Consider the following 57,671-nt stretch of genomic DNA (forward strand, 5'->3'; position numbering starts at 1 on the left):
GGCACTAATAGGATAAATATCGTTTGAATTGAATACCGCAACGCTTTTCGGTTTCATTTCTGCCGTAAATTTTTTACGGTTCTTTATAAACAGGTTGCGGTCTATCTGATGGTATTTCATGATAAACGTTTTTAATTTTGAATACCAAAAGTACTAAGATTAAAACGAAATAATGTTAAACGAATAGGGGAGTTTTTTATATTTACTAAAATTAATAGCCACATCATGAGAAAAATGTATTTCGTTTTAGCTGCTTTCCTGTTGGTTTCATCAGTTGGCAGTGCACAAATGAGAAAAAAGGACACGGCAGAACTTGAAACGGCTAAGTATGCAGGGAAATATACCTACGGTGAAGGGACTGACTTCGGGAACGGGGAGGTGCTTGTATATCCGGAGAGTGATTCTACCATTCTTTTCTATATTAATATTGAAGTGGGAGAGCCTTCGTACAATATGGGTGACCTGTATGGCAGGGTAAGCATTGTTGACGGGAAGGGTGTTTTTGAGCGTAAAACACAATATTCTGATGATGGATGTAAATGGAGTATGACCTTTATCGATGATAAACTGATTATTGAGATTTTAGACGAGCAATATGAATGTGGCTTCGGGTATGGGGTTTATGCCGATGGTGAATATGCCCGTAAAAATAATATCATACCGGAGTATTTTATCGATTTTGCCGATAAGAAACATTACTTTAAAAATCTTAAAGTTGAAGATGAATAACAGGTGTTTAGGCTTTTTGATTGTTATGGTTCTTTTTCTTTCCGGTTGTGAGAAGAAAAAAGAAACTATTGAGAGCGAGGTTCCGGTTACTGCTGTTTCAGATACAGTCACTGTTGCTGCTGATGGCAATATTGACCAACAGGATCGTTATGAGCCTCAGCAGAAATCTATTGACGATGAAGGGACTGTGTTTCTTGATGATGTTACATTTAAGGTTTTGTCTGAATTTACAGACAATGTGTCATTTGAGCAGAAAGTTGAAGGTTCAGGAAGAAATGTAAAATTGTTTTACAGAGAAAAAGTAATTCATCTTATTAATACTAAATTACAGGATACAATCACTTTTAGGAAGGAGGATTTTAAAGATAAACTCCCTGATTATGATAATATGATTTTACAATCGGTGCTGATTGATTTTGAAATTATTAATAAACCAATTCCGTTGGTTGTTACGTTTTGTATGCCTGATAGTGATTATTGCTACTTCTTTGATGTTCGTTTTACCAATGGTGCTTTGCAGTATGAAATGATTAATTTAGAGATAGATGGTTAGGAGTATGAGGGATAAATGATTTCTTTACGTTTTTTACTTTTGAAATGTTTTATGACTGATATAGAGAATGTTTTTTCAATTTTTCATGATGGGTGTATTTCTGGATATAGTGGGGATATGACCTTACTCAATTTGAAAATAGAATGTACCTATTTGGCAGAATTGATAAATTTAAACTATAGTTTTTTTTACATAAAACTGTTTGAGGTTAGTCATCTCAGTTTTCAAACATGGCATAATCTTATTGATTTAGCGACAGAACTTGTAATTAAGCCTGAAAAAATTTTTCAGGCAGAACTTGAAATTTTAAGTGCTAATATAAAAGACGATGTGGTCGAGGTAATATGCAATCAGTATGATAAGACTTTTGACTATTGTGGTGGCGTTTTAAGGATTTCGGCTAATAGAATTGAGATTTGTGACGAGAAAATGAACACTATTTCGCTTGATGAACTCTCTTCAATATGTGATAAGTATTGGGATACATTCCGTTAATAGCGTTACTCTACCCACTTATAATATCTTGCACCTGTTAAGTTAGGTTTTTCTTTTTCTATATGGTCTAAAACCCATTCGTTATGAGGTTGTAGCAGGCTTGTTTGCTGTTCTTTTTTATGTAATGCCAAATAGGTTTCAAAATTGATTTCATGGCTTTTGGCAAGCGTTTCAAAAAGCTGGGCTTTTTCTGTTGCTGCCTTCCATCTGTTTTGTATTGTTCCCTCAAACACTTTTGATTTAGAGCCACTACCGTAGGCAAGGAACCCAAATGTTTTTCCGGTAACGTCATTACCCTTTTCGTTATACTGACTTAGCGCTGATAACAGTCCCATAAATACAGAGCCGGTATAAAGGTTACCTATAAGCGATGATGCCGGTTCGGCAGGCTGCATTTTGTGGTTTACAAAACTCCTGTATTCATCGCTTTTGCTTATTTCTTTCAGTTTGATAGCATAGTCTTCGCTTCCTTCTGTTAGAATAGGTGTTTCTGCATCGAGTGCAAATATCTCACTAAACATCCTGCGCCCCTGGTAAGCATAGGGTAGGTGCATTATAATGCTTTCCCATCTGTCATAAAGAGAACCTATAATATTGTTAGCTTCCTTAAATCTAAAGTAAGCTTCACGGGTACGGTCAGTATAACATTGGTTGGAATACTGTCCGTCAAATACCGGCTGATCTTTGTGTATTTCAATTTCTGCCTCAAGGTTGCCAAACCATTCGTCGTTATTCGTGTTGCCGTTTATGTCTTGTTTTTCTATGGTGCGGTATGGTTTAAAAAAGTCGAATACCCCTTTTGTGCTAACAGTCCACTTGTGGTTAAAGGCAATGATCCTTGGGTTAGCGGTTACAAGCATGGCAAGTGCGCCTGCGCCCTGAGTATATTCTCCGGTCGATTCCAAATCATACTTGGCAATATCACTGGTAATAACCACTGCTTTTTGTTCCGGATTCAGCCGTACATAATCAATACAGTTTTGCAAAGCGTCTACGCCACCTATACAGGCAAAGGTTAAATCTACCGTATCGCAATGTGAAAAACTGCCTTCACCATGCAACTGCTCCATTAATGTTACTACAAACGAACCTATAGGTTTAGAACTGTCAATGCCGCTTTCTGTACCTATATAAATACGCGAAATCTCTTTCGGATTAAGATTATTCTCTTTTATAAGCCTGGTAAGTGCATTAGCTGCAAAAACAACAGTGTCCTGATGAGCGTCGGGCAATGTCATTTTTAATAGCCCCAGTCCTTTTTCAAGTTTATCGGGATCTATATTCCTTGCTTTGGCAAGCGTTGTAATAGGTAAGTGTAGTTTTGCTATATCAAATGCGATAGCATCTATTCCGGTAGTCATTGTATTCTGTTTTGAAAGGTAAAATTACACAGACCAGTCTAATAATATGTTTAAAAATATCTGAATACGGCATTTTTGCGGATTTGAGAATAAACAGGGCTAAAATTTTACAATGTATTAATTTTAAAACACAGTTTTATATCTTAATTTAGTCCCGTTTAAAATACCACTATCCTATGGAAAAATTACTGGCATTACTGCTGTTTTTTGCCTTAGCTGCTCAGGCTCAGTATAAACAGCCCTACCAACTTTACACTAAAGACGGGAAAAAGACAACGTACAAGAAGCTTTTAAAGAAATCAGGTGAAGCCCAAGTAGTGCTTTTTGGCGAATATCATGACAATTCGCTTGTGCACTGGCTTCAGTTGGAGTTTACAAAAGATATGGCTGCCCAAAAATATCTTGTGCTGGGAGCAGAGATGTTTGAAGCCGATAATCAGGACGAACTACAGCAGTATCTTGACGGTAAGATAGATCAAAAAGCACTTGATACCGTTGCTCGTTTATGGAGTAATTATAAAACTGATTATAAGCCTATTGTTGACTATGCAAAGGAAAATAATATTCCTTTTATAGCTACCAACGTGCCGCGTAGATATGCAAGCCAAGTGTACAAGCAGGGAATTGAATCGCTGGAGGCACTTAGTGATGATGAAAAAAGCTGGATAGCACCTTTACCAATACCGTATGACGGAACATTACCTGGGTATAAAAAGATGATTGAAATGATGGGCGGCCATGGTGGTGAGAACATGCCAAAGGCGCAGGCTGTTAAAGATGCAACCATGGCGCATTTTATTACCGAAAATATTAAGGATGATTATGTTTTTATCCATTTTAACGGAACGTATCACAGCGATAATTTTGAGGGTATTTCGTGGTATTTAAAACAAAATGATCCTGATGTAAAGGTGATAACAATATCATCGGTTTCTCAAAAAGAGGTGTCAAAACTGGAAGAGGAAAATATGGGTAAAGCCGATTTTATACTGGTTGTCGATGAGGATATGACCAAAACCCATTAATAGCTTACGGATAATAAGCTAAAAATGTATAATCGTATTGTGATTTTATTGTACTTTTTAAAGTTTTTTAAGATTAAAAAGATATTTCGCAAAATTTTACTGAAAAAAATGCATAAAATCGCCCTACTTTATACTGATTATAAATTAGCTCTCAAAGGTTGTAGTTAATTTCTTTTACCTTTATTTTTGTATGATTTTTTAAAAAACTATATTTCACAAATACTATGGCAAAATCTGCACTATTGAAGTCGTCGCTTGCAAAAAAATACTGGATGGCTTTGACAGGTTTATTTTTATGTTTGTTCTTAATCGGACACTTAATAGGTAACCTTCAATTGCTTGCAACAGGAGAAAACGCGGCTCTTAATTTCAACAAGTATGCGTTGTTTATGACAACTAACCCGGCAGTAAAATTACTGTCTTACCTAACTTACTTCTCAATCCTTTTTCACGCTGTAGACGGGATAGTGCTTACAGTACAAAACAAAAAAGCAAGGCCTGTAGGCTATGTTAAAAACAGTCCTTCAAGTAATACCGTTTGGGCTTCAAGAAACATGGCGGTTTTAGGTACTTTGATTTTAGTTTTCATCGTTACTCACATGGTTAACTTTTGGGCAGTAATGCATTTTGATAAAAACATGCCGCTTCAAAAAGTTAAGATAGAAGTTAACGGTATGGAGCAGGAGCTTTACCTTACTACAGATGGCGGTTACATGCCGGTAGCCCAGGTTGAGCAGGGCAATATAGAAATTAAGCACAGAACAGAGTTCTATGATGCTAATGCTCATGTAAAAATAAAAGAGGGTTATAAAGACCTTTACAAGGTAACTGTAGATTTCTTTAAACATGAAAAATGGGGCTTAATTGCCACTATATTATATGTATTTGCAATGTTTGTTTTAGCATTCCACCTGTACCACGGGTTTAGCAGTGCTTTCCAGTCATTAGGGCTAAACAATCCAAAATACAATTCACTTATCAAAAATTTCGGAAAAGCATTTTCTGTAGTTGTACCGCTTTTATTTGCTTCTATTCCGGTTTTTATTCACTTTATTCTAAAATAAATCAACATCAATACTATGAAGTTAGATTCTAAAATACCAGAAGGGCATATATCAGAGAAATGGACGAATTATAAAGACCATTTAAAACTGGTTGCTCCAAACAACAGACCTAAAATTGATGTAATTGTTGTAGGTACAGGTTTAGCAGGAGCTTCGGCTGCAGCTTCACTTGGTGAGATGGGGTACAATGTAAAAGCTTTTTGTTTTCAGGATTCTCCACGTCGTGCACACTCTATCGCTGCACAGGGTGGTATCAATGCTGCAAAAAATTATCAAAATGATGGTGACAGCGTTTACAGGCTGTTTTACGATACAATTAAAGGAGGAGATTACAGGGCGCGTGAAGCTAACGTTCACCGTTTGGCAGAGGTTTCCGGTAATATTATAGACCAGTGTGTGGCTCAGGGTGTTCCGTTTGCACGTGATTACGGCGGACTTCTTGATAACCGTTCATTTGGTGGTGTACAGGTACAGCGTACTTTTTATGCTGCGGGACAAACAGGTCAGCAGCTTTTATTAGGTGCTTACTCAGCACTTTCAAGACAAATAGGTCTTGGTCGTGTGCAAATGTACAATCGTCACGAAATGCTTGACATCGTTAAGGTAGATGGTAAAGCTCGTGGTATCATTGCACGTAACCTGCTTACAGGTGAGCTTGAAAGACATTCTGCTCACGCAGTGATTATCGCATCAGGTGGTTACGGTAACGTTTATTTCCTTTCTACAAATGCAATGGGAAGTAATGTAACAGCTGCCTGGAAAATACATAAAAAAGGTGCTTACTTCGCTAACCCTTGTTATGTGCAAATTCACCCAACATGTATTCCGGTTCACGGTACTAACCAGTCTAAGCTTACGCTTATGTCTGAGTCATTACGTAACTCAGGACGTATTTGGGTTCCTAAGAAAAAAGAAGATGCTGAAGCTATCCGTGCAGGTAAATTAAAACCAACACAAATTGCAGAGGCTGACAGAGATTACTATCTGGAAAGAAGATATCCTGCTTTTGGTAACCTTGTACCGCGTGACGTTGCATCAAGAGCTGCAAAAGAGCGTTGTGATGCCGGTTATGGTATTGAGGATAACGATACAAACGAAGGTGTATATCTTGATTTCTCTTCAGAGATCGTGAGTAAAGGTAAACAGGCCGCTTATGCTCAGGGTAACCATAACCCAAGTGATGAAGAGGTAATTAAACTTGGTAAGCAATGGATTGAGGAGAAATATGGTAACCTTTTCCAGATGTACCAAAAAATTACTGACGAAAACCCTTATGAAACACCAATGAAAATTTATCCTGCGGTACACTATACCATGGGTGGTGTTTGGGTTGACTATAACCTGCAAAGTACAATTCCGGGTTGTTTTGTTGCCGGTGAGGCTAACTTCTCTGACCACGGAGCTAACCGCTTAGGTGCTTCTGCACTTATGCAGGGTCTTGCAGATGGTTACTTTGTACTTCCTTACACTGTTTCTGATTACCTTGCTAACGATATTCGTACAGGTAAAATCTCAACAGACTTACCTGAGTTTGCTGAAGCAGAAAACAGCGTAAAATCGCAAATAGATAAATTCCTTAGCAATAACGGTTCTAAATCGGTAGATCATTTCCATAAAAAACTGGGTCACATTATGTGGAACAAAGTGGGTATGGCCCGTAACGAGCAGGGACTTAAAGAGGCTATCCGTGAGATAGACGAGCTTAGAAAAGAGTTCCATAATGATGTTTATGTACCGGGTACTGCTAATGAGCTTAATACCGAGCTTGAAAAGGCACTTCGTGTTGCCGATTTCATGGAGCTTGGTCAGCTAATGGCAATGGATGCTTTACAACGTAAAGAATCTGCCGGAGGTCACTTTAGAGAAGAGTACCAGGATTCTGAAGGGGAGACGTTACGTGATGACGAAAACTTCTCTTTCGTAGGAGCTTGGGAATACCAAGGAGATGATATCAATAAAGAAACGTTGCATAAAGAGGAGCTTAACTATGAGTTCATCAAAATTGCAGCTAGGAATTACAAATAAAAAATTAGAGAGATGGCTTCAAAATATATAAATATAACCCTTAAAATCTGGCGTCAGAAAGATGCTAAATCTAAAGGACAAATAGAGACTTACAAGCTTGATAATGTTTCTACAAGTAGCTCATTCCTTGAAATGCTTGACCAGTTAAACGAGCAGCTTGTAGGAGAGAGAAAAGAACCTGTAGCGTTTGACCACGACTGTCGTGAAGGTATTTGTGGTATGTGTTCGCTTTACATTAACGGTAGGGCTCACGGACCTGATACTAAAATCACTACGTGTCAGCTACACATGAGGTCTTTTAAAGATGGCGATACAATTTATGTTGAGCCATGGAGATCTAAAGCTTTCCCTGTAATCAAAGACCTTATTGTTGACAGAACTGCGTTTGACAGAATCCAGCAGGCTGGTGGTTTCGTTTCTGTAAACACTTCAGGTCGTACTATGGATGCTAACGCTATTCCTGTAGCTAAGCATGATGCAGACAGATCGTTTGAGGCTGCAGCATGTATTGGTTGTGGTGCTTGTGTGGCTAGTTGTAAAAACGGTTCTGCTATGCTGTTTGTAGGTGCTAAAGTATCTCAGTATGCTTTATTACCACAAGGTAAGGTAGAGGCTACTCAGCGTGTACTTAACATGGTAAGACAAATGGATGAGGAAGGATTTGGTAACTGTACTAATACAGGTGCTTGTGAGGTTGAATGTCCTAAAGGGATTTCTCTTGAGAACATTGCCCGTATGAACAGGGAGTACCTTGTTGCAAGTATCAAATAAGAATCATTTTCTATCGATATAAAAAAGCACCCATTCGGGTGCTTTTTTATTTATATGTTGTTTTGTTTATTCCTGTGTGTCGTTGGCTTCGTTAGCTACGGCTTCGAGGTAAGAAACAAAGTTATCCTCGTGGTTTACATTAAGCTTTTTTCGAACCCTGTAACGGGCGTTCTCTACACCGCGTAGGGAAATGTTCAATAGTGGCGATATTTCTTTATTAGTAAGGTTCATTTTAACGAAAGCACATAGCCTTAGTTCTCTCTTGGTAAGGGTAGTGTTGAGTTCTTTCAGTTTTTCAAAGAAATTATGGTGTACCTTTTCAAAGTTCACATCAAATACTTCCATGTACTCCTCGCCAATTTTATGCTGGTTGAGTTTTTGAAACATCTCCAGTATTTTTTTACGGGAATCGTCATTCTTAACGCTTTCTTTCAGTTGCTTTAGGTCATCGGTAATTTCAGAGAAAATATCTTTCTTACTCGCCAGTAGCATGGTGTAATTAGCAAGTTCTTTACTCTTGTTCAGTACATCTTCCTCCAAATGCATTTTGTCACGTTTAATTTCTTCCTTGTCGCGCTGTAACTTTAGCTGTTCTAGTTCCAGTTCAAGTAGTTTTTTAGTGCGCTGAGCCTCTTTTTGACTTTTTTGGTGTTCCCGTTCCATACGCTTGCTGATGTAGCGTATAATCAAAAATAAAAGTAATAGGCCGCCTATTATGTATAGTACATAAGCTAATGTGGTTTGATACCATTTAGGGAGTATGGTGAACTTATATACAGTTTCGGTACCTGTAAGGCCTGCAGTGTTTCGGCTTTTTACCTTAAAGCTATAATTGCCGGGCCTAAGGTGGGTGTATTCCTTGTAAGCGATGTTTTGCCATGTAGACCAGTTTTTATCTACATTCTCCAGTATGTAACTGTACTGTACTTCGGTGCCGTGAGTCATTTTTGGTGCGGCAAACTCAAAGCGTAATATATCGGTTTGGTTGGGTAGTGTGGCTTCTTCACTGGTAGAAAGCGGTAATAATTTAAGCTCCTGATCTTTTGAATAAGATATTTGGGTGATAATAGTATTAATACCGTCACTGTTTTTATTGCTTTCTATTTTGTAGAGATACAATCCTGTAGTGGTACCAAATAATACCTTGTTAGGACTGAGGCTTACAATACATTCCATACCACGGTTAAAGCTTCCTTTAAGATTAAGGAAAAGGTCTTTATGTAGGCTTGGATGTTTTTCGTTGGTAAAAAAGTAACCAGCTTCATCATCCTGTACAAACCAGGTTTTGTCACCATATTCGGTAAGCTTGCGTGTGTTTTTACTACTGTCCAGTATAGAGTTGAGTTGTGCGTGGGGCTCAAATCGGTTATTGTTAGCGTTAAAGCGGTATATTCCGGTATTAGTGGTGAATACTATTTCATTTTTCCAACGGGTAACATTCACATTAAAAGATGATCCCAGTCCGTTTTTATTCGTAAAGTGGTCAACCGAGCTTACCCTTTCATAAGTAGGGTTAATCCTTATCCTGAAAACTCCTTTGTAGCCGTGGCAAATCCAGTAAGTGTCGTTTTCGTCTGAAGCTATAATGTCGCGGGACGATTCGTCAAAACCTGTTATTTTATTGTGTAGTATCCATTCGCCATTGTTCTTTTCCAAGAGATATATCCCATTGTACTGTGAGGCGAGGTAAAAGCCTTTCTTGTTTTTTACAGGTGTCACTTTCCAAAATCCGTTTGCATTACCGATTCTCACCGCCTGTCCGTTTTCAATTTTAAAGAGGCCGTTATCGTGTCCTGCAATAATGTCTCCATCTAAAAGCTGTAGCGACCAGGCCTGACCATGCAGATTAGGAACTTTTTTAAAATCAAGCGCCTGTGAGCCTGAGTTTTGTGTTGAATAGTATACACCCTGATTAGTTGCCAGGTAATAGGTGTTATTGTTAATAAGCGCGTCGTATACCGAAGCCTTATTGAACAGGTAAGTGTAGGGTGATTTAAAATCGATAAAAGCAAGGCCAATGTTTTGCATGGCCCATACGTTATTTGAAGCTGTTTTGTAAAGTTGGTGAATTACGGCGTCCTGTAAGTTTTGAAATACGGCGGGTGTTTTAAGTACTTCGCCCTTGTTGTTTATTACCAGTATTTTTGAGCTTAAAGTACCCAGAAAAATAGCATCTGCCGAGTATCGTATGGCTGATATAATCTGGTCTTTTGGAATATTGGTAAAAATATTATTCAGTAGCTCCATGGTGCCGGTTTCAGGATTTCCCTCATATACATTTCCTGATTTTACGGTTACCAGTATTTTGCCTCCTGCAGCCGGGAGTATGGCTGATATTTCCTCGTTATTATATTCTGTTGAAGGGAATACGATGGTAAGCTCCCTGCCTTTACTGTCCAGTTTTAAAATACCATGATTTACATCCTGTATGTAGTAGTTGTTACCTGCAAGATTAGAGTAGATAAATGAGTTAGATGCCGGGATATGCGTTGCTGTTTTTCCGGTAATAACTATAAGCTCATCAAAAGAACGACATAGCAGTTTGTTGTTAAGGGCGTGGATTTGCCAAATGTTTTCGATATTCCTGTTTTCAAGCTGGAGGTCTTCCATTAATGATTTATAAAAATACCTTCCGTTATTGTCTTTTTGTATGGTTCCTATCTCATTGTAACCTCCGGCATAAACCATGTTGTCGTGGCCTATTTGCAGGCTTCTTACGGATGAATTATTAGGCAGGTTTATTTTTTGCCAGTGTTCACCGTCAAAAATTACTACCCCATCATTATTACCAAAAAAAATTGTACCACTATTGTCTTCACACATGGTCCAAAACTGCGGGTCGGCATTAAAATCGTTTCGGGTATACTGTTTTATCTTTCCGGTAAATGCCTGATTAGGTTTAATGGAGTCCTGTCCAAAAAACGATAAATGAAAAAAAAGTAGTGCGAAAATGTAGAAAATGTTTTTTTTCATGTGCTTTGTTAAGGCTTTGTCATCACTTTGTTAAATAACAAATAAGCGAAAACGATGTAAAAATAGCTTTTTAAGGGAAAGCAAAGCTATTAAAAAGATTGAAATACGCAATTATTTTTTTTTCTTTAAAAAATTGGTTATTAGTTTTTTGTAAAAAAAAAGTAACTAAAAAAGTAGTGGTATTTTGAAAGTGGTGTAAATAAAGTGTATGCAATTTTTAACCCTGTTCTTTACATAATTATAATTTGGCACCTATCAAAATTAAACCGAAAACGATTTCGGCTTTGCTAAAACCGAATTTTTCTCAATTTGGCCATTTGGGAAATTCAATACAGTAAAGTAAGCGATTGTTTTTCATTAATTTAAATAACTCTAACTTAAAATCTATGGGATTCAAAAACTACTTAATTTTAATTGTGTTGTGTTTTACGACCGCAGCTTTCGCACAGTCTGTTGATGTGAAGGGTAATGTAGTGGACGACGCAACAGGTATTACCCTGCCGGGTGTTAACATACTGGTAAAGGGTAAGCAGGCTAATGCATCTACAGACATGGATGGTAATTTTGTTATCAAGGCCGATGTGGGAGATGTATTAGTATTCAGTTATATTGGATACGGAACAAAAGAAGTTCCTGTAATTGATAACAGAACTATTGAGGTAAGAATGGCAGAAGATGCCACACTTCTTAACGAAGTGGTTGTTGTGGGTTATGGTTCGCAGGATAAAAAAGATATTACAGGTGCGGTTGCCACTATTGATGGTGAGAAATTTGAAAACCGTGTAAACAATCAGGTAAGTAGCCTTATACAGGGACAGGCAGCTGGTGTTCAGGTTATTTCCAACTCGGGTAAACCGGGCGGCGGATTCAGTGTACGTGTACGTGGTACAAGTTCTATTGCCGGGGGTAGTGACCCTATTTATGTTATAGATGGTGTTGTAACATCAGACACGCGTTCTCTTAATCCGGCCGATATTGAGAGCATGTCTATACTTAAAGATGCTTCGGCAGCTGCAATTTACGGTTCTCAGGGTAGTAACGGTGTAGTTATTATTACCACTAAACAAGGTAAATCAGAGAAGCCGGTTATTACTTATGATACTTATGTGGGTTTCCAAAACGTATGGAAAAAGCTGGATGTGCTTAACGCTGCACAGTATAGAGACTTAATGGAAGAGATGGGTAGAAATACCAACTGGGACTTATATACTGCCGATACTAACTGGCAGGATGAAGTATTCCAAACAGGTTTCTCTAACAGCCACCAAATATCTGTTTCCGGTAAATCAAACAAAACTTCATACTACATGTCTGGCGGTGTTGTAAGTCAGGAAGGTGCGGTAAGAAGTGCCGAAATGAAAAGAAAAACATTTAAGGTTAACCTTTCTCAGGAAGTTACAGACTGGCTGAAAGTAGGCACTAACTTTAACTATGTTGATTATAATGATGTTGATGTGACCGATAACTCTGCCGTTAATCAGGGTGGTGTTATTTTAGGGGTACTTACTACTCCGCAAAACATAGGCATCTACAACGAGAACGGAACCTTTACAAGTAACCCGTTCCAGGATTGGGAAAACCCTATTTCAAGTACAGATGCTGCTCAAAGAGGTTACAGAAACCAAAGAGTTTTTGGTAATGTATATACTGAGATTAATTTCCTTAAAGGATTAAAATTCAGATCGGCTTTAGGTATCGACTTCAGCAATGCAAAAAGCGATTATTTCTTAAATCCTTACACTACAAGTTACGGACGTGCTATGAAAGGTATAAGCCGTTACCAAACCTGGTTAAACAACTATTACAACTTCGAGAATACATTAACATATACTCTTGATGTTAAGAAACATCATTTTGAGGTTCTTGCCGGTACAGTGTACCAAAAATGGCGTGCAGAAAACAGCAGTATTGAAACAAGAAACTTTGCTGGTGATGCTATCTCTACTCCAAACGGAGGTTCGCAAATTGTTACAGCTACTGCCGATAAGACAGAGCAGGTTAATTCATCTGTAATTTCAAGATTAAACTATGGCTTTGATGATAAATACCTATTAACGGCTAACTTCAGGGCAGATGGTTCCACTAAATTCGGACCTAACCAAAAATGGGGTTACTTCCCTTCATTCTCGGCAGGTTGGAGAATCTCTAACGAGGAGTTCTTCTCAAATGTAGAAGCAGTGAATGATTTGAAACTTAGAGCAGGTTGGGGTCTTGTAGGTAACGATACCGGTATTGCAAACTATGCATGGTACGGTACTGTAGTTCCAGGTTCTAACTACCCTATTGGTGGTGCTACTCAGCCGGGTAATTACCCAGGAAGAATCCAGAATGAGGATTTGAAATGGGAAGCCTCAGAACAGCTTAACATAGGTATCGATTTAGCGCTGTTTAATAACAGAATCCGTTTCACTGCCGATTACTATAAGAAAAACAGTAACGACCTGTTACTATATGTGCCAATACCAAGATCTACAGGTTTTGATACAGCATTAATGAATGCCGGTGAAATTGAAAACAAAGGTTTTGAATTTGCTGTGAGTTCTGTAAACATGGACGGTGAATTCAGATGGACAACAGACCTTAATATTTCGTTCAACAGAAATAAAATTACAAGCCTTGTAGGTGAAACAGTTTCTGCTGGTAATGTTGCCGGAAGGGGTGATGCTGTTCGCCTTGAGGAAGGTCAGCCTGTAGGTACTTTTTACGGTTATGAGTGGGGTGGTGTAGATCCTGATACCGGTAATGTATATTACATTGGTGCGGACGGAGAAGCAACTTTTAACCCAACAGATGATGACCGTAAGATAATTGGTAACCCTAATCCTGATTTTATTTATGGTGTGACCAATAACCTAAGCTACAAAAACTTTAACCTTAATATATTCTTCCAGGGATCTCAGGGTAACGATATTTTCAACGCTACAAGAATTGAGACCGAAAGTATGATTAACTCTAAAAACCAGTCGGCAGCAGTATTAGACCGTTGGCAACAGCCCGGAGATATTACTGATATCCCAAGAGTATCTACAGACGGTAGTATCGCAAACTCAAGAATCTCTACAAGATATATTGAAGACGGATCGTACTTAAGACTTAAAGCGATAACATTAAGTTATAATTTTACTAAGAATGTTACCGACAAAATAGGTCTTAGTAACCTAAGCATCTATACTACAGGAGAAAACCTGTTTACTATTACAAACTACAAAGGTTTTGACCCTGAGGTAAACTTTGCAGGAAACAGTACTCAGGTATATGGTATAGATTACGGAACATACCCGCAAACCAGAAACATAATTTTTGGTATCAGGGCATCACTTTAATTAACAGAACAGTATGATTATGAAAAATAAAAAAATAGTTTTTTCACTTTTACTGGCAGGATTTTTATTCACTGCCTGTGAAGACGGACTGGACGATACTCCTATATCGCAGTCTATTAAAGACAACGCCTATACATCGGGCGACCAGATTGAGGCAGCCCTAACAGGTGTGTATGAATCTTTTCAGGGGAATGATTACTATGTTTGGGATCATGTCCTGTTTTCAGATGTACGTTCGGATAATCACTATGCAGGTGGCGATAACCCTGAGGTTTTCCAGATAGATGCCATAAACATAGAAACTGCAAATGGCAGGGTTTTCAATGCATGGGCAGCAATATATAATGCGATAGCAAAAGCTAATGTGGTACTGGAGCAAACTCCGGGAGTATCTCAGCAAATTACAGAGGAAAGAAGAGAGCAGATAATGGGAGAGGCTTACTTTTTAAGGGCTTACCATTACTATACACTGGCAAGATTATTTGGAGGTGTGCCTATTATTACGGCTCCGGTAAATTCTGCCGATCCATCGGTAACAAGACAGCCACGTAACACAGCAGAAGAGGTGTATGCACAAATCATTACTGATCTTGAGACAGCTGCATCTATGCTGCCTGATACTTATGGAGATGATCCAAGTACAAACAAAGCACGTGCTACTAAAGGCGCTGCTTATGCTTTACTTGCCAAAGCTTATGCTCAAAAGCCAAACCCAGATTACGGTCAGGTAATAAGCTACGCAAACATGGTGCTTACAAGCCCGGCAGGTTACAACCTTATGGGTAGCTATGCCGAACTGTTTGACGGTAGCCACTACAATAACATGGAATCGATACTTGAAATACAGTACTTAGGAGGTAACGAAGGTACATGGGCTCCGCAAATGCACCTGCCACCATCTGTTAGTGGTGATACATGGAGAAAATTTGTAACACCATCTCACGATCTTGTAAATGCATATGATTCTGAAGGTGATGAGATTCGTAAAAATGCAACCATCCTTTTTGAGGAAGTAAGCTGGGTAGATGAGTACTGGGGTAATGCTACAGGTAGTTCTATTCCTTTTGCATACAAGTGGAAAAACGCTATGGGTTGGGCAAGTTCTGACCATGTTTACCTACTTCGTCTTGCAGATATCATCCTTTTAAAAGCAGAGGCACACAATGCCCTTGGGGATATTGCAGCTGCTGCAACAGAAGTAAACAAAGTAAGAGAAAGGGTAAACCTTCCTGATTTAACTACAGAGCAAATGGCTTCTACAGCAGTTATGAAACAGGTAATTCTTAAGGAAAGAAGACTTGAGCTTGCTCAGGAAGCACATCGTTGGGATGACCTTGTAAGAAACGGTGTTGTGGTAGATGTTATGAACAGTGTTCAGGATATTGATTTAAGAGATGGTCAGCCGGTAAATTACAACATGCAGGCGTTTGAGGCTTATCTTCCTATACCGCAACAGGAAATAAACAGAAACCCTAACCTTGTTCAAAACGAGGGGTATAACTAAGAACAGAATACTATCATGAAGAAATCGCTTTGGTTTTTTGGCTTAGCCTGTATATTTTTATCGTGTTCAAGCAGTGAAGACGGGTCAACAACGCCTCCGCCGCCTCCGCCGTCCCAAAACAACGGAAATGTTATTGGCAGTGCCAATGTTTGTGTAACCACAGGGAACAAAACTAAGCTTTTAAGCCAGCAATCTTCAGTAGCTATTTATGATAATAATGCGACCGATTATCCGTCAGTTTCTGTTGATTTCTCACAGCAGTATCAGGAAATTGACGGTTTCGGAGCCGCATTAACAGGTTCATCGGCTTATGTAATAAGCCAGATGGGGACTTCGGAAAAGGAAGCATTACTACAAGATCTTTTTAGTACCGATGAAGGGATTGGGCTTAGCTACCTTAGATTGACTATAGGGGCGTCTGATTTTTCACTGGAAGATTTTACGTATAATGACCTTCCTGTAGGAAGTACCGATCCTAACCTGGAACAGTTTTCCATAGCGGAAGATGAAACACATGTTATTCCTGTATTGCAGTCAATCCTGAATTATGCTCCCGATATTAAAATACTTTCCAGCCCGTGGAGTGCCCCGGCCTGGATGAAGGATTCGGGTAGTTTGGGAGGTGGTAGTCTTAACCCGCAATGGTATGATACTTACGCCGATTATTTTGTGAAGTATATAAATGCTTATGCAAATCACGGTATTAGTATAACTGCGGTTACTCCTCAAAACGAACCGTTGCATGAAACTACAGGATACCCTACTATGGGAATGACTGCCGTGGAGCAGGCTGGTTTTATTAAAAACAGTCTTGGCCCTAAACTCCAGGAGGCAGGATTAAATACAAAAATTATAGCATACGATCATAATTTCGATCAGCCGTCCTATCCTATAACGGTATTGGGCGACGAGCAGGCCAGCCAGTATATAGACGGTTCGGCTTTTCATGCTTATGCCGGAGATGTTTCGGCTATGAATCAGGTGAATGCAGCCTTCCCGGATAAGAATCTTTATTTTACCGAGGTTTCTGGAGGTGAGTGGAGTACTGATTTTACCTCAAACCTTAACTGGAACATGAGCAATATTTTTATAGGTACCACTAAAAACTGGTCTAAAAACGTATTGCTTTGGAATCTTGCCCTAAACAGTAATCATGGCCCTGTAAATGGAGGCTGTACAGATTGCCGTGGTGTGGTAACCGTAAGTTCGGGCGGACAGGTAACTAAAAATGTTGAGTACTACAGCCTTGCCCATTTTTCAAAATTTGTAAGGCCGGGTGCAAAACGTGTCAGCTCAACCGAGTTTGATAATTCCCTTAACCTAAAAAATGTAGCCTTTGTGAATACCGATGGTTCTAAAGTACTGGTAGTGCTTAATGCCGGAGGGATTACAAGAAACATGTCGGTTATAGTAGGGGATACTAAAATAAATTATACGATAGAAGCTAATTCGGTAGCGACTATAGTATGGCAATAAAAACCGCATTTATCAAACATTTACAATAACAGGGCCTAAGGGCACTTTTAAACATTATGCATAAAAAAAATACCTCACTGAAAAAGATTGCTTTGCCGCTTTTAAGCCTTGCTATGCTGGCAGGATGCGGAACGGCAGAAAAAAAGAACGAAGCCGAACTGTGGCTAACCATGCCGGATAAGTCGGTTGCTTTTGAAAAGCAGGAAAACTTTTTAGTTAAAGAAACAGAAAATCAAAATGTAATAACAATAGATACCTCTAAAACCTATCAGGAAATGGATGGTTTTGGCTATACACTTACCGGAGGTAGCGCTAAACACATAACCAATATGTCGGCTCCGGCAAGAGAAAAGTTATTGCAGGAATTATATGGCACCGGCGAAGGTGATATTGGCGTAAGCTACATAAGGGTTAGTATAGGTGCTTCAGACCTTGATGAGAAATTATTCTCTTATAACGATCTTCCGGAAGGGGAGATCGATGTGAACATGGAGAAGTTTGACCTTGGTTACGACAAACAATACCTTATACCGATATTACAACAAATATTGAAAATAAACCCTGATATAAAAATATTAGGTTCGCCTTGGTCACCACCGGTATGGATGAAAGATAACGGTGATACACGAGGCGGTAGTCTTAAGCCTGAATTTTATCCGGCTTACGCAAAATACTTTGTGAAGTATATACAGGAAATGAAGGCAAACGGTATTACCATTGATGCTGTTACCGTACAGAACGAGCCTTTACATCCGGGTAATAACCCAAGCCTTTTAATGCAGGCAGAGGCACAAAAGGAATTTGTGAGAGACCATTTAGGGCCTGAATTTGAGAAGAACAATATTAAAACCAAGATAATAGTTTACGATCATAATGCTGACCGTCCGGATTATCCTATCACCATTCTTGATGACCCGGAAGCTGCTAAGTATGTAGATGGTTCTGCTTTCCACTTGTATGGCGGTACTATTGATGCAGTTTCTCAGGTTCATGATGCGCATCCAAATAAGAACTTATATTTTACCGAGCAATGGGTAGGGGCTCCGGGCGACTTTGCAAAAGAGCTTACATGGCATACTGAGAACCTGATAATAGGTGCACCAAGAAACTGGTGTAAAACTGTATTAGAATGGAATCTTGCTGCCGATGAGAATCAACAGCCGCATACCGACAGGGGTGGGTGTGACCGTTGCCTTGGTGCGGTTACGATAACCGGAGACGAGGTTACAAGAGAGCCTGCTTACTACATCATAGCGCATGCCTCTAAGTTTGTGCGTCCGGGTAGTGTAAGGGTAGACTCTAACATGGCAGACGGATTGCCAAACGTAGCTTACCAAACGCCAAATGGTAATGTGGTGGCTATTGTACAAAATACTTCAAAAGAAGACAAAACAGTAAAAGTAAATGCAGGAGAGAAAAATGCGGTTGTTACTCTAAAGGCAGGGGCGATTGCAACTCTTGTATTGCAATAAAAACAAGGTTTAGCGATACATAGTTTATCCCTTTAAACATTGAGTTTTTTGTGATTGCCTAATGGCAAAAGGGAAATAAAAGCTGTCCGCAATCTATTTAACAGCACAGGTGTGCGCTAAACCTTTTTTAGATAAAGAGTAAAACATAGCTTTTATACCGGCACTTAAAAGCCAGAGCTTTCGGCGTAATATTGTGGAAATTGTTACGACTGGTGATTACAGTGCTGTTATGATCTTAAATAACTTTTTTATTAAAGTATAGTTTATGTTTAGGTTAGTTACTGAGCCGCGCTTTTAGCGCGGCTCTTGTGTTTTATAGTTGCAGGAGTACAGTTGTATTTGTACTTTTAATAAAAATACACATGCTATGAAAATATCCCTAATCCAAACCGCCCTTCAATGGGAAGACCACGAAGCAAACAGGCAAAACTTTACCCGTTTAATAAACGGTGTTGAGGAAGAAACCGACCTTATTATACTGCCCGAAATGTTTGCTACAGGCTTTACCATGAAACCCGAGCCTGTTGCCGAAACAATGGATGGGGAAACGGTACAGTGGTTAAAAGGTATGGCTATACAAAAGGGATGTGCCATAACAGGTAGCCTTGTAATAAAAGAAGAGGAGAAATATTATAACCGACTTATTTTTGCACACCCTGACGGAAAAATACAAACCTACAACAAGCGCCATCTGTTTACCCTTGCAGGGGAAGACAAAGCCTATACTCAGGGTGATGAAAAACTTATAGTGGAATATAAAGGTTGGAAAATCTGTCCGTTGGTGTGTTATGATTTACGATTCCCGGCTTTTTCACGTAATGTTGAGGACTATGATTTGCTGCTCTATGTGGCAAATTGGCCTACGCCAAGGGTACAGGCATGGGATACACTTTTAAAGGCAAGAGCGATAGAGAATATGTGTTATACGGCAGGTGTAAACCGTTGCGGTATAGATGAGAATGGACACAACTACCCGGGGCACTCTCAGGTGTTGGATTGTTTTGGCAATGAGTTAGCTAAAGCAGATGCCGATGAACACGTAATCACCCTCTCACTAAACAAGGACGCCATGCTGGAAGCCCGTAAAAAATTCGGTTTTTTAAACGATAGGGATCGTTTTATTATGGTAGTGTAAAGGTTTCCATTACATCCCAGCTTTCCCTAACGTTTATCTCTTTAGGTTTGGTTCCTTCAAGGAAGTAGTGCACCTCCTCCGGCTGTCGTTTTTCAAGATAATTGCCAGAATCCCACTTGCGGTTTTTGTTGTCGTCATAAATAACCCTTAACGAATACATATCGGCAGGGATGTTATCAAACGCCATTTCGGTTTGCGATTCGTTTTCAATATAGCTGGTGCCTATTATTTTTTCTTTTGAATCCAGAACCTCAAGTATTAACGGGAAACGCCTTGCATTCGCAATTTTAAGGCGCAGGTTACCATAGTTAGAATACATTTTGGTTGTTACTGTGTAATTAAGAGTGTCATTCTCTTTCTCATAGAAATCTTTAATTGCACCGGGTAACATGGTAAAACTGTACTTTTGGCTTTCTTCTTTTGTAAAGTCAATTTTCAGGTTTTGCTTCATAGCATCATAAGAAGTCTTGAAAGGCACTGCTATGGAGTCTTTATTAATAAGCGAAATTTTGGTGGTATCAATATCTACAATAGGTGTGCTGGTGTATATGGCAAAAGTATCTCTAAAGTGTATTGTTCCTTTTTGTACAGCAGAAACTCCTAATGAGTCAATTGCTTTCATTTCCTTAGGTTTTACTACAAACTCTTTTATGGAATCCAGTTTTTTAACCGAGATTAATAATGAATCGGCTACACTATTGATGTTTCTTGGAGTCCATATTTGTAGTGAGTCTTTTTCAGGTACTTTGGTAACAAGTGTTTTTATAAGCTCCTGCGTAGCGGCATTTTTCACTTCTACAGTTACATCTTTAGCATCGCCTTCATATCCTGCAAAGTAACGGTTAGATGATGCCTGTATAGGTTTTAAAGCTTTGAACTCTCTTTTTTCTGAGAAAAGGGTTAGCTCATAAAGCGTATCGTTAGGGATGCTTATAGGCTCTTCAAAAAAGGCAATTTTGTCTGACTTTGGGTCGTATTTATAGTTGTTATTGTTATCCTTTAATGCAAACAGATAGTATTTACCTTCCTTAAGGTTTTCAAGATTGTAGTTTACCATGCTGTCCAGTGTGTTGGTTACATAGCGTGGTTTTTCTTTATATACGGTAGAGTCGTTAAAAGTTTCATTAGCCTCATACAACATTACAGTAACAAAGTTGTCGGGCTTTTTCTCAAAGGCATCTTTAATATTACCCCTTAGCATAAGCGAGTCAATGTAAGGCCCGGTAGAGAAAATAAATTTGAACTGTGAGTACGGGTTACCTTCGTTATTATCGGTAATACTCTGCCCGAAGTTAAAGCTATAGGTAGTGTTTTCCTGCAGGGTGTCTTTTATTTTAATGCGGATAAACTTGCTGGCACTTCCCATAGGGGTAATGTCAGGGTTGTTTTTCATGGGCGGGGATATAATAAGCTGTTTGTTTATATCCTTAATTTTAATGTATTCGCTAAAGTTTATCTGTATCTCCTTACCTGTAAAATCAGTCGTCATATTATTTGGCGTACTGTATACTAACACCGGAGGAATGGTGTCTTTAGGTCCGCCGGATATGGTTCCCCTTTTAGCACAGCTGTTTAATGATAAAAGCGAAGCAAATAATACAACTGCCGATAGATATATGATAAATTTAGTATTGCGCATACGAAGTCCCTTTAACAGCACAAAATAACAATTATATTTAGTGTAAATAAAATGTTTTTGTAAAATTTAAGTGTGTGCATAGGCTATAGTTACGATACTCAACTTTGATTCCGGAATTTTTAACAGTGCTTTGCCACAGGCTTCCAGAGTGGCGCCGGTGGTTATTACATCGTCAATAAGCAAAAAATGTTTGTTCCTGTCGGCTTCGGTGGGATTAACGTCAAAAGCCGAACGGGTAATCTCAGCCCTGTCTGTGAGTCCTTTTTTGGTTTGTGTTTTGGTGTAGTTTTTTCGAAGTAACAGTGCGTCATTGTAATTAGCATTCAGTCCGTTTGCTAATGCTTTCCCAAATTCGGTAACCTGATTATACCCGCGCTCTTTTAATCGTTTTTTGTGCAACGGTACAGGAATTACATCGGTAACCGATTGTAATGCTTCTGTATTTAGCAGGTGGGCTATATATAATTCGCCCGAAAGCTTACCTATTTCTTGATGTCCCCTGTATTTAAGGTTATGAATAAGTTGTTGTACTATACCTTCCTTATGGAAATACAGTAAGGACGAAGCATGTTCTAACGGAAGCCTGCCGTAAAATTTGTTATAGGTTTCATTTTCCTTATTGAACCAGTGTTGTGTGTAAGGTAAGTGATGGCGACATGCGGTACATAGAATTGTCTCGTTTTCCAGTAGGCTGTTATCGCATCCGTTACAGGTTTTGGGGTATAATAAGTTGACTAAACTTTTGAACATGCCGCAGTTTTTAAAAAGTTTTTTTTACCCATTCCCATACACCTTTTTTCTTTTTTTTGGTGCTCAGGTTTAGTGATTCTTCTGTTATATAGTATGTTTCATCCCGGTTGCGTGCTCTTCTGTACTTGCATTTTCTTAGCGGGACTGTAAGTTTTATTTCTTCGCCTTTATCGTCATAATAGCCTTCAAACACCATTTGTTTAGAAGGTCTCCTTGAAGGGTATGTAAAAGCGGTAAGAGTATCGTTAACTTTTGCCGAATAAGAAAGAGCATTCCCCTTGTAGGATACTTTGATGTTTTTAAAATTAAAAGCTTTATAGGAGCTTATGTATACGGTTCGATAACTATCTTCGGTTATGCCTCCTTCGTTATTGAATGTTGTTTTAGTGGGTTTGCCCAGGCAAAACAGGTAGGATCCTTCTTTTTGCGGTGCTTTAAAAAGATACCTTTTACCATCCTTTGCGATAAAAACCTTCAGGTTGGTTTCTTTCCAAAAGGAATCAGATTTTTGTTTTTGATATACTTTTAAATCAGGTTCTGTTTTACCGTTTTTAGCTGATATGTATACTATCCCTCCAGACCATTTATGTGTAAGTGATTTTATATCGATATTAATTTCGGCTACTGCTTCTACCATTAATACATTGTTGTTTATATCAATAGCGTTTATGCCTTTTGCAATCATTTGTTCTGTGGTGCTTAGAGCTTTGCAGTAAATCCCCGGATTTCCTATTGATGCATAGCTAATATCATTAGCAAGAATGCAAATTCCCTTATCACAAAAAAACTGTACTTTATTGTTTTGTTGTGCTAAAGAAATTGTTGTGAGAAAGAAAAATATAAGGAAGATTGTAGCTTTCATAGATAAGGTTGGTTGTGCTAAAATAATTCTTTTTGGTAACAGTCAGGTAGTAAGCTGTAAAAAGATGATTTTTTTTACCTATAAATTAATCAGTTTGTTTATAATTTAAAGTGTAAAACAATCCCTTTTTATATTTTTGCACCATGGCAAAACAGGAAGATATTTTTAAGAATGTAATTTCGCATGCTAAGGAGTACGGATACATATTTCCGTCAAGCGAAATATATGATGGATTAAGCGCTGTGTATGACTACGGACAGAACGGTGCCGAACTGAAAAAGAACATTAGGGAATACTGGTGGAAATCAATGGTGCAGATGCATGAAAACATTGTAGGTATTGATGCATCGATATTTATGCACCCAACTACGTGGAAGGCATCGGGTCACGTTGATGCTTTTAACGACCCGTTGATTGACAATAAGGATTCCAAAAAAAGATATAGAGCAGATGTTCTTATTGAAGATTATGCCGAAAAATTAAACCAGAAAGCCCAAAAAGAAATCGATAAGGCTAAAGCCCGTTATGGCGATGCTTTTAACGAAGAGGAATTTAAGGCGACCAATGCTCGTACTAAGGATTATCTTGAAAAGAAAGATGCTATTCTTAAACGTATGGCTCACAGCTTAGAGACCGAAAACCTTGCCGATGTAAAAGCACTTATTGAGGAGCTTGGTATTGCCGATCCTGAAACCGGTTCTAAAAACTGGACAGAGGTACGCCAGTTCAACCTTATGTTTGGTACTAAACTGGGAGCTGAGGCTGCAAGTGCAATGGACTTATACCTGCGTCCGGAAACGGCACAAGGTATTTTTGTTAACTTCCTTAACGTACAGAAAACCGGTAGGATGAAGGTGCCTTTTGGTATTGCACAAACCGGTAAAGCTTTCCGTAACGAGATTGTGGCAAGGCAGTTTATTTTCCGAATGAGGGAGTTTGAACAAATGGAGATGCAGTACTTTGTTCGCCCGGGTGAGGAACTGAAATGGTACGAATTCTGGAAAGAAACTAGATTAAAATGGCATAAGTCACTTGGATTAGGTGAGGAGAAATACCGTTTTCACGATCATGAGAAACTGGCTCACTATGCTAATGCTGCTGCCGATATTGAGTTTGATTTCCCATTCGGTTTCAAAGAGCTTGAAGGGATTCACTCAAGAACTGATTTTGACCTTAAAGCTCACGAGAAGTTCTCGGGCAAAAAATTACAGTTCTTTGATAATGAACTGAACGAGAATTATGTGCCGTATGTTGTAGAAACTTCTGTTGGTTTAGACAGGATGTTCCTTGCGGTATTCTCAAGCTCGTTAAAAGAGGAAACACTGGAAGACGGTTCAACCCGTACCGTACTTAGCCTTCCGGCTGTGCTGGCACCTACTAAGGCAGCTGTACTTCCGTTAATAAAGAGAGACGGACTTCCTGAAGTAGCCCGCGAAATCATTGAAGACCTTAAGTGGGACTTTAACGTAGCTTATGATGAGAAAGATGCTGTAGGCCGTCGTTACAGAAGACAGGATGCCCTTGGTACTCCGTTCTGTATTACGGTAGATCACCAAACGCTGGAAGATCAAACGGTAACCATCCGTCACCGCGATACTATGAAGCAGGACAGGGTGAAGATATCAGAATTAAGAGGTATTATAAATGAGGAGGTTTCGGTAAGAAACTGGCTCATGAAAATGAAATAAAAGAAACTGGCTCCCATCGGGAGCCTTTTTTGTTTTCTGTGAAATAAAAATTTTGAGAATGATACATATCTTTTTCGTAACTTAGATATGGTAACTATTTGCTATGTAGTGTTTTAGTTGTTGTTGCTTCCCAAAGTTAAGCGTGATTTGCTGATGTTCCGGTTTTAAAACCGTAATGCTTTATGTGAACAATAAATATCTAAACTTATAAAGAAGGAAACCATGAAAAATGTAATCAAACTAATCACCATTTGCTTGTTTTTGGCTGTTTCGCCAAAAATTTTGGCGCAGGACTGGGTTACAATTGCCGAAAAGAAGGTGAACTTTAAAGCCGAAAAAGATGTGGTAACGCCACGTGGCAATGAGAAAAATATTGAAAAAATCAGGATTAAGTGTACTCAGGGTACCGTGAAACTTAAAAAGGTTTATGTTGAAATGAGCGACGGAACCAAAAAAGAATATGACGCCAAAGGAGTGGGTGTGCTTACCAAGGGGATGACTTCCCTTGCATGGGATTTACCAGGAAAAAAGGGCGAGCTCAAAATAAAAAAGATAGAACTGGAGTATGATTCGGTTGGGAACATGCTCGTTACCAAAAAAGCTGTTGTAGAGATACAGGGTAAGGTTTCAGGATAATATAAATAAACAAGGCTCCTGTAAGGAGCCTTTTTTATATACTGTTATTTTTAAAAACGGTATCCAATATTTAGATCTCCTCTAAAAAAAGCATCAGGAGCATACTCATTTCCGCCAAGGGTTCTGCCTGCACCTACAAGTAGTTCCAGTACAAAGCCAGTCTTGTTAATCCATTTTTTGCCTAAAGCCAGTCCAACAGCACCAACATTAAAATCTTCTTTTCTGGTGTATGAATAACCTACGTTAGGGTCGTAGGTAGTTTCATAAGAGTGTCCCATAACATATTTTCCAAAGCCTTCTACAAAAAAGCCTTTTGCTCCATATTCTTTTGATTCCTGAAAATAAAAACGTGCAAAAGGAGTTATTGAAAAGTCTTCAGGATAATCATTATCCTGGTCAAAATTATAAAGTACTGATGCTCCAAAGGAGAAATCTTTACTTTGAACATATTCATAGGTGCCTTCGGCAATAGCACCTGCCAATAATTTAATCCCGCCAAGTTTTACTTCGTGTTTTTTGTTTACTGCAGAAGTTTCTTCTTCCTGCGCATAAGCTGAAACCCCAATAATTAAGGCTAATAGTAAGGTGATCTTTTTCATATTTTAGTTTTTTTACAGCAAAACTAAAATATTATTTAAAATAAAAAAAAGTTTTATGTAAACAGGTTAAATAATAAAAAGACTCCTATTTGGGAGTCTTTTTTTATTATATGTTTATTCCTAAAAACCACATTTGCCCCCTAAGCTTATATTTAACTCAACCCCCTTTTTGTTATTCCATTTGCCTAAAGAAAATCCGTTGGAAGCATCATCGCTGGGACTATTGCTGTATGTATTTATGCTGAAATGCCCTTCAGGGTATTTTTCAACATACATTGAAAAAAAATTGTTGGATGTATGTTTTTTTGATTCCTGAGAGTATGGATTTATGTAATTTTTATCGGATTCTGATTCAAAAAGAACTGACTCAAAAGAAAAACCCTCACTTTCTAACTGTTCAGGTACATCTTCCGCTATAGATACTTTATTTTTTTTCTCCAAATCTGAAACTTCTTTTTCCTGAGCATAGGCAGAAAATTTTAGAAAGATAAGTGCTAATAGTAAAATTATCTTTTTCATTTTGAATTGTTTTTATCATAAAGCTACAGCTTTTGTTTTTAAGATGGAAAACAAAGCGCTTATTATTAGTAGATTATATTCATAAAAAAGTCCGATTACGAGTATCGGACTTTTAAAGTATTATTCTTTATTTTCTGTAAGTGAGTTCCAGCCTCTGGCTTTAAGCGGAATCTTAGTGTTGGCACGGGTAATAAGATGTGTGCCTTCGCTTTCGGGGGTCATGTGCCCGATAACCGTAAAGTTAGGGTTACCCTTTATTTTGTCGTAATCACTTTGTTTTATGGTGAATAACAATTCGTAATCCTCCCCTCCGTTTATTGCTACCGTAGTGCTGTCAATATTGAACTCCTCACACACGTTAATGAACTGAGGGTCAATCGGGATTTTTTCCTCATACAGATTACAGCCCACACCACTGGCTTTTGAAATATGGATAATCTCAGATGATAGTCCGTCAGAAATATCAATCATGGCTGTAGGCTGGATTTCAAGTGCTTTTAAAAGCTCTTTGATATCCTTGCGGGCTTCCGGCTTTAGCTGACGCTCTATAAGGTATGTATAAGCGTCTAAATCGGGCTGATTATTAGGATTTACCTTAAATACCTCTTTCTCCCTCTCTAATACCTGTAGCCCCATGTAAGCCGAACCTACATCGCCTGTAACTACAAGAAGGTCGTTATCGTTTGCACCGTTACGGTACACCAGTTCGTCGGCATCTGCCTCACCAATAGCGGTAATGCTTAAAATCATACCTTTTTGGGATGAGGTAGTGTCGCCACCTACAATATCTACATCATATATTTTTGCGGCAAGTTTAATACCGTCATACAGTTCGTCTAACGCCTCAACCGGGAAACGGTTAGATACCGCTATGGAAACCGTAATTTGTGTAGGCTTTGCGTTCATGGCGCAAATGTCGCTCACATTTACTACCACAGCTTTGTAGCCCAGGTGCTTTAACGGAACATATCCCAGGTCAAAGTGTACGCCTTCAACAAGTAAGTCGGTAGAGATAACTGTTTTCTTATCCTTAAAATCAAGTACGGCGGCATCGTCGCCAATACCCGTAAGGGTAGAAGAGTGTTTTATCTCAATATTCTGTGTTAAGTGTTCTATAAGGCCAAATTCGCCAAGCTGACCTAAATCAGTGCGCTGTTGGTTTTTATCTTCAATCATTTCTTTTAGGTTCTAGAGGTGCAAAGTTACGATTTAGAACGTTAAAAGTTCAAGAAGTTGCTTAGAAGTCTGCTTTGGGTTAGGCGCTTAATTCGGTGTCATGGTTTTCGGTATCTTCCACATTTTGCCAAAATTCGATTATCTCCCTGAGGTTTTCTGTTAGCTGTTTGTAGTCAGGGGTTTTGAAAAAGTATCCCTGTATGTCGCGTTTAAAGGCTTCTTCTATTGGGTAAGCACTTCCCATAGTGGTGAAAAAGACAAAAGGTTTTGTTTTGTGTGAAAGGGAAATGTCTTTTCTTATTTCGTCGCAAAGCTCAAGGCCGTTCATTTTTGGCATATTGATGTCTGATATTACCAAAAAGGGATGAATGTGTTTTTGTTTCAGGAAAGGTATTGCTTTGGTACTGTCGTTTATAAAAATGATCTCGTTAGGGAGATTTAATGTTTTTAGAACCTCACCAAAAATAAACTGATCGTCATCGTCATCCTCAATTATAACTATGGGGCCGTCTTTTTTCATAATGTAATGCTTATTCACGCTGCAAAAATAAGGGTGTAGGGTGGTAAAGCCTCGAACATTAGGGTTTTGCTAACATAAAAGAGTCATAAAGTTTTGTTTTAGGTACTGTCATTGCGAGGAGGAACGACGCGGCAATCTATTTTGAATGATGAATGAGATTTCTCCTATCGTTGAAATGACAGTGCAGTACATCATCCTGATACGTAATGTAATGGAGTGAAGGATCTCTGTTTCTGTTCTTTTGTCTTGACACAAAAGAACCAAAAAGTCAAGGCTATAACTCCTTAGGCTAAAAATTATGGCATTCGGCTAAATCATCCGAACTCGCTTCGCTCAAACAGCGGATGCTCTTTTACGCCTCACTTATAATTTTCTTTACGCCACAGAGTTTAACGCCGTTGCCTGTTGTGGTCATTGCGAGGAGGAACGACGCGGCAATCTGTTTTAAATGATGAATTTTAAATTTTAAATGAGATTTCTCCTATCGTCGAAATGACAGTGCAGTATGTCATCCTGATACGTAATGTAATGGAGTGAAGGATCTTTTAAAATCATGCTTTAAACTTCCTGAAAGCCTGTATCATTTCGTAAATACCGAATGCGATAATAATTTTACCTAAAACAAGTATTAACCAGCTAAATCCATTGTTCAGAAATTGCCTTTCAAGAAAAGGGCTGTAAAAGTCTGTTAATAGGAAAAAACGAAAAGCTCCTATCCAGAAATTACTATTTCCTTGAAGATTTAGAAGAACATAAAACTCTATGAAATATAATAAGCTATAAAAAAAGAGACCAAATATAATTGTGCATTTTAGTGCTCTTTTCCAATCAGTTCCATAAACTGAAAATAAACCTGTGATGTTAAGAATTAATAAGTCCCTTTTGAAAGTCTTAATTTCTCTTTTTCTATAATGTGAGAGTTTCTGGTCTTTTCTATATTCTTTAATGTAGTGAATTAGATCTTTTTTGTATGCTTCAAATTCATATATCCTAAATTTATTGTAATCAATTTTATTTTCACTTTTTTGTAAGTTGAATTTGATGATTCTAATAGTTTTTCTATTACAATCATAAATTTTTTTGATTTGAATATCATCGAAAAAAGCTGTTTTTTCGAAAACAGAATTGTTAATATTAATTAAGTTAAAAAAGCTATTTTCGAAAAAACTTGAACTTTGAAAAATACAATTTTTGAAAGTTATGCAATTTAAACGTGATTTTTTAAAGGATGCCGAAGATTTGAAGAGACATTCAGTAAATTCAAGCTTTGTGGTAATTTCATTTTTCAATTTTTCAAAGAGTACAGATTCTTCAAATCTACATTCTTTGAAGGTTGTTGAATATCCGAAATCAGTTTCATAGAAAGAAGCAGAATTAAAAACGCAGTTTTTAAAAGAATTATTCGAATATTTGTCTTCTAATCCAAGTTTATTATTGGTGAATCTTAAGTCGCTTCCAAAATCATTATTGCTTATATCGCAATTTAGTATTGTGCAGTCATGAATCATGCAAGAGCGAAAGAAAGTTTTCTCTTTGGGATTAAATGTATTGTGTCTTAAAATGAAACTAGCATTTAAAGCAGTTACATTGTTTAATTTAAATTTATACTTAAAAGTATTGTGTGTAATTGAGAATTGTTTGCTTTTTACATCTAAATAGTTTACATCAAGATCGCCTAAATTACATTCAGAGATTGAGAAGATTGAGTCATTACAAACAATCATTTCCAATTTTAAAAGTTCAAAACTGCACCTGTTTATTACAATGCTTTTTTCGATTATGCTGTCAGATATGATTAAATTTTTTAAGTTCTCAGGCTCTTTTTGTTTTATGTTACCCATTAATTTCAAGCTTCCTTTGAAATAGCATTTTGAGACTTTATTAAAACTAGAAACTTGAAGTGGATTTATTGTAATCTCATCTATAATAGAATAGTTTTCTATTGTATTAATGTTTGACTTTAAAAGTTTAATAAACTCTTCTCCTGTAATTTCTTTCATAAGGTGCGTTTTAAGGAAACTAAAATAAACAAAAAACCCGGCACATCTGCACCGGGTTTCTTTATCTTAATACTTTGTACTCAATACTTAGTACTAGTCGTTCAGTTTAAGTACTGCCATGAAAGCTTCCTGCGGAATCTCCACGTTACCTACCTGACGCATACGTTTTTTACCTTTTTTCTGTTTTTCAAGAAGTTTACGTTTACGCGAAATATCACCACCATAACATTTTGCCGTTACGTCTTTACGTAGGGCTTTTACAGTTTCTCTCGATATTACCTTAACCCCGATAGCTGCCTGAATAGGAATGTCAAACTGCTGACGTGGTATAAGTTCCTTCAGCTTTTCACACATTTTTTTACCAATGTTGTAGGCATTATCCTCGTGGATAAGTGCCGAAAGCGCATCTACAGGCTGTGCATTAAGCAGTACGTCAAGACGAACCAGTTTAGAAGCACGCATACCTATTGGGTGGTAGTCAAACGATGCATATCCTTTAGATACGGTTTTAAGCCTGTCATAAAAGTCAAATACAATCTCGGCAAGCGGCATATCAAAAGTAAGCTCCACACGCTCTGTAGTAAGATACGTTTGGTTGGTAATCAAACCACGCTTTTCAATACAAAGGCTCATTACGTTTCCTACAAAGTCACTCTTGGTAATAATGGTAGCCTTAATGTAAGGTTCCTCTACACGGTCAAGTTTTGAAGGTTCCGGTAAGTCAGACGGGTTATTTACAATAAGAGCCTTTTCCGGTTCTTTTTTGGTATAGGCATGGTACGACACGTTAGGTACGGTAGTAATTACCGTCATGTCAAACTCACGCTCCAAACGCTCCTGGATAATCTCCATGTGTAGCATTCCAAGGAATCCGCATCGGAAACCAAAACCAAGTGCAGCCGAACTCTCCGGAGCAAAAACAAGGGAAGCATCATTTAACTGAAGCTTTTCCATTGAGTTTCTAAGCTCTTCATAATCTTCGGTATCAACAGGGTAAATACCCGCAAATACCATCGGTTTTACGTTTTCGAAACCGGCAATCATATTTTGTGTTGGCGTTTTGGCATCGGTAATGGTGTCACCCACTTTTACCTCTCTTGCTTCCTTAATTCCGGAAATAAGATAACCCACATCGCCTGTTTTAATTTCCTGTTTAGGAACCTGGTTTAGTTTAAGCGTACCAATTTCGTCGGCAAAATACTCTTTACCGGTAGCCATAAACTTAACTTTTTGTCCTTTGGTAATCGAACCGTTAATTACCCTGAATATAACCTCAATACCACGGAAAGGGTTGTAAACAGAGTCGAATATAAGTGCCTGTAACGGCTCTTCCGGATCTCCTTTCGGAGCCGGAATACGTTCAATAATAGCTTCTAGTATTTTATCTACACCAAGTCCGGTTTTACCGCTGGCAGGGATAATGTCTTCAAGTCTACAGCCTAAAAGGTCTACAATGTCATCACTTACCTCTTCCGGGTTTGCACTCGGTAAGTCAATCTTGTTAAGTACCGGTATGATCTCAAGGTCATTTTCCAGTGCAAGGTATAGGTTAGAGATGGTTTGTGCCTGTATGCTTTGTGCAGCATCTACAATAAGAAGTGCTCCTTCGCAGGCTGCGATAGAACGGGATACCTCATAAGAGAAGTCTACGTGGCCCGGAGTATCAATAAGGTTAAGGGTATATTTCTCGCCATTGTACATGTAGTCCATTTGTATGGCGTGGCTCTTAATTGTAATACCCCTCTCACGTTCAAGGTCCATATTGTCCAGTAGCTGTGCCTGCTGCTCGCGCGCAGTTACAGTTTGGGTGGCGTCTAACAGCCTGTCGGCCAGGGTACTTTTACCGTGGTCAATGTGGGCAATAATACAAAAGTTCCTAATGTTCTTCATCTTCGTTCAGTATCAGTTTAACTTACCTCTGTTGCCCTGTATTTGTGCAATAACATGCGGCCACTAGTAAAGGTAGTAAATTAATCGGCAAATATAGTCAAAGTTAGCAAGTTGCAAAGCGGGTTGTATAAATAAAAAAGCAGCACATATCTAATAGAATATGTGCTGCGGAAAATAGGGGGATCACGAATGAAATGAATCCTGTTTTTAATCCGCTATTTAACGGATGGAGGCATATCCATCATCAGGATTCCTAAAAAATACATTCATTCCATATGAATGTATACGGCAAAAAAAAGGGTATGGTTTTAAAAAACCGAAAAAAATAAAAAGCCGGCACATGTGTGGTATGCATGGCCGGCAAAAAAAATATGTATAGTACATACTGATTGCAAAAGGTACAGTGGGGACTGTGTATATTTGAACGGGTCGGTAATCTTGGGTAGTGCAAATATAAAGAGCCCTACAACTGATATAAAAGGACTGGTTATTCGAATTTTCTATACTGTTATAGGGTTTGCTTATGCGGTTTTATTTCATATCGCCAAAATGTTGTAATTTTGCACAAAATGAAGAAGATGGTTAAGATTGGTAATATAGAACTGCCTGAATTTCCGCTATTACTGGCACCAATGGAAGATGTGAGCGATCCTCCTTTCCGCAGATTGTGCAAGCAACACGGGGCCGACCTTATGTATAGTGAGTTTATCTCTTCGGAAGGACTTATACGCGATGCGATAAAAAGCCGCCAGAAGTTGGATATATTTGATTATGAAAGGCCGATAGGAATTCAGATATTTGGGGGTGATGAAGAGGCGATGGCGATGAGTGCCAAAATTGTGGAGACAGTAAATCCTGATATAGTAGATATTAACTTTGGGTGTCCTGTAAAAAAAGTGGTATGTAAAGGTGCCGGGGCAGGTGTGCTTAAGGATATCGACCTGATGGTTCGTCTTACCAAGGCTGTAGTAAACAGTACCCATCTTCCGGTTACGGTTAAAACCCGACTGGGTTGGGACGATGATTCCATTAATATTTATGAGGTGGCCGAAAGGTTACAGGATGTAGGTATTAAGGCCCTAACCATACACGGACGTACCCGTGCACAAATGTACAAAGGGGAGGCCGACTGGGCTCCTATCGCAAAAGTGAAAAACAACCCGAGAATTCATATCCCTATTTTTGGAAACGGAGATATTGACAGTCCGGAAAAGGCACTTAAATACAGAAACGAATACGGACTGGACGGTATCATGATAGGTCGTGCCGCTATTGGGTACCCGTGGATTTTTAATCAGATAAAACATTACTTCAAAACGGGAGAGCACTTGCCGGAACCAACTGTTGAAGATCGTGTGGAAGCAGCTCGCAACCACCTTAAATGGTCTATAGACTGGAAAGGTGAAAGGGTAGGGGTGTTTGAAACCCGCAGGCATTATACCAATTACTTTAAAGGTATACACGGCTTTAAGGAATACAGGCAACGAATGGTGTCTAACGACAAACCTGAAGATGTGTATGCCGTATTTGATGAGGTGCTTGATAAGTTTGCCGATTATAAAATGGTATAATCGTGGCTGCCTCTCTTCAAAACAAACGAACAGCGGTAAAAGCCCGAAAGAATTTTAAAGAGGTTGTAGCGTTAAACGATAATCCGTGGCGATGGGAAGTGGGCCTAGAGGCTGCCATTGCTATGGGTATACCTTTGCTTGCCTTTTACTTTTCGGGGCATTTAACTCTTGGGTTTATTTCTTCCCTTGGCGGACTTACCGCATTACACTGCCCGCAACTGAAAAGAAAAGAAAGAGCAGTAGTGCTTCCTGTAGTTATTTTAGCGATTACTTTTTCCTCCCTGCTGGGTGCTTATATGGCAACCGATGTATGGCTCAAAATGCTGTGCATTGTACTGGTAACTATAATTGGTTGTGTGTTTATGATAGGCTGGCGGCTTGGTCCTCCGGGACCGTTGATGATGGTTTTGGTAGCGGCGGTAACCGGAAAAATAGCTTCGTCTTCTGCACCCGAGGTACAGCATTTAAGCAGTATTATGTATACGTTGCTTGTTGGGCTTGGTGCATTTGCAGGATATGTAGTAATTGTGTTTCCGTTATTGTTTAAAAAATTCAGAAAGCCCGAACATAACGGCAGGAAATTCAATGAAATATTTTCGGGATTAAAGTTTGATGAGGTTTCAAAAGCCATAACCTTGCGTATAGTAACCGGAGTTACCCTGGCAGTTTTAATGGCATGGGTATTTAAGGAAGAACGTATTTACTGGATGGTACTTCCGGTAATAGCTGTTTTGCAGGCTGGACCTTCAGTAAGGCTTACGGTTATAAAAGGAGTACACAGGATGATAGGTTCACTATTAGGTGTATTGCTGTATGGAATTATACTGCTGATTAATCCGCAGGGGTTAGGGCTGGTATTAACCGTACTGATACTACAGTTTGGTATTGAGGTGGTGGTTATGCGCAATTACGGACTCGCACTTATGTTCATTACACCACTTGCGCTTACCATAGCGTCTATAGGGCATAATGTGGATATGATGGCTACGATACAGGCCAGGGTGCTCGATACGATTATAGGGATTGTTATCGCACTACTAGTTTTCTTTGTTTTTGAAAAAACGAAATTCAGAACCCAATAAAATAACAAAAGGCTGTCTCAAAAGTGTCATTCTGAATGTAACGAAGAGGAATGAAGAATCTCTGGTAATTAAAATTTGAGATTTTTCCTTCGTCAAAATGACAGTTTGTAACTGATAATTACTTTTGAGACAACCTTTTTATTTTATACCTGTACTTTTTTCCATTTTCCTTTTCTGAACAATGTCATACTGGTTATGGTCATGGCGGTTTCGGCTATCGGTATGGCGATAAACACACCTGTAGGCCCCATATTGAAATGTTTGGCTAACAGATATGCTAACGGGATTTGTAATATCCAAAAACCGAAAAAGTTTACCCATGTTGGAGTTTTTGTATCACCCGATCCGTTAAAGGCATTGATAAGTACCATACCTATTCCGTAAAATACATATCCCGAACTCAGTATCATTATCGCTTTTACAGCAATGTCGTGTACATGGTTGTTGTTGGTAAAGAACCACATAAAACTATCGGCTGCCAAAAGGGTAATAATCATAATAATTCCCATGTAAATGGCATTGAAGCGTGCTGTTATCAGTACCGATTTTTCTGCCCTTTCTACCTGTTGCGCACCAAGGTTTTGTCCTACCAGTGTTGCTGCAGCACCACTAAGTCCCCATGCCGGTAACATAAAGAACATCATAATGCGCAATGCACTCTGATAACCTGCCGATCCTTCGTCGCCTCCGGTGGTAGCTACCAGTTGGGCTAAAAATATCCAGCTGCACGATGCAATTACAAATTGTAATACACCGGGAGCGGCAATTTTTACAAGGCTTTTTATTTGCTCCATATCCGGAACGAAATAAGATAAGGCTACTTTTAATGCGCCTTTACCGTTAAACAGGTTATATAACTGGTAAAGTACCCCTACACTGCGACCTATGGTTGTGGCTATAGCGGCTCCGGTTAAACCGAAGTCCAGTACGTTTATGAATATAGGGCATAATATGATGTTACAGATGTTGGCAACCCATAAGCTTTTCATGGCTATGGCAGCATTACCAGCCCCACGGAAAATACCATTGAAAAGGAAAAGAAGCATAATTACAAAACTACCGCCCATCATAATCTGTACGAAGGCGGTTCCATAAATGGCCGATTCCATTGACGATCCCATCCATACCAGTATATCGGTAGCGAAAATAAATCCGAATACGGCAATTAAAAGATTTACAGCTACGGCTACCACTATGGCCTGCATCCCCGCCCTTGAGGCTGCTTCTGGATTTTTTTCTCCTATACGCCTGGCTACTACCGCTGTGGCTGCCATACTCATACCTATGGCGATGGAGTAAATTATGGTTAGTACCGATTCGGTAAGGCCTACTGTCTGCACCGCGAAACTGCTGTTTTCAAGGTGTCCCACAAAGTATAGGTCTACCAGTGCAAAAACCGACTCCATCATCATTTCGAGCATCATAGGGATTGCCAGTAACAGTACGCCCCTGCGGATGCTGCCCGTAGTGAAATCGATGTTTTCTCCCTTAAGGGATTGTTGTAATAAGGCATAAAAGCGTGAATACGCGTTGCCTAGTTTTGACTGCTGTGTCATTATGTCGTGAAATAAATGTTATAAGAATAATACAAACAAAGAGCGGCATTAAAGGTTTAATGCTTCATTTGCTTTCTAAAAAGTTAGCGGTGGTATGTAGTCTTAGCGGACTAAGACGGCAATTAACTTCATATTCCTTTGATCTTGAGAGGCAAATATAAATGAAAAATGTAATGGGAGAATAAAAAAATTATGAATTTTCCAATAATTTTGAATTTACCCTTCTGGCAGCAATTCTCGATGCCAGTATTCCTAAGGTGAAAAGTGTAAGTAATACCACTACGATATTGGTGATGTTGTATTCCACCGGGAATGGTAGTGTGGGAGTAATGGTAATGAGCTGAAACTGTTGCTGTAATACTATAATTATGGTTCCCAGTATAAGCCCGGTAAAGGTTCCCAGTGCTGTGATGAAAATACCCTGATACAGGAATATTTTGCGGAGTCCCTTAACATCCACACCAAGGCAGAACAATGTTTTTATATTTTCCCTTTTATCCAGTATCAGCATAATTAGTGCGCCTGCCAAACAGAATAATGTAAGTACCACAACCAGGGAACAGATGAGGTAGGTAACAAGGTTTTCGGTATTAAGCATGCGGTACAGGGAGTCGTTAAGCTGTGCCCTGTTTTTGATTACTACTTTGTTGTTAAAAAGAGTAAGCAGTTCCTGTTTTACGGTTTCTTCCTGTGCTCCCGGAGCCAGTTTTATTTCCAGTGCCGATATTTGGTTTGGTTTGTATTGCAGTAATTCCTGAGCAAGGCCAAGGTCGCAGTATACATATTTGCTGTCTACATCGTCATTAATAGAGTAAATGGCAACAGGTACTAGTGCTGACTTATTAAAGGCTTTTTCGGGATTGTCTATAGGGCCTTTTCCGGTTGTTGGGACATATACTTCCAGTCGGTGTCCGAAGTCGGACAGTCCTATCGATAGTTTATCAACTGTGCCCATACCTACCACACACTGCGAGGTTTGCGGAGTAAGCCAATATCCTGCCAGCAGTTGCTTTTCCATAGGGTTTACCTGAGTGAAAATACTGTCGGTTCCCTTAAGGTAGGCTACATGTTCTTTTTGGTCAAAGTAAAAAAGAACACGTTCTTCCACCACATGGCTGTAATTGGCAATACCTTTAATACCTTTAATTTTTTCTTCCTGTTCCGGGCTAACCGTAAATGATTTCCCTATTTCGGTAGTAATTTTAAGGTCGGGATCGGTAGCATTGGTGAAGGAAAGACTGAAATTTTTGAGTCCGCTAAAAACCGAGAGAATAACAAAAAGAGCCGTCGCACTTATTACAATACCCGCAGCAGCAATTACGGAAATTATATTAACCGCAGTGCTTTTGCTTAAAGTCATGGTGTACCTTCTGGCAATGTAAAAAGGGAAGCTCAAATTATGATTTCTTGCGTTTGTCTAAAAGTTCAGGGTTTTTAATAGGGTTGTTTTCGCCTTTAAGCTCTTTGTCAATAAGGTCTATCCTGTCTAATGAATCGTCTATATAAAAAATAAGGTTCGGCACTTTTCTAAGCTGTGATTTAACACGCTGTGAAAGGTCGTGCTTAATAAGCGGTGTGTTAGAGCGCACTGCCTCAAGTATTTCCTCTCCTTTGTCTGAAGGGAAAATACTCATGTAAACCTTTGCTATAGAAAGGTCGCTGGTTACATTTACTTTAGATATAGATATGATAAGGTTGCTTATTCCGTTTTTACGTACCTCGCCCTGTAAGATATCTACAAGGTCTTTTTGCAACAGATTGCCTATTTTTTTTTGCCTGTTCGTTTCCATAATGCAAAAGTACTGAAAGTTTTGCAAGTAAAGCCGTTATTTTTTAAGGCAGCTTATTCTCTTATCTCCTGGCAAAGCTCTACCAATACACCATTTGTGCCTTTTGGGTGTAAAAAAGCAACCAGTTTATTATCGGCACCTTTTTTAGGGGTTTCGTTAAGTACGGTAAAACCTTCTTCCTTAAGGCGTGCAATTTCGCTAACAATATCCTCTACATCAAAAGCGATATGGTGAATGCCTTCGCCTTTCTTTTCCAAAAATTTCGCAATAGGACTATCGGGGTTTGTGGCTTCAAGAAGCTCTATTTTGTTAGGACCGTTCATAAAGAAAGAGGTTTTAACGCCTTCGCTGGCTACTTCTTCCATTTTGTATGCCGGTGTGCCTAACAGTTTTTCAAAAAGCTGGTTTGAAGTTTCTAAATTTTTTACTGCAATGCCTATATGTTCTATTTTTCTCATTGTGTGTTTTGTTTGTGCGGGTAAAGATAGGTTATAAAACAAAAAAACCGCAACTCTTTTGAAGTTGCGGTTGTGGTCCCACCTGGGCTCGAACCAGGGACCACCTGATTATGAGTCAGGTGCTCTAACCAACTGAGCTATAGGACCAGTTTTGAGGTTGCAATATTACTACTATTTTTAATTCAAACCAAATAATTTTACAGGATTATTTTATAAAATCGGTCATAAATTATTTACTTCCTGATAATGTGAATTTTATTGTACGATAATATTAGCAGGTTGCCTGCACCGGTACTTCGTTTTTGGTTCGGCTCATTAAAATCAGGATAATAATTATCCCTGCCGTAGCCATAGCTGCACCCACAAGATTTGGCGAAGCATAACTAAAACCTGCAGCAAGTGGTAAACCTCCTAAAAAGGCACCAAGGGCATTACCTATATTAAACCCGGCCTGTAGCGTGGCAGAAGCAATCATTTCGGCATCCTTGGCTGTTTTTATCATTAATATCTGTATAGGTGCAATAAGTGCAAATGATATACATCCGGTAAGGAAAACCAAGGTTAACGACAGGTACTGGTTAGCCGATCCAAAATAAACCGTTAGCAACACACCCGTCATTGCCAATAACAGGGCGAAGGCTGTTGGGGCAGGAGAGAAGCGGTCGGCAAGGCGCCCACCTAAAAAGTTTCCGGCAACCATACCCAGTCCGGTAAGTATCATGATATACGGAATATTCTCGGCAGCAAATCCTGAGATATTAGTAAGCAGCGGGGCAATGTAGCTAATCCAGCTGAACAGTCCGCCAAAACCAATAGCAGTAAGCAGGATTATTAACCACGAATTTAACTTGCCAAAGAATTTTAACTGGTGTTTTATCCTGTTGTCTCTATTGGCTTCCATGTGAGGCATCCATAATAGTAGTGCCAAAAAGGTAATGAGCCCAATAGCGGCGATAATCACAAAGGTATAGCGCCAGCTAAAATGTTGCCCTATGTATGTCCCTAACGGAACCCCCACAACATTGGCAATGGTTAACCCCGAAAACATAATGGCGATAGACTGTGCTTCCTTACCCTTATCGGCAAGTTTGCTGGCTACTACGGCACCTACGCCAAAAAAGGCTCCGTGAGGTAAGCCCGACAGTAAACGTGAGGCTAAAAGTATATTATAATTTGGGGCAAAAATGGAAAGCGCATTAAAAACGGCAAGCATCAGTGCCAGTATAAGCAGCATTTTTTTAGGCGGAAGGTTTCTTCCGGCAATTACTAAAATAGGGGCGCCTATCACCACTCCAAGTGCGTAAGCCGATATTAAATATCCCGCTTTTGGTATAGATACCTTCAGGTCGGCAGCGATATCGGGCAACAGCCCCATAATCACAAACTCGGTAATACCAATGGTTAGTCCGCCAAGCAATAAGGCGAAAAGACTCTTTTTCATAACTAATCTCTCTAAAAGTGAAGGTGCAAATTTCGGGCGATATATCTCAATTAAATTGTAAATTTGTGATACATAATTGTAATAATGTGATATGAGAAGGCTTAATCAGTTTGAAACGTTGGTAATACATGAATTTGAGGAAGATAAGTTCCATCTTCCGGCACATACTCATACCTATTATGAGCTTATTTATATAGTAAGCGGACACGGAATACACGAACTTAACAACAATATGATTCCGTATAAGGCGGGCGATTTGTTTGCGCTGGCCCCTGAGGATCGTCATTATTTTGATATTAAATCCAGAACCCGATTTGTGTATATTAAGTTTACCGACAGTTATTTCAGTTCCAAGAAAAATCTGGTGACCGATGACTTGGTACTTAATACGCCACAATCTATAATGCGGGAAAAGATGCTCAAGGAAACACTGCTTAAGCTTGATGAGCCCTGTGCTACCATCCTAAAGAATACGGTTAATAATATTACTGCCTATAACTGCCGTAAGGATGTTTCGACTTCGCCTATTGTTTTTTATCAGATACTTTCCATTTTCGGGCTCATACGGGAAACTGTGAAGGGAATGGAGTTACCCATACGCGGATGCACTTTTAATGATAATCAGGTACTATCATATATTCATGAAAATATATACAGTCCTAAAAGCATACAGAGTAAAGCTATAGCGCAGCATTTTAATATTGCCCAAACGTATTTTAGCGCCTATTTTAAAAGGAATTTCGGGATTACCTACAGGGATTATATCAATAACCTTAAAGTACAGCTCATAGAGAAAAGGATAGCAGGTAAAAACATGCCCATTAAACAAATTGCTTATGAGTTTGGTTTTACCGATGAAAGTCATCTTACCAATTATTTTAAGAAGCATAAGAAGATGAAACCAAGTGAATATGTTAAAAATCAGTAGCTTATTTTAACATTTGAATGCGTTTTTTTAATAATCTTATGGGAAAAACCTGATGTTGAGAGTTTTATATTTGAATACTAAACACATTACTAATTAAAACTAAACATTATGAACATGAGATTGCTAAAAAACACGCTTTTTGCCGGTTTATTTGTAGCAGCATTAAGCTTAACCTCTTGCGGAGAGAAGAAAGAAAACAAAGATGCTGAAATGGAAAACACTGAAACTATGGACGCTCCTGACGAAGGTATGGATATGGATGTAGACGTAGATGTTAACCAGGACACAACAAAAGTAGATGTAGAAATGGATACAATGCATTAAGATTGCATCTGAAATCTAAATAACACTAAGGGCAGCCAATTGGCTGCTTTTTTATTCCTGTAAAAGGTGTTGGGCAATGATATTCCATTGTTTAGAGTCGTGTTGCAGGAGGTAAATTCCCTGTACTTCAAACTGCACTTTATAGGGCTTATTTTTATACACTGACCATGCTTTTTCAAATTCGGGATAGGTAAGGTCGCGGTAACCGATGGTCATGTGCGGATGATAGTCGTTATCATGAAACTGTATTTGGGTGTTAGGGAATGCCTGGCTAAACTGCTTAATAATGCTTTGCTGAACAGATAATAATTGAGCAGAATATTCTGGTTGTACATATATAACCGGAGCTTTACTATTATTGAAACATCCAAAACCGTTTAATCCTAATTCGAATTTATTAATGCTGAAACTGAGGTTGTGAAACCACTGCATTAATAAGTCATGTTCTTTCTCATCAAGGTGAAAAGGTGTTTTTAGGGTGATGTGTGGTATAACCCTTAGGGCTTTGCGGCTGTTGTAGTTTATGGCAATATCTTTTTTAAAGACTGTTACCTGTTCACAAATTTCCTGAGGAGGGATTAACGCAATAAAATAACGGTTTTGTGATGGCATGGTGTTTTTACACAAATATACCTATTTGCCTTAAAACAAAATACAGCCCTTGGAGGGGCTGTATTTAAAAAGTAGTTTCTTGGCACAGATGCCGGAGGCAAGGTGTGCCGCTACAAATCTAAGTATTTTTAGGCTTTTTGTTGTTTTCTTAAATGTTAATATATTAACTGATATTTACTTTTTAAATATTTTAACGGTCTTTGTATTGCCACTTTCGGTTTGTAATTCCAGCATGTAACTACCTGCCTGATATGCCGATAAACTGATGCTGTTATCCCCGTTAACAAGTTCTCCTGTTTTTAGAATACTCCCTGTTACTGAATAGATAGTGTATTTTAATGTGGTGTTGCTTGATATGTTAAGTGTGTCTTTTACCGGGTTTGGATAAATAACTGTTTTAGCTAAAGTAAAACTCTCAGTGTTTAAAACTGCTTCAATTTCGTTGCAATAGGTTTCACTGCCGCAATCATTTGTTACGGTTACACATACATTATAGGTATTGCTTACTGTATAAGTATGACTTGGGTTTTCATCTGTAGATGTGTTTTCATCACCAAAATTCCATTCAATGCTGTCGTAGGGTTGTGATCCTGTATAGGTAAAAGAAAAGGAAAGCTGATCTTCATTGTCCTGTTCAAAACTGAATTCGGGTGTTGGCAATGTGCAGTCACAGTTGACTAAACCATATTTAGCCACAAAAAAATCGTAACCCTGCCCTGAGTTAGACATTTGGTTTTCTCCTATAGTAAGACTGCCGTCAAACTGTCCGCCAATGTAATAACTGTTGTAGCTGTCTGCAGCTATGGCTGAACTAAATTCATTATCGCCAAAATTAGTGTCTATCGTATTAATTTCTGAAAGGCTGCCATCGTTAGTATTAAAACTGGCCAGTAATATATCATAACCTTCATTGTCTTCCTGGGTATAGGTAGTTTCTCCCCACGTTATACCACTGTGACTTGCAGTTATGGCTACCTTATTATTGTTTATTGTTATAGCATTAGCCCTGGCAGCTGCAGGAGTTTCGGCATTGGTACTCCATTGCGCTTCTCCATTAGCATTAAGCTTTAGTATAAAGGGGAATTCATGAGGCTGGTTTGATGTAAACGATTCTCCGGCAAAACTGTCGTTGTTTAATGTGCCTCCTGTTATGTATATATTATTATTGCTGTCCAAACATAAATCTTCAAGAAAACCGTTCACTCCGGGAGTGTTACCCTGTTTCCATAAATAGTTTCCCTGGTTGTTAAATGCAGCTATATACATGTTTGAAGTGACAGTCTCTCCGTTTATCGTTAAAGTTCCGTCACTGTTTGTATTACCGCCTATGTAAAAATTTCCTGTTGTATGGTTTCTTATTAGTTTGTAATTAGATAGTACGCCTGTAAATTGTATGTCGGGCTGTATTGCTTCAATAAAGGTGCCGTTAGTATCATATTTAAGTATAAAAAAGTTATCGCCTTCAGTTGTGTTTACAAATGCTTCGTTGGCATATGTCCCTTCGGGTAAAATGCATAACCAGTAAGAGTTTCCTTCAGGGTCTGTTTGTAAGTCAAGGCCTAAAGAATGAGATTGTGCTTCTGCAACAGTTACATTATCTGCCTGTGGCATTTCCAACCATTGGAATTCTCCTTCAGCATTGTATTTGGTAATAAATAAGGTTTGCTTTTGCTCTCCGTCGTTAGGTGAATAAGGTAAGGCTACATCAGTATCAATATTTGCCGGAAAATTTTGAGAAGTTCGGTAAACTGTGCCGGCTATATATATGTTTCCCTCAGAATCGGTTTGTATGTTTTTAATATAATCGGCATCACCACTTCCTATTATTTTAGACCATCTGAATGTACCGCTACAATCGTAGCTGGCAACAATGTAATCTCTATTACTTCCTGAGTCGTATGAAGTGAGATCCATACCATCCAGTTGTAGCCCTGTTTTTCCAATAGTTGCCAGGAAATACATATTCCCGTTTGAATCGGTGACTATAGATGTTGTTTTTTCTCCTCCCTGTATTTGCATAACACTACCACCGCCAGAGCTCCATTGCCAGGTTTGAGAGTATGTTGCAATACTAATAAATAGTGTTGTAATGATTAAAAGAGTTTTGAGAGTAAAGTAGTTTTTTTTCATTTTCATTTTTGATTAAAATCAAACGCTTGTAAAGAACAAAAGCCGGCAGTGTTGCTGCCGGCTGTTTGTAAGATTATACTATTATTGTATGATAAGATTTTTTTGCATCAGAATATTTCCGTTTTCTTTCATTACAACAATGTATTGTCCTGCCGGGAATCGGGATGTATTAAGATCCCACGTTCCGTTTTGTATTGCAGGAGTGTAAGACTCCAGCATTACACCCAGTAGGTTGTAAACCTGAATTGTTTTTTCAGAATCTTTTTCAAGATAAGTGAAATTCATGCTTACGTTTTCCTTAGCAGGGTTAGGAGCAATAACAAGTTCGTAACCGTTAAGTTCATCTTCCATAGCTGCCGGTCTTCCTTGTGCGCAGTCAGGGAATGGTATTTCAAACCTGTTAAGACAAGGTTTTCCGTCAATAGTAGTTTCAGCATATACCATTACTGTACCACCTGCAAATCCGTTTAACGGAATCATTTGTACAGGTTGTAAAGAGCTTCCAGGAGGGATGGTTATAGATGTTGGAACAAACATACCTTCTCCGTTAGGAAGTGAAAGCGTTACCTGTATTGGGGTAGAGTAAGGGTTGTATAGATCAAAGTATACTATATAGAAGCAGTATCTTCCGTCATATTCAGTTTTAATATCTTTAACTCTGATGCGGAATTCACATTCTCTACAATCTTTAATCGCTATACTAACTTCATCGCTTACTCTTTTACAGTATCCGTTGTCTAGCAGCAGAGAGTAGTTGCCGCTACCATATCCTGATAATGGAAGAGGGTTAACACTTGTGTAGCTGCCACTATCTACAGTACTGTTGTTAAATAACCACTCCCAGTGTGGGAATGGCATGTTTATGCCTCCCAAAGATCCGGCCGAAAGTAATTGTTCACAAAGTTCATAACAGCCAGATGGTACATTCCAGAAATGTACAGAAGGGTCTTTAGGTACTACTATTTGGTTAGTACTTGAACAACCGAATTCGTTTGTGAAGCGAACCTGATATGTACCTCCTGCAAGAACTTCGATTGAAGATCCACTCATGCCGTTGCTCCATGTAAATGTTCCCGGTCCTGAAGCAGTTGCTTCAAGCTTAACTTTATATGCCGGATCACATTCAACATTTACAATTGATATACCAGGCGCTCCAGGTATTGGTTTAACAGTTACAGTATGTGTATCTGTATCTGTACAATAACCGCCTGCACCATTTGGTGTGCTAACAGTAACTTCATATGTGTATGTAGTTAAACCGGTAGCAGTATCGCTCATACTTGTCATATTATTAAATGCTGGTAGTACTGAGCCGTTTTTCTTCCAGGTATATTGAGTCCCTGCCGGTCCTGCCGGAGTAGAAAGACAGATAGTGCTGTTAAGGCAAACCTCGTCTGGGCCTGAAATGTTTGCAGCGGTTGGTTTAACAAACGTTACAATTGTTTGATTGTTAACTCCTATGTCTGTAGAACAGTCGTATGCTCCAGATACTTTTACCCAGTAAGCTCCTGATTCTGTTACATTAAATGTATTTACAGCAGTAGTGCCTAACGATACATTACCCTGCATCCACTCGTATGAAGTAGGTGTGGCTGATCCTATACCAGGGCTGTAAGTTAATGTACTTGTGCTGCCTACACATGCAAGAGCGGGTGATGCAGTAACTGTACCGGCAAGTAAGTTTTGTTTTACATTTATTGTTTTGCTATATGTAGCTGTACATCCATATTGATTAGTTACAATAAGTGTTATGGTCTTGTTGCCATAGCTATTGTATACTTTAGAAGGTGATGGCTGACGGTTGGTTGAACCATCTCCAAAACTCCATTCGTAAGTAAGTCCTGATTGAGGAGTAACTAAAGCCATATCAAATGATGCGTTTTCACAAATTTCTAAAGGTGCAGTGAATGTTGCATCTGGCATTGCAGGCAAATCGATTGTTATAGTTGCTGCTGAACATGCCGGATGTGCAGGAGAGGCATTTCTTTTTATTGTAAGGTCTAATGTATGTACACCCGGACTAACAGTTGTAGTATATGTATTTGCTGCTCCGTTATATACAGTACTTCCGTCTACTTTAAATTGGTAGTTATCCATACCATTGTTAGGGTAGAAGTTAGAATGGTCTAAAAGTGTAAGTGTATATCCGCCAGAGCCGTTACAGGCAACATTGTATTTCAGGTCTGGCATGTATGGTACCAGTACTTCAGTATAGTTTGTTACAACACAGCTGCCATAAGTTGCCTGATAGTAAATTCTGTATTTACCTGATTCATCAAACTGGAATTGAGCAGATCCTGCTGTTTGTGATATAACAGTAGATGAAGGTTGAGTAAACCAGCCATATGTTGTAGGGCTACCTGTAGCAGTAGCTGTTGCTGATATAATACCGCAATTGTTTGTTCCGCTAACAGTAACCGTTTCACCTGTTGAGCAAGGTGTAACGCAGTTGCCGTTATAAATTGTTGCATCTGTAACAGTTGTACAGCCATTGCTGTTTTCTACTTCTGCATGATAGCTACCGTAACCGTAACCTAATGATGCAAGATTTATTGATGTTTGGCCTGCAACAGATGTGATTTCTAAACCGTTGTGATACCATTTAATAGATGATGTAGATCCGAATCCTGACTGTATGTTTACTGTAAGGATATCATTTATTGCAGACTCAGGGCATACAGCATATACGCCTGCAGGAGTTATACTTGCTACCGGTGCCGGGATAACTGTAATGTTTTGTGCTAAATTTAACGGGTTAATACATCCGTTAGGCAGTTCTACATATGCAGTAATAGTGAAATCAGTATCAGCACCATTATTGTTTAGATAAGTGTGGCTTATTGTTGATGCTGCACTTGTTGTTACAGGTGAAGAACCGTCACCGAAATTCCATGTTACAGTTCCTGATGTTAGACCTGAGATACTTAATGGGAATGATTCTCCTCCGCAAATTGTACTAGGAGCAACTATATTAGCAGCCGGTGTGGTTATTACATCTACATCATAAGTGAAATAATGTTCAACGCCACATTTAACAACAGTTAGTTTTACCTTTTGAGGGTTAGAAGCTACTGGAGGTTCGTTCCATAAAATATCTACTATTGTAGTTCCGTTTCCAGAAGAAACACTACCTGCTGTTGCCGGAACAACTTCCCAGAAATAAGATTCACCTTCAGTATATGTAGTTTGGTATGTTGCATAGCTGCTTGAACATACTTCATCATCGCCTGTTATTACAGCATTTACTGTAGGAGGTGTAACTACTTTTGTAATCATATCTGATGGACAGTTTGGTTCTGCAACACTTTCTCTCCATGCATGTACAGCATACGGTCCTGTTGGTCCAAAAGTTACTGTAACTTCATCACCTTGATTGCTACCTGCAATTGTTCCGTTGTCAACACTCCATACTATAACTGTACCCGGTATAGTATTGTTAACACTATAATCAACAGGGATGCCAGGGCAGGTTTCATCCGGGCCTGTAATAGCTGTTGGAGCTGTTTCTTTTGGATTTACTACAATTCCCATTTGGGCATTTTTACAAAATGCACCTCCCGAAACTGTAAGTATATAGTTTCCTGCTGTGGTAAAGTTGTAGTTAAATGAGTTGCCTGATCCTGTAGATACTACTAAGCCATTTCTTTTTAATACCCAGCTGCCTGAGTATCCGTTGCTAAGTACATATCCGCCAGTTGTTCCAATACATAGTGATGTAGGGCCGTTAATTTCGGCTTTCGGCTTAATTGTAATAACTAACTCAGCACTACCGCCACAATTTAATAATGTGTTGTTGTATGTACAGCTAAGAGTTATTGTGCCTGAGTTACCTGTAGTTTGTACAACAATTTCGTTTTGTTGTTGTCTTGGTATTAAGGTGGCTCCTGTTCCGTTAGCATCTAACGACCAGTTAAATGTAGTAGATGGCCATTGCGGTAATTTGTAAATTGTTTGTTCGTTTTCACAAATTACAAGATCTTCTACAATTGTACCTGTGTTTTGTATTACCGGAATTGGAATTGTTGTTGGTCCTGCACAAGGAATATCACATCCTGTTGCATCAATAGTTACATAACCAAAACCTGAAGGTCCTACATTGTCCCATACTACATCAATAGTTGGTCCGTATGGGGCTGATGATACTATAGTACCACCATCAACACTCCAGTTAAAGTTGCCGCCGCAAATATCGCCAACAAAATCTTCAACAGTATATGAAGCGATTTCACCGTCACATACTACGCTTGGACATTTAATTTGAATACCAGGGAAATCGTGAACACGTACCGGTATTTTGTACCTGCTGGTACAGTTACAAACATTTGTTACCGTTAACACTACTGTATATGTTCCCGGAGAACTGTAAGAGTAGGTTGGTTGGAATTCTGATGAAACGTCACCGTTTCCAAATTCCCAGTAATAAGAAAAGAGGTCGCTGCCTCCATTTGTTGTAGACAGATTGGTGAAAAAGATTCCTTCGTCTACACATGCCTCAATCGGAATGCCTACATAACCCGGAAGCACTCCAAAAAATGCTTTTGGTGCAGGAATGATTTCAATACATATTTCCACGGTTTCTACCGTTCCGTCTAATTTTGTGACTTCTGCAGTCACAGTTCCGTTTCCGGGAGTACCCCATTGTACATAACAGGTTGTTGTACTCGATGAAAGAAGTGTACCGCCGGCAACACTCCATTGTGTAGAAGACCAATTGCTGCTGTCTCCCGTTAAAGAGTAATTTACTCTGCTGTTTTCGCAAACCCTAACACAGGGTCCGTCTTCAATGTCTTCTCCGGGTTCTTTCTGTTCGTCTTTTCTTGGGTCTTCGAACTGATAGCAACCCGTTTCGCTATCCCAAATAATTGATATTGCTTCCTGTGCCATCGTTCGGACCGGAAGTAATAAAAATCCAAAAAGGATTAGCACCATTAAAGGCAATCGCTTTGATTGCCACGTAAAGTTTGTCATAACTGGTGTGATTTTGGTTAAACATCTTGTTTTTAGCTATTTAAAGGTAATCACTAAAAATGACGTTAAAATGTTAATGAAAAGCTAAAAAATTATGATTTAGTTATGAACTTGTTGCGAATCCTTTAACAATGGGCGTATTGTTAATAATAACATTTTAAAGCAAAAATGTTATTAATATAACAATCAATTTGAAATTTAAATAAATAAGCCTATAAATCAATAAATATAAGGATGTGTTATATTTATTTTTTAAATGTTGTTTTTTTGCCTTGTTAATGACTTGTTAACCATTTATCTAACATTTGGTTAAAATTAACTTAATTTTTGTCGTCTTTTTCATTCAAATATTTCCAATAACGCTTAGGAAGGTATTGAATATGAAGCTTCATGTTCTTTCTTGCAGGTATATTTGTGCTGTTAAAATAGTCTTTCCATAATAGGGAAGTGAGTTCTTCGCTATTACTAACAAGGTTGTTTGAAAGTCTTTTTTTTGAGGTATCTATATTTTGTATAAACTCAAAAGATATGGTTTGCACCGTGTTAAGGTCATAATAAAGCCCGTATTTTCTTTTAATGTCATAAATAATCCACTTCTGGTCGGCAAAGCGGTTTTTGTAAAAATTGGCTATTAACGGGAGCACGTTAAAGTCGGGTTCGGCAGGTGCATAAAATATACCGTCTGCCGTTTCCTGAAAGCGTATGAAAGCTGTGAAACGATGTCTTTCACGCCCTACCATGCGGTTCATTTTTGATATAGCCATTACATGCGGATTGCCAAAGTTTTTTTCGGCACCCTGAGGATTGTCAAAAATATAGCAGGCAAAATCAAAAAGATCCTGAAAGGTTTGCGGTACTTCGCTAAGGTAGGCTCTGTAAAATTTCATGAGCCAGTCGGCACTCATCTTTTTTTTGAGTCCGTTCCAAACCCTTTCGGCTTTTACTTTGTTATTTATAATAGTATGTGTTTCACCAAGCATTGTGGGTTGGTAATGTTTATTCCAAACCAATTGTACTTTGCCGGGTTTGTATTCATAATATTCAAAGACAGCTGTTAGCAATCCTTCCATCGATCCGTCAAACACATAGGTAACCATACTAAAACAGGCTTAATTGATTTTGGGGTACTTTAAGGTATTTACTATTGCTTTCAGATAATATAAGGTGTTTTATATGTTGAGGTTCGGGGTCGTTAAGTTGGTATGGACTATCGGCACAACGTATAAAGAATTTTGCCCTGTTATAAGCAATCCCTATTTTTTTAAGTTGGTCACTGCGCAGCTTTCCAAATTTACGTGCCTGAATTATTTTGAGCGCCGATTGTGTGCCTATACCCGGTATACGTAATATCATACGGTAATCGGCAGTGTTGATGTCAACAGGGAACTGTTCAGGGTTGCGTAATGCCCAGCTCAGTTTTGGATCAATATCAGTATCGAGATGCGGATTTTTAGGATTAAGCAGTTCCTGTACCTCAAAACCATAAAAACGCATAAGCCAGTCTGTTTGATACAGCCTGTTTTCACGAAGCAACGGTGGTTGGCTGCCTATTTGTGGCATACGGTCATCATAACTTATAGGTATGTATCCCGAATAGTACACGCGTTTTAGCTTGTAGTCCTTGTAATATTGGTTGGCGCTGTACATAATTTCCATGTCGGTTTCAGGTGTGGCGCCAATTACCATTTGGGTACTTTGCCCTGCAGGAACAAATTTCGGGATGCTTTTTATGAGTCCGGTTTTCTTTTCGTCTTTAAACTTAGTGATGGTGTTTTGTATAAAATCTAATGGTTTTTTTACTTCATCGTGTGATTTATCGGGAGCAAGTAGCTTCAGGCCTCTTTCGGTGGGCATCTCCAGGTTGATGCTCATCCTGTCGGCATAAAGCCCGGCCTCAGATAATAGTTCAGGGCTTGCACCCGGTATGGTTTTTAAATGTATGTAACCGTTAAAACGTTCTTCAAGCCTTAACTTTTTTACAATGCGTAACAGGCGTTCCATGGTAAAATCGGCATCCTTAAAAATGCCCGAACTTAAAAACAGACCTTCAATGTAATTGCGTCTGTAAAAGTTAATGGTAAGGCTAACAACCTCGTCTACAGTAAAAGCAGCACGTTTTATATCGTTGCTTTTGCGGGATACACAAAAAGCACAATCATATATACAATGATTAGTAAGTAATATTTTGAGTAACGATACACAGCGACCGTCTTCGGTGTAGGAGTGACAAATGCCAGAAGCGCTACTGTCGCCCAGTCCTTTGTTGTCATTTTTTCGGGTACTGCCACTGGATGAGCAGGATACATCATATTTAGCAGCATCGGCTAATATGGAAAGCTTTTCACGTATACGATCACTCATGTTAGATTATTTTCTACAAAGCTATGAAAATAATCTAACAGAGGTTGTTGAACAAAAGTTAATTTCTAAGCTCGTGTATACGGCTAACGTATTTTCCTACAACGTCAAACTCTAAATTGATAACCGTGCCCGGTTGTATATATTTAAAGTTGGTATGCTCGTGGGTGTAAGGTATAATGGCGACGCTAAATTCGTTAAGTTTTGAATTTACTACCGTAAGGCTTACTCCGTTTACAGTAATAGATCCTTTTTCGATAGTGATGTTGCTTAGATTTTTGTCGTATTCAAAAGTGTAGTACCAGCTTCCGTTTGCTTCTTCAACACTTTTGCAAACCCCGGTTTGGTCTACATGGCCCTGTACTATATGTCCGTCCAGCCTGTCGCCCAGTTTCATTCCTCTTTCAAGGTTTATCATATCACCCTCTTTCCAGTCTCTTAAATTTGTTTTTTCAAGAGTTTCCTTAATTGCGGTTACAGTGTAGCTGTCTTCGCTTAGGGCAACAACAGTAAGGCATACGCCGTTGTGCGATACGCTTTGGTCTATTTTAAGTTCGGGTGTTAATCCCGATAGTATGGTGACGTGAAGATTGTCGTTGTCTTTTTTTATTTCTTTTATGGTTCCAAGTGTTTCAACAATTCCTGTAAACATCCTCATTTAATTTTATAAATTTGCAATTCAAAAGTAGCAAATTAAAGCGCCATTATGACCAAAAAAGCAGAAAATGTAATTGTAGGTATATCTATAGGAGACCTTAACGGAATAGGTAGTGAAGTAGTACTTAAAACCTTTGAGGATGTCCGAATGCTGGAAATGTGTACTCCGGTGGTTTTTGCTAACGCAAAAATCATATCCTTTATAAGGAAGTCACTTCATGTTGATATCCATATACATGGTATAGACAGCCTTGACCAGTTGGTGCACGGTAAGTTTAACGTGCTTAATGTTTGGCGTGAGGGTGTGAATATTGAATTTGGTGCAAACGATGAAAATGTGGGTAAATATGCTATTAAGTCGTTCACCGCTGCTACCGAAGCTTTAAAGAACAAAGAGATTGATGTGCTGGTAACAGCTCCTATTAATAAGTATAACATACAGTCGGAGGAATTTAAATTCCCGGGTCATACTGATTATCTTAACGAGCAGTTGGAAGGTGATGCACTGATGTTAATGGTGCACGATGACCTGAAAGTAGGTTTGCTTACAGATCATGTTCCTGTTAATGAGGTGGCTTCGCATTTAACGGAAGAGCTAATAAGGAAAAAAATAACTACCGTTAACCAGGCTCTTAAACAGGACTTTAGAGTGAACCGACCTAAAATTGCCGTGCTATGTGTTAATCCGCATTGTGGAGATAATGGTGTAATAGGTAGTGAAGATGATACAGTGCTTAAACCAACGTTGAGGAAATTATTTGATGAAGGTATATTAGCTTTCGGTCCATTTTCTGCCGACGGGTTTTTCGGGAGTAGTGCCTATGAGAAATATGATGCCGTAATTGCTGCTTACCACGATCAGGGGCTTGTGCCGTTTAAAACACTTTCGTTTGGAAACGGAGTGAATTATACCGCAGGGCTTGATGGGATAAGAACATCTCCCGATCATGGTACTGCTTATGATATTGCAGGAAAAGGAGAAGCCGATTTTAATTCTTTTAAAGAAGCCGTATATTTGGCTTTAGATATATTTAATAACCGAAACGATTATAGGGAAATAACCCAAAATCCTTTAAAAACTAAGGAAAAACAGTTATAAACAAAAAAATGTTGATAACAGGTTTGGATTTGCAATAATTTTATATCTTTGCACGCTCAAAACTGTTGTGATGAAGTGAGTTGTGGCTGTTTTAATAATCAGTCCGGCAATATCATGTGAACTTTTAAAAAAACACACCACATGAAAGTTAATAAAGAATTTTTAATCCAGTTTGCTGGGTTAAAACAGGGGAAGCACCAGTTTGAGTTTGAAATAAACAAAGCGTTCTTTGATCATTTTAATTTTGATGAATATAATGATGTCAATGTTAAGGTGAACCTTGTTTTAGATAAAAAGCTCACTATGCTTGAGTTAACATTTAAGCATAAGGGTACGGTAAATGTACCTTGTGATCTTTCTAATGAAGATTTTGATTTGCCGATAAAAGGTAAGCTTGACCTGATTGTAAAATTTGGTGAAGAATTTAATGACGAAAACGAGGAGATGCTGGTTTTGCCACACGGGGAGTACCAGGTGGACGTAGCGCAATATATATATGAAATGATTGTGCTTTCGGTTCCGTCAAAAAGAGTGCATCCGGGTATTAAAGACGGCACTATGAATGCAGAAATATTAAACAAACTTGAGGAGCTGGCTCCTAAAGTGGAACATAAAAAAGAAGAAGACACAGATCCCCGATGGGACGAATTAAAAAAACTATTAACGGATAAATAATATAGTAAAATGGCACATCCTAAGAGAAAGATCTCGAAAACGAGAAGAGACAAGAGAAGGACGCACTATAAGGCGTCTGTTCCTCAAATCGCTACATGTCCAGTAACCGGAGAAGCGCATTTATACCACAGAGCTTACTGGCATGAAGGTAAAATGTACTACAGAGGACAGGTAGTTATAGACAAACAGGAAGCGGTTGCTTAATTGTTAAGATATAAGAGAAAAACTCTCACATAGTGAGAGTTTTTTTGTTAAACGCAATCTATTTGAAAATAAGGAGGAATATTACAAGGGGTTTTGTATTTTTTTTGTAATTTCCACCGCTTTTTCAAATTCCCGGATTTGAATAGAAATAACTTATCCTTATGAACAAAATAACAGCCGCCATTACTGCTGTAGGGGCTTACGTGCCAGATTATGTCCTGTCAAACCAGGTTTTAGAAACAATGGTTGATACAAATGACGAATGGATTACTTCCCGTACAGGAATCAAAGAAAGGCGTATACTTAAAGATAAAGATAAAGGAACTTCCTTTTTAGCTATAAAAGCAGCACAGGATTTGCTGCAAAAATCAGGAACTAAACCGGAAGATATTGATATGGTGCTTCTGGCTACCGCAACTCCTGATATGCCTGTGGCAGCCACCGCAGTTTATGTGGCTACACAAATAGGCGCTGTTAATGCCTTTGCATACGATTTGCAGGCTGCATGCTCCAGTTTTTTATACGGTATGTCTACCGCAGCCGCTTACATTCAAAGCGGACGATATAAAAAAGTACTTCTTGTAGGGGCAGATAAAATGTCTTCAATTATAGATTATACTGACAGGGCTACCTGTATTATTTTTGGCGATGGCGCAGGTGCTGTGTTATTCGAGCCAAATGAAGAGGGGTATGGTCTTCAGGATGAATATTTAAGAAGTGACGGTATTGGTCGTGAGTATCTTAAAATAGATGCCGGCGGATCTATACTTCCTGCTTCAGAAGAAACTGTAGCAAACAAACAACATTATGTTTTCCAGGACGGTAAAACCGTATTTAAATATGCGGTATCTAACATGGCCGACGTAAGTGAGAAAATAATGAGTCGCAACAACCTTTCGCACGATGATGTAGATTGGTTAATTGCACACCAGGCTAACAAGAGAATTATTGATGCTACCGCGTCAAGAATGAATCTTGATGACTCTAAAGTATTAGTTAATATCGAGAAATACGGTAATACTACATCAGCAACATTACCATTATTGCTTAGCGATTATGAACATCAGTTCAAAAAAGGTGATAACCTTGTGTTTGCTTCTTTTGGAGGCGGATTTACATGGGGATCGATATATCTTAAATGGGCATACGATAAAAAATAGAACAGACTAAACAAAATTCGGAAATTATGGATATTAGAGAAATTCAAAACCTAATTAAGTTTGTAGCAAAATCCGGTGCTACCGAAGTAAAATTAGAAATGGATGATTTTAAAATCACCATCAAAACTACAGAAGCTGGTACAGAGGCTGCAACTACTTACGTTCAGCACGTTCCTGTTAGCCAGCCGGCTCCACAGGCAGTTCCGCAACAGGCTCCTGTAGCTGCTGCTCCGGCTGCTGCTGCACCTGCCGCTGCTGCTACAGAAGACGATTCTAAATACGTAACTGTAAAATCACCTATAATAGGTACTTTGTATAGAAAACCATCTCCGGATAAAGCTCCGTTTGTAGAGGTGGGAAGCACAATCTCTAAAGGAGATGTGGTTTGTGTGATTGAAGCAATGAAGCTTTTCAACGAAATCGAATCTGAAGTGTCTGGTAAAATCGTTAAGGTATTAGTAGACGATGCTTCTCCGGTAGAGTTTGATCAGCCATTATTCTTAGTTGATCCGTCATAAGGAATTTTAAATACTTATTGCTAAATGAGGAGTAACATCCTCATTTGCTTTATTTAAAATATACAGTTCAAATAAAAAATCTCAAGCAATGTTTAAAAAAATATTAATTGCAAACAGGGGAGAGATTGCACTACGTGTAATCAGAACCTGCAGGGAAATGGGGATCAAGACTGTGGCCGTGTATTCTACTGCCGATGCAGAAAGCCTTCACGTAAAATTTGCTGATGAGGCTGTATGTATAGGTCCGGCTCCAAGTAATTTATCATATCTTAAAATGTCTAATATTATTGCTGCTGCAGAAATTACTAACGCAGATGCAATACACCCTGGATACGGTTTCCTTTCAGAGAATGCTAAGTTCTCAAAAATATGTCAGGAGCATGGTATTAAATTTATCGGTGCATCTCCTGAGATGATTGAAAAAATGGGAGATAAGGCTACTGCAAAAGCTACAATGAAAGCTGCAGGTGTACCTTGTGTACCGGGATCAGACGGATTATTAGAGTCTTTTGAGCAGGCAGATATGCTGGCTAAAGAATTTGGTTATCCGGTAATGCTTAAAGCTACTGCCGGTGGTGGTGGTAAAGGTATGAGGGCTGTTTGGAAAGCTGAAGACCTGTTAAAGGCATGGGAAAGCGCAAGGCAGGAAGCCGGTGCTGCTTTTGGTAACGACGGTATGTACATGGAAAAACTTATCGAAGAGCCAAGACACATCGAGATCCAGGTAGTGGGCGATTCTTACGGAAAGGCGTGTCACCTTTCTGAGAGAGACTGTTCAGTACAAAGACGTCACCAGAAACTTACTGAAGAAACTCCGTCTCCATTTATGACAGATGAGCTTCGTCAGGCAATGGGTGATGCTGCTGTTAAAGCTGCCGAATTTATTAAATATGAAGGTGCCGGTACGGTAGAGTTCCTTGTGGACAAGCACAGAAATTTCTATTTCATGGAAATGAATACCCGTATTCAGGTAGAGCACCCTATTACAGAGCAGGTTATTGATTATGACCTTATCCGTGAGCAGATTTTAGTAGCTGCAGGTGTGCCAATTTCAGGTAAAAACTATCTTCCGCAACTTCACTCTATCGAGTGTCGTATTAATGCAGAAGATCCTTATAACGACTTCAGGCCGTCTCCGGGTAAAATTACTACCCTGCACATGCCTGGAGGTCATGGTGTACGTTTAGATACTCACGTTTATTCTGGGTATACTATTCCGCCAAACTATGACTCTATGATCGCTAAACTTATAACTACTGCCCAAACAAGGGAAGAAGCTATAAACAAAATGAAGCGTGCATTAGATGAGTTCGTAATCGAAGGTATTAAAACTACCATTCCTTTCCACAGACAACTTATGGATGAGCAAGCCTATGTTGAAGGTGATTATACCACTAAGTTTATGGAAACTTTTAAAATGAATGAGCCTAAGCAATAAGCTATAGCCATATTTTAAAGCCCCGCTAATCAGCGGGGCTTTTTTATTTGAGGTTTATCTGTTTTTTAAAGCAACTCATCGGGAAAATCAGTCTCTTAATCGAGGCTTTTTTTCTTGCGAATGTTTTCTTTCTATATTAGTCGCATCATTAACTAAAAATATACTCCAACCATGACCAAAAAATTAACGGGCAGGGTAAAAAACCTTGTTAGCACACTAGTTCTTGCTTTACTGTTTTGTGTAACGGCTAATGCTCAGGATAAAGTTTCTGAAGGGGCTGCAAAAGTTACTACACACATGAAATCTCAATTATCACTTAATGATAATCAATATTCGCAGGTGTTAGCTATAAACAAAGATTATTTGAAAAAACTGGATGAAAATCCGGGTGCTACTGCTGTGCAGAGATCCAAAAAGAAAAAGGCTTATGATGAAGATAGAGATAAGAAACTGAAGTCGGTTTTAAACGATTCTCAATACAAAATATACATTGCAAACCGTTCTGCGAACGCAAGAG

48 protein-coding genes and 1 tRNA gene (2 of these 49 running past the window's edge) are annotated in these 57,671 nt (G+C 38.8%); 25 read left to right on the plus strand and 24 right to left on the minus strand.

All coding sequences use genetic code 11. From position 1 onward, the window contains the following. Positions 1-120: the 5' end (the start) of an aminopeptidase P family protein gene (locus Q763_RS08680; RefSeq protein WP_035133282.1), read on the minus strand. Its footprint begins 1,173 nt before the window's first position; the window shows 120 of its 1,293 coding nt (coding positions 1-120); it begins with the start codon at positions 118-120; its stop codon lies beyond the left edge, outside the window. Between the two features lie 105 nt (positions 121-225). Between Q763_RS08680 and Q763_RS08685 the strand changes: the two genes are divergently transcribed. The 3 genes from Q763_RS08685 (at position 226) to Q763_RS08695 (ending at position 1,777) form a co-directional block, all read left to right on the plus strand. After that, a complete protein-coding gene (locus Q763_RS08685; protein ID WP_035133284.1) occupies positions 226-729 on the plus strand; it encodes a hypothetical protein in 504 nt (167 codons plus the stop codon). Then, positions 722-1,282 (plus strand): hypothetical protein, encoded by a 561-nt coding sequence (locus tag Q763_RS08690; protein WP_035133286.1) that lies wholly within the window; start codon positions 722-724, stop codon positions 1,280-1,282. The genes Q763_RS08685 and Q763_RS08690 overlap by 8 nt, the downstream gene beginning before the upstream one ends. Before the next feature lie 153 nt (positions 1,283-1,435). Next, complete coding sequence (locus tag Q763_RS08695) at positions 1,436-1,777, plus strand: hypothetical protein (protein WP_157499392.1); 342 nt, start codon at positions 1,436-1,438, stop codon at positions 1,775-1,777. Between the two features lie 5 nt (positions 1,778-1,782). Here Q763_RS08695 and Q763_RS08700 read toward each other — a convergent pair whose 3' ends face one another. Next, on the minus strand, positions 1,783-3,138 hold the full coding sequence (locus Q763_RS08700; RefSeq protein WP_035133290.1) for a hydroxymethylglutaryl-CoA synthase family protein: 1,356 nt from the start codon (positions 3,136-3,138) through the stop codon (positions 1,783-1,785). 176 nt (positions 3,139-3,314) lie between these two features. Between Q763_RS08700 and Q763_RS08705 the strand changes: the two genes are divergently transcribed. From Q763_RS08705 to Q763_RS08720, 4 genes are all read left to right on the plus strand, one after another. Then, complete coding sequence (locus Q763_RS08705) at positions 3,315-4,163, plus strand: ChaN family lipoprotein (protein ID WP_084596043.1); 849 nt, start codon at positions 3,315-3,317, stop codon at positions 4,161-4,163. Positions 4,164-4,387: 224 nt separating this feature from the next. Beyond that, entirely contained in the window at positions 4,388-5,227 is an 840-nt protein-coding gene (locus Q763_RS08710; protein ID WP_035133292.1) for a succinate dehydrogenase cytochrome b subunit, read from the plus strand. A 15-nt stretch (positions 5,228-5,242) separates the two neighbouring features. After that, positions 5,243-7,252: a fumarate reductase/succinate dehydrogenase flavoprotein subunit gene (locus Q763_RS08715; RefSeq protein ID WP_035133293.1), complete on the plus strand. Its 2,010-nt coding sequence runs from the start codon at positions 5,243-5,245 to the stop codon at positions 7,250-7,252. Between the two features lie 12 nt (positions 7,253-7,264). Further along, entirely contained in the window at positions 7,265-8,023 is a 759-nt protein-coding gene (locus tag Q763_RS08720; protein ID WP_035133295.1) for a succinate dehydrogenase/fumarate reductase iron-sulfur subunit, read from the plus strand. A 66-nt stretch (positions 8,024-8,089) separates the two neighbouring features. Here Q763_RS08720 and Q763_RS08725 read toward each other — a convergent pair whose 3' ends face one another. Then, on the minus strand, positions 8,090-10,996 hold the full coding sequence (locus tag Q763_RS08725) for a helix-turn-helix and ligand-binding sensor domain-containing protein (protein WP_035133297.1): 2,907 nt from the start codon (positions 10,994-10,996) through the stop codon (positions 8,090-8,092). A gap of 386 nt (positions 10,997-11,382) precedes the next feature. Between Q763_RS08725 and Q763_RS08730 the strand changes: the two genes are divergently transcribed. The 5 genes from Q763_RS08730 to Q763_RS08750 all read left to right on the plus strand — a co-directional run bounded on the left by Q763_RS08730 (position 11,383) and on the right by Q763_RS08750 (position 19,906). After that, positions 11,383-14,319: a SusC/RagA family TonB-linked outer membrane protein gene (locus tag Q763_RS08730; protein WP_035133298.1), complete on the plus strand. Its 2,937-nt coding sequence runs from the start codon at positions 11,383-11,385 to the stop codon at positions 14,317-14,319. 19 nt (positions 14,320-14,338) lie between these two features. Next, positions 14,339-15,823 carry a RagB/SusD family nutrient uptake outer membrane protein gene (locus tag Q763_RS08735; protein WP_035133440.1) on the plus strand — a complete coding sequence of 495 codons (1,485 nt, stop codon included), beginning with the start codon at positions 14,339-14,341 and terminating at the stop codon, positions 15,821-15,823. A 15-nt stretch (positions 15,824-15,838) separates the two neighbouring features. Further along, positions 15,839-17,299, plus strand: a complete 1,461-nt coding sequence (locus Q763_RS08740) for a glycoside hydrolase family 30 protein (RefSeq protein ID WP_035133301.1) — start codon at positions 15,839-15,841, stop codon at positions 17,297-17,299. A 56-nt stretch (positions 17,300-17,355) separates the two neighbouring features. Beyond that, positions 17,356-18,771 carry a glycoside hydrolase family 30 protein gene (locus tag Q763_RS08745; protein WP_035133302.1) on the plus strand — a complete coding sequence of 472 codons (1,416 nt, stop codon included), beginning with the start codon at positions 17,356-17,358 and terminating at the stop codon, positions 18,769-18,771. A 367-nt stretch (positions 18,772-19,138) separates the two neighbouring features. After that, positions 19,139-19,906: an amidohydrolase gene (locus tag Q763_RS08750; RefSeq protein WP_035133303.1), complete on the plus strand. Its 768-nt coding sequence runs from the start codon at positions 19,139-19,141 to the stop codon at positions 19,904-19,906. Here the strand turns inward: Q763_RS08750 and Q763_RS08755 are convergent. The 3 genes from Q763_RS08755 to Q763_RS08765 form a co-directional block, all read right to left on the minus strand. Then, positions 19,893-21,545 carry an Ig-like domain-containing protein gene (locus Q763_RS08755; RefSeq protein WP_035133304.1) on the minus strand — a complete coding sequence of 551 codons (1,653 nt, stop codon included), beginning with the start codon at positions 21,543-21,545 and terminating at the stop codon, positions 19,893-19,895. The genes Q763_RS08750 and Q763_RS08755 overlap by 14 nt on opposite strands. Before the next feature lie 66 nt (positions 21,546-21,611). Further along, entirely contained in the window at positions 21,612-22,295 is a 684-nt protein-coding gene (locus Q763_RS08760; protein ID WP_035133306.1) for a ComF family protein, read from the minus strand. 10 nt (positions 22,296-22,305) lie between these two features. Further along, positions 22,306-23,157 (minus strand): hypothetical protein, encoded by an 852-nt coding sequence (locus Q763_RS08765; protein ID WP_035133307.1) that lies wholly within the window; start codon positions 23,155-23,157, stop codon positions 22,306-22,308. Positions 23,158-23,300: 143 nt separating this feature from the next. Here Q763_RS08765 and Q763_RS08770 point away from each other — a divergent pair, with 143 nt between their 5' ends. Together Q763_RS08770 and Q763_RS08775 are read left to right on the plus strand one after the other, a co-directional pair. Continuing rightward, a complete protein-coding gene (locus Q763_RS08770; RefSeq protein WP_035133309.1) occupies positions 23,301-24,845 on the plus strand; it encodes a glycine--tRNA ligase in 1,545 nt (514 codons plus the stop codon). A 222-nt stretch (positions 24,846-25,067) separates the two neighbouring features. Continuing rightward, the gene (locus Q763_RS08775) at positions 25,068-25,481 is read left to right on the plus strand and encodes a hypothetical protein (protein WP_084596044.1); all 414 of its coding nucleotides are present in this window, start codon (positions 25,068-25,070) and stop codon (positions 25,479-25,481) included. 50 nt (positions 25,482-25,531) lie between these two features. Here Q763_RS08775 and Q763_RS08780 read toward each other — a convergent pair whose 3' ends face one another. The 6 genes from Q763_RS08780 to lepA all read right to left on the minus strand — a co-directional run bounded on the left by Q763_RS08780 (position 25,532) and on the right by lepA (position 32,185). Beyond that, positions 25,532-26,080, minus strand: coding sequence for a DUF3575 domain-containing protein (locus Q763_RS08780; RefSeq protein WP_035133312.1), 549 nt, complete (start codon positions 26,078-26,080; stop codon positions 25,532-25,534). Positions 26,081-26,200: 120 nt separating this feature from the next. Next, a complete protein-coding gene (locus Q763_RS08785) occupies positions 26,201-26,599 on the minus strand; it encodes a hypothetical protein (protein WP_035133313.1) in 399 nt (132 codons plus the stop codon). A gap of 120 nt (positions 26,600-26,719) precedes the next feature. Continuing rightward, positions 26,720-27,775, minus strand: coding sequence for a thiamine-phosphate kinase (thiL, locus tag Q763_RS08790; RefSeq protein ID WP_035133315.1), 1,056 nt, complete (start codon positions 27,773-27,775; stop codon positions 26,720-26,722). 79 nt (positions 27,776-27,854) lie between these two features. Then, positions 27,855-28,295 (minus strand): response regulator, encoded by a 441-nt coding sequence (locus tag Q763_RS08795; RefSeq protein ID WP_035133317.1) that lies wholly within the window; start codon positions 28,293-28,295, stop codon positions 27,855-27,857. Between the two features lie 551 nt (positions 28,296-28,846). Further along, positions 28,847-30,295, minus strand: coding sequence for a pentapeptide repeat-containing protein (locus Q763_RS08800; RefSeq protein ID WP_035133319.1), 1,449 nt, complete (start codon positions 30,293-30,295; stop codon positions 28,847-28,849). Between the two features lie 93 nt (positions 30,296-30,388). Beyond that, positions 30,389-32,185, minus strand: a complete 1,797-nt coding sequence (lepA, locus tag Q763_RS08805; protein ID WP_035133321.1) for a translation elongation factor 4 — start codon at positions 32,183-32,185, stop codon at positions 30,389-30,391. Between the two features lie 578 nt (positions 32,186-32,763). On the opposite strand from lepA, the gene dusB reads away from it, so the two are divergent. Next, positions 32,764-33,756, plus strand: a complete 993-nt coding sequence (gene dusB / locus Q763_RS08810) for a tRNA dihydrouridine synthase DusB (protein ID WP_035133323.1) — start codon at positions 32,764-32,766, stop codon at positions 33,754-33,756. 2 nt (positions 33,757-33,758) lie between these two features. After that, entirely contained in the window at positions 33,759-34,838 is a 1,080-nt protein-coding gene (locus tag Q763_RS08815) for an FUSC family protein (RefSeq protein ID WP_035133325.1), read from the plus strand. A gap of 143 nt (positions 34,839-34,981) precedes the next feature. On the opposite strand, the gene Q763_RS08820 is transcribed toward Q763_RS08815, so the two are convergent. The 6 genes from Q763_RS08820 to Q763_RS08845 form a co-directional block, all read right to left on the minus strand. Further along, entirely contained in the window at positions 34,982-36,394 is a 1,413-nt protein-coding gene (locus Q763_RS08820; protein WP_035133327.1) for an MATE family efflux transporter, read from the minus strand. A gap of 190 nt (positions 36,395-36,584) precedes the next feature. After that, complete coding sequence (locus Q763_RS08825) at positions 36,585-37,754, minus strand: ABC transporter permease (RefSeq protein WP_232297513.1); 1,170 nt, start codon at positions 37,752-37,754, stop codon at positions 36,585-36,587. Positions 37,755-37,791: 37 nt separating this feature from the next. Then, positions 37,792-38,184, minus strand: coding sequence for a 30S ribosome-binding factor RbfA (gene rbfA, locus Q763_RS08830; protein WP_035133330.1), 393 nt, complete (start codon positions 38,182-38,184; stop codon positions 37,792-37,794). Between the two features lie 53 nt (positions 38,185-38,237). Further along, positions 38,238-38,642, minus strand: a complete 405-nt coding sequence (gene mce / locus Q763_RS08835; RefSeq protein ID WP_035133332.1) for a methylmalonyl-CoA epimerase — start codon at positions 38,640-38,642, stop codon at positions 38,238-38,240. Positions 38,643-38,715: 73 nt separating this feature from the next. Further along, a tRNA-Ile gene (locus Q763_RS08840) sits at positions 38,716-38,789 on the minus strand. 124 nt (positions 38,790-38,913) lie between these two features. Beyond that, positions 38,914-40,083 (minus strand): MFS transporter, encoded by a 1,170-nt coding sequence (locus Q763_RS08845; RefSeq protein ID WP_035133334.1) that lies wholly within the window; start codon positions 40,081-40,083, stop codon positions 38,914-38,916. A gap of 91 nt (positions 40,084-40,174) precedes the next feature. Here Q763_RS08845 and Q763_RS08850 point away from each other — a divergent pair, with 91 nt between their 5' ends. Continuing rightward, on the plus strand, positions 40,175-41,011 hold the full coding sequence (locus tag Q763_RS08850) for a helix-turn-helix domain-containing protein (RefSeq protein ID WP_035133336.1): 837 nt from the start codon (positions 40,175-40,177) through the stop codon (positions 41,009-41,011). A gap of 114 nt (positions 41,012-41,125) precedes the next feature. Beyond that, positions 41,126-41,335 (plus strand): hypothetical protein, encoded by a 210-nt coding sequence (locus tag Q763_RS08855; RefSeq protein WP_157499394.1) that lies wholly within the window; start codon positions 41,126-41,128, stop codon positions 41,333-41,335. Between the two features lie 51 nt (positions 41,336-41,386). On the opposite strand, the gene Q763_RS08860 is transcribed toward Q763_RS08855, so the two are convergent. From Q763_RS08860 to Q763_RS08885, 6 genes are all read right to left on the minus strand, one after another. After that, entirely contained in the window at positions 41,387-41,947 is a 561-nt protein-coding gene (locus tag Q763_RS08860; RefSeq protein ID WP_035133341.1) for a 2'-5' RNA ligase family protein, read from the minus strand. A gap of 174 nt (positions 41,948-42,121) precedes the next feature. Next, positions 42,122-44,077, minus strand: coding sequence for a PKD domain-containing protein (locus tag Q763_RS08865; protein ID WP_198133451.1), 1,956 nt, complete (start codon positions 44,075-44,077; stop codon positions 42,122-42,124). Between the two features lie 81 nt (positions 44,078-44,158). Further along, positions 44,159-49,045, minus strand: a complete 4,887-nt coding sequence (locus Q763_RS08870; protein WP_084596045.1) for a PKD domain-containing protein — start codon at positions 49,043-49,045, stop codon at positions 44,159-44,161. 320 nt (positions 49,046-49,365) lie between these two features. Further along, positions 49,366-50,142 (minus strand): TIGR03915 family putative DNA repair protein, encoded by a 777-nt coding sequence (locus Q763_RS08875; RefSeq protein ID WP_035133347.1) that lies wholly within the window; start codon positions 50,140-50,142, stop codon positions 49,366-49,368. Between the two features lies 1 nt (position 50,143). Further along, positions 50,144-51,406 carry a putative DNA modification/repair radical SAM protein gene (locus tag Q763_RS08880; protein ID WP_035133349.1) on the minus strand — a complete coding sequence of 421 codons (1,263 nt, stop codon included), beginning with the start codon at positions 51,404-51,406 and terminating at the stop codon, positions 50,144-50,146. Between the two features lie 58 nt (positions 51,407-51,464). Then, complete coding sequence (locus Q763_RS08885) at positions 51,465-52,055, minus strand: riboflavin synthase (protein ID WP_035133442.1); 591 nt, start codon at positions 52,053-52,055, stop codon at positions 51,465-51,467. A gap of 54 nt (positions 52,056-52,109) precedes the next feature. Here Q763_RS08885 and pdxA point away from each other — a divergent pair, with 54 nt between their 5' ends. The 7 genes from pdxA to Q763_RS08920 form a co-directional block, all read left to right on the plus strand. Continuing rightward, the gene (gene pdxA / locus Q763_RS08890) at positions 52,110-53,159 is read left to right on the plus strand and encodes a 4-hydroxythreonine-4-phosphate dehydrogenase PdxA (RefSeq protein WP_035133351.1); all 1,050 of its coding nucleotides are present in this window, start codon (positions 52,110-52,112) and stop codon (positions 53,157-53,159) included. 141 nt (positions 53,160-53,300) lie between these two features. Next, positions 53,301-53,834: a YceD family protein gene (locus Q763_RS08895; protein ID WP_035133353.1), complete on the plus strand. Its 534-nt coding sequence runs from the start codon at positions 53,301-53,303 to the stop codon at positions 53,832-53,834. A 9-nt stretch (positions 53,835-53,843) separates the two neighbouring features. Then, positions 53,844-54,038 carry a 50S ribosomal protein L32 gene (gene rpmF, locus Q763_RS08900; RefSeq protein ID WP_035133354.1) on the plus strand — a complete coding sequence of 65 codons (195 nt, stop codon included), beginning with the start codon at positions 53,844-53,846 and terminating at the stop codon, positions 54,036-54,038. 161 nt (positions 54,039-54,199) lie between these two features. Then, on the plus strand, positions 54,200-55,198 hold the full coding sequence (locus Q763_RS08905; protein WP_035133356.1) for a beta-ketoacyl-ACP synthase III: 999 nt from the start codon (positions 54,200-54,202) through the stop codon (positions 55,196-55,198). 26 nt (positions 55,199-55,224) lie between these two features. Further along, positions 55,225-55,716, plus strand: a complete 492-nt coding sequence (accB, locus tag Q763_RS08910) for an acetyl-CoA carboxylase biotin carboxyl carrier protein (protein ID WP_035133358.1) — start codon at positions 55,225-55,227, stop codon at positions 55,714-55,716. Between the two features lie 88 nt (positions 55,717-55,804). Further along, positions 55,805-57,154 carry an acetyl-CoA carboxylase biotin carboxylase subunit gene (gene accC, locus Q763_RS08915; RefSeq protein WP_035133360.1) on the plus strand — a complete coding sequence of 450 codons (1,350 nt, stop codon included), beginning with the start codon at positions 55,805-55,807 and terminating at the stop codon, positions 57,152-57,154. A 171-nt stretch (positions 57,155-57,325) separates the two neighbouring features. After that, positions 57,326-57,671, plus strand: partial view of a hypothetical protein gene (locus tag Q763_RS08920; protein WP_035133362.1) — the 5' portion only. The gene runs 23 nt beyond the window's last position; only the first 346 of its 369 coding nucleotides appear in the window; its start codon is at positions 57,326-57,328; its stop codon lies beyond the right edge, outside the window.

The organism is Flavobacterium beibuense F44-8, assembly GCF_000769915.1.
Taxonomy (GTDB): Bacteria; Bacteroidota; Bacteroidia; order Flavobacteriales; family Flavobacteriaceae; genus Flavobacterium; species Flavobacterium beibuense.

Excerpts from the sequence above, each read along its gene's own strand:
- Q763_RS08685 (WP_035133284.1), top strand. The coding sequence starts at position 226 with ATGAGAAAAATGTATTTCGTTTTAGCTGCTTTCCTGTTGGTTTCATCA.
- Q763_RS08690 (WP_035133286.1), top strand. The coding sequence starts at position 722 with ATGAATAACAGGTGTTTAGGCTTTTTGATTGTTATGGTTCTTTTTCTT.
- Q763_RS08700 (WP_035133290.1), bottom strand. The coding sequence starts at position 3,138 with ATGACTACCGGAATAGATGCTATCGCATTTGATATAGCAAAACTACAC.
- Q763_RS08705 (WP_084596043.1), top strand. The coding sequence starts at position 3,315 with ATGGAAAAATTACTGGCATTACTGCTGTTTTTTGCCTTAGCTGCTCAG.
- Q763_RS08710 (WP_035133292.1), top strand. The coding sequence starts at position 4,388 with ATGGCAAAATCTGCACTATTGAAGTCGTCGCTTGCAAAAAAATACTGG.
- Q763_RS08715 (WP_035133293.1), top strand. The coding sequence starts at position 5,243 with ATGAAGTTAGATTCTAAAATACCAGAAGGGCATATATCAGAGAAATGG.
- Q763_RS08720 (WP_035133295.1), top strand. The coding sequence starts at position 7,265 with ATGGCTTCAAAATATATAAATATAACCCTTAAAATCTGGCGTCAGAAA.
- Q763_RS08725 (WP_035133297.1), bottom strand. The coding sequence starts at position 10,996 with ATGAAAAAAAACATTTTCTACATTTTCGCACTACTTTTTTTTCATTTA.
- Q763_RS08730 (WP_035133298.1), top strand. The coding sequence starts at position 11,383 with ATGGGATTCAAAAACTACTTAATTTTAATTGTGTTGTGTTTTACGACC.
- Q763_RS08735 (WP_035133440.1), top strand. The coding sequence starts at position 14,339 with ATGAAAAATAAAAAAATAGTTTTTTCACTTTTACTGGCAGGATTTTTA.
- Q763_RS08740 (WP_035133301.1), top strand. The coding sequence starts at position 15,839 with ATGAAGAAATCGCTTTGGTTTTTTGGCTTAGCCTGTATATTTTTATCG.
- Q763_RS08745 (WP_035133302.1), top strand. The coding sequence starts at position 17,356 with ATGCATAAAAAAAATACCTCACTGAAAAAGATTGCTTTGCCGCTTTTA.
- Q763_RS08750 (WP_035133303.1), top strand. The coding sequence starts at position 19,139 with ATGAAAATATCCCTAATCCAAACCGCCCTTCAATGGGAAGACCACGAA.
- Q763_RS08755 (WP_035133304.1), bottom strand. The coding sequence starts at position 21,545 with ATGCGCAATACTAAATTTATCATATATCTATCGGCAGTTGTATTATTT.
- Q763_RS08760 (WP_035133306.1), bottom strand. The coding sequence starts at position 22,295 with ATGTTCAAAAGTTTAGTCAACTTATTATACCCCAAAACCTGTAACGGA.
- Q763_RS08765 (WP_035133307.1), bottom strand. The coding sequence starts at position 23,157 with ATGAAAGCTACAATCTTCCTTATATTTTTCTTTCTCACAACAATTTCT.
- Q763_RS08770 (WP_035133309.1), top strand. The coding sequence starts at position 23,301 with ATGGCAAAACAGGAAGATATTTTTAAGAATGTAATTTCGCATGCTAAG.
- Q763_RS08775 (WP_084596044.1), top strand. The coding sequence starts at position 25,068 with ATGAAAAATGTAATCAAACTAATCACCATTTGCTTGTTTTTGGCTGTT.
- Q763_RS08780 (WP_035133312.1), bottom strand. The coding sequence starts at position 26,080 with ATGAAAAAGATCACCTTACTATTAGCCTTAATTATTGGGGTTTCAGCT.
- Q763_RS08785 (WP_035133313.1), bottom strand. The coding sequence starts at position 26,599 with ATGAAAAAGATAATTTTACTATTAGCACTTATCTTTCTAAAATTTTCT.
- thiL (WP_035133315.1), bottom strand. The coding sequence starts at position 27,775 with ATGATTGAAGATAAAAACCAACAGCGCACTGATTTAGGTCAGCTTGGC.
- Q763_RS08795 (WP_035133317.1), bottom strand. The coding sequence starts at position 28,295 with ATGAAAAAAGACGGCCCCATAGTTATAATTGAGGATGACGATGACGAT.
- Q763_RS08800 (WP_035133319.1), bottom strand. The coding sequence starts at position 30,295 with ATGAAAGAAATTACAGGAGAAGAGTTTATTAAACTTTTAAAGTCAAAC.
- lepA (WP_035133321.1), bottom strand. The coding sequence starts at position 32,185 with ATGAAGAACATTAGGAACTTTTGTATTATTGCCCACATTGACCACGGT.
- dusB (WP_035133323.1), top strand. The coding sequence starts at position 32,764 with ATGGTTAAGATTGGTAATATAGAACTGCCTGAATTTCCGCTATTACTG.
- Q763_RS08820 (WP_035133327.1), bottom strand. The coding sequence starts at position 36,394 with ATGACACAGCAGTCAAAACTAGGCAACGCGTATTCACGCTTTTATGCC.
- Q763_RS08825 (WP_232297513.1), bottom strand. The coding sequence starts at position 37,754 with ATGACTTTAAGCAAAAGCACTGCGGTTAATATAATTTCCGTAATTGCT.
- rbfA (WP_035133330.1), bottom strand. The coding sequence starts at position 38,184 with ATGGAAACGAACAGGCAAAAAAAAATAGGCAATCTGTTGCAAAAAGAC.
- mce (WP_035133332.1), bottom strand. The coding sequence starts at position 38,642 with ATGAGAAAAATAGAACATATAGGCATTGCAGTAAAAAATTTAGAAACT.
- Q763_RS08845 (WP_035133334.1), bottom strand. The coding sequence starts at position 40,083 with ATGAAAAAGAGTCTTTTCGCCTTATTGCTTGGCGGACTAACCATTGGT.
- Q763_RS08850 (WP_035133336.1), top strand. The coding sequence starts at position 40,175 with ATGAGAAGGCTTAATCAGTTTGAAACGTTGGTAATACATGAATTTGAG.
- Q763_RS08855 (WP_157499394.1), top strand. The coding sequence starts at position 41,126 with ATGAGATTGCTAAAAAACACGCTTTTTGCCGGTTTATTTGTAGCAGCA.
- Q763_RS08860 (WP_035133341.1), bottom strand. The coding sequence starts at position 41,947 with ATGCCATCACAAAACCGTTATTTTATTGCGTTAATCCCTCCTCAGGAA.
- Q763_RS08865 (WP_198133451.1), bottom strand. The coding sequence starts at position 44,077 with ATGAAAAAAAACTACTTTACTCTCAAAACTCTTTTAATCATTACAACA.
- Q763_RS08870 (WP_084596045.1), bottom strand. The coding sequence starts at position 49,045 with ATGACAAACTTTACGTGGCAATCAAAGCGATTGCCTTTAATGGTGCTA.
- Q763_RS08875 (WP_035133347.1), bottom strand. The coding sequence starts at position 50,142 with ATGGTTACCTATGTGTTTGACGGATCGATGGAAGGATTGCTAACAGCT.
- Q763_RS08880 (WP_035133349.1), bottom strand. The coding sequence starts at position 51,406 with ATGAGTGATCGTATACGTGAAAAGCTTTCCATATTAGCCGATGCTGCT.
- Q763_RS08885 (WP_035133442.1), bottom strand. The coding sequence starts at position 52,055 with ATGTTTACAGGAATTGTTGAAACACTTGGAACCATAAAAGAAATAAAA.
- pdxA (WP_035133351.1), top strand. The coding sequence starts at position 52,110 with ATGACCAAAAAAGCAGAAAATGTAATTGTAGGTATATCTATAGGAGAC.
- Q763_RS08895 (WP_035133353.1), top strand. The coding sequence starts at position 53,301 with ATGAAAGTTAATAAAGAATTTTTAATCCAGTTTGCTGGGTTAAAACAG.
- rpmF (WP_035133354.1), top strand. The coding sequence starts at position 53,844 with ATGGCACATCCTAAGAGAAAGATCTCGAAAACGAGAAGAGACAAGAGA.
- Q763_RS08905 (WP_035133356.1), top strand. The coding sequence starts at position 54,200 with ATGAACAAAATAACAGCCGCCATTACTGCTGTAGGGGCTTACGTGCCA.
- accB (WP_035133358.1), top strand. The coding sequence starts at position 55,225 with ATGGATATTAGAGAAATTCAAAACCTAATTAAGTTTGTAGCAAAATCC.
- accC (WP_035133360.1), top strand. The coding sequence starts at position 55,805 with ATGTTTAAAAAAATATTAATTGCAAACAGGGGAGAGATTGCACTACGT.